60 protein-coding genes and 2 pseudogenes (2 of these 62 only partly in view) are annotated in these 56,530 nt (G+C 53.3%); 2 read left to right on the top strand and 60 right to left on the bottom strand.

The annotated features are described in order from the left end of the window. From V4U84_RS10020 to V4U84_RS09895, 26 genes are all read right to left on the bottom strand, one after another. On the bottom strand, nucleotides 1-1,095 hold the 5' portion of the coding sequence (locus V4U84_RS10020) for a TolC family protein (protein ID WP_334071535.1). 177 nt of this gene lie to the left of the window's left edge; the window shows 1,095 of its 1,272 coding nt (coding positions 1-1,095); its start codon is at nucleotides 1,093-1,095; its stop codon lies off the left edge, out of view. Between the two features lie 48 nt (nucleotides 1,096-1,143). Continuing rightward, nucleotides 1,144-2,391: an ABC transporter permease gene (locus V4U84_RS10015; RefSeq protein WP_334071536.1), complete on the bottom strand. Its 1,248-nt coding sequence runs from the start codon at nucleotides 2,389-2,391 to the stop codon at nucleotides 1,144-1,146. Next, entirely contained in the window at nucleotides 2,388-3,710 is a 1,323-nt protein-coding gene (locus V4U84_RS10010; protein WP_334071537.1) for an HlyD family secretion protein, read from the bottom strand. The genes V4U84_RS10015 and V4U84_RS10010 overlap by 4 nt, the downstream gene beginning before the upstream one ends. A 34-nt stretch (nucleotides 3,711-3,744) precedes the next feature. After that, nucleotides 3,745-4,335: a TetR/AcrR family transcriptional regulator gene (locus V4U84_RS10005; RefSeq protein ID WP_334071538.1), complete on the bottom strand. Its 591-nt coding sequence runs from the start codon at nucleotides 4,333-4,335 to the stop codon at nucleotides 3,745-3,747. Between the two features lie 209 nt (nucleotides 4,336-4,544). Beyond that, nucleotides 4,545-5,231 (bottom strand): DnaD domain-containing protein, encoded by a 687-nt coding sequence (locus V4U84_RS10000; protein ID WP_334071539.1) that lies wholly within the window; start codon nucleotides 5,229-5,231, stop codon nucleotides 4,545-4,547. 21 nt (nucleotides 5,232-5,252) lie between these two features. Next, nucleotides 5,253-6,548 (bottom strand): asparagine--tRNA ligase, encoded by a 1,296-nt coding sequence (gene asnS / locus V4U84_RS09995; RefSeq protein WP_334071540.1) that lies wholly within the window; start codon nucleotides 6,546-6,548, stop codon nucleotides 5,253-5,255. A 53-nt stretch (nucleotides 6,549-6,601) separates the two neighbouring features. Then, nucleotides 6,602-7,807 (bottom strand): acetate/propionate family kinase, encoded by a 1,206-nt coding sequence (locus tag V4U84_RS09990; RefSeq protein WP_334077131.1) that lies wholly within the window; start codon nucleotides 7,805-7,807, stop codon nucleotides 6,602-6,604. Continuing rightward, nucleotides 7,804-8,676: a 3-hydroxyacyl-CoA dehydrogenase family protein gene (locus V4U84_RS09985; RefSeq protein ID WP_148451947.1), complete on the bottom strand. Its 873-nt coding sequence runs from the start codon at nucleotides 8,674-8,676 to the stop codon at nucleotides 7,804-7,806. Before V4U84_RS09985 ends, V4U84_RS09990 begins: the two co-directional genes overlap by 4 nt. Nucleotides 8,677-8,813: 137 nt before the next feature. Then, nucleotides 8,814-10,316 carry an AAA family ATPase gene (locus V4U84_RS09980; RefSeq protein WP_334077130.1) on the bottom strand — a complete coding sequence of 501 codons (1,503 nt, stop codon included), beginning with the start codon at nucleotides 10,314-10,316 and terminating at the stop codon, nucleotides 8,814-8,816. Then, nucleotides 10,309-10,842 (bottom strand): hypothetical protein, encoded by a 534-nt coding sequence (locus tag V4U84_RS09975; RefSeq protein WP_334071543.1) that lies wholly within the window; start codon nucleotides 10,840-10,842, stop codon nucleotides 10,309-10,311. Before V4U84_RS09975 ends, V4U84_RS09980 begins: the two co-directional genes overlap by 8 nt. Before the next feature lie 191 nt (nucleotides 10,843-11,033). After that, nucleotides 11,034-11,519, bottom strand: a complete 486-nt coding sequence (locus tag V4U84_RS09970; RefSeq protein ID WP_334071544.1) for a cell wall elongation regulator TseB-like domain-containing protein — start codon at nucleotides 11,517-11,519, stop codon at nucleotides 11,034-11,036. A 51-nt stretch (nucleotides 11,520-11,570) separates the two neighbouring features. Beyond that, the gene (locus V4U84_RS09965) at nucleotides 11,571-12,869 is read right to left on the bottom strand and encodes an amidohydrolase (RefSeq protein WP_334071545.1); all 1,299 of its coding nucleotides are present in this window, start codon (nucleotides 12,867-12,869) and stop codon (nucleotides 11,571-11,573) included. Beyond that, a complete protein-coding gene (locus V4U84_RS09960; protein WP_334071546.1) occupies nucleotides 12,847-13,509 on the bottom strand; it encodes a redox-sensing transcriptional repressor Rex in 663 nt (220 codons plus the stop codon). Before V4U84_RS09960 ends, V4U84_RS09965 begins: the two co-directional genes overlap by 23 nt. Before the next feature lie 35 nt (nucleotides 13,510-13,544). Then, entirely contained in the window at nucleotides 13,545-16,403 is a 2,859-nt protein-coding gene (gene dinG / locus V4U84_RS09955) for an ATP-dependent DNA helicase DinG (RefSeq protein ID WP_334071547.1), read from the bottom strand. 180 nt (nucleotides 16,404-16,583) lie between these two features. Continuing rightward, nucleotides 16,584-17,216, bottom strand: a complete 633-nt coding sequence (locus V4U84_RS09950; protein WP_334071548.1) for a tetratricopeptide repeat protein — start codon at nucleotides 17,214-17,216, stop codon at nucleotides 16,584-16,586. Between the two features lie 109 nt (nucleotides 17,217-17,325). Further along, nucleotides 17,326-17,709: an aspartate 1-decarboxylase gene (gene panD / locus V4U84_RS09945; RefSeq protein WP_334071549.1), complete on the bottom strand. Its 384-nt coding sequence runs from the start codon at nucleotides 17,707-17,709 to the stop codon at nucleotides 17,326-17,328. Beyond that, nucleotides 17,702-18,616 carry a pantoate--beta-alanine ligase gene (gene panC / locus V4U84_RS09940; RefSeq protein ID WP_334071550.1) on the bottom strand — a complete coding sequence of 305 codons (915 nt, stop codon included), beginning with the start codon at nucleotides 18,614-18,616 and terminating at the stop codon, nucleotides 17,702-17,704. Before panC ends, panD begins: the two co-directional genes overlap by 8 nt. After that, nucleotides 18,613-19,482 carry a 3-methyl-2-oxobutanoate hydroxymethyltransferase gene (panB, locus tag V4U84_RS09935; RefSeq protein ID WP_334077129.1) on the bottom strand — a complete coding sequence of 290 codons (870 nt, stop codon included), beginning with the start codon at nucleotides 19,480-19,482 and terminating at the stop codon, nucleotides 18,613-18,615. The genes panC and panB overlap by 4 nt, the downstream gene beginning before the upstream one ends. Before the next feature lie 275 nt (nucleotides 19,483-19,757). Further along, a complete protein-coding gene (locus tag V4U84_RS09930) occupies nucleotides 19,758-20,729 on the bottom strand; it encodes a biotin--[acetyl-CoA-carboxylase] ligase (protein WP_334077128.1) in 972 nt (323 codons plus the stop codon). After that, entirely contained in the window at nucleotides 20,716-22,044 is a 1,329-nt protein-coding gene (locus V4U84_RS09925; protein WP_334077127.1) for a CCA tRNA nucleotidyltransferase, read from the bottom strand. The genes V4U84_RS09930 and V4U84_RS09925 overlap by 14 nt, the downstream gene beginning before the upstream one ends. 58 nt (nucleotides 22,045-22,102) lie before the next feature. Then, nucleotides 22,103-23,263, bottom strand: coding sequence for an N-acetyl-alpha-D-glucosaminyl L-malate synthase BshA (gene bshA / locus V4U84_RS09920; RefSeq protein WP_334071554.1), 1,161 nt, complete (start codon nucleotides 23,261-23,263; stop codon nucleotides 22,103-22,105). Between the two features lie 40 nt (nucleotides 23,264-23,303). Further along, entirely contained in the window at nucleotides 23,304-24,011 is a 708-nt protein-coding gene (bshB1, locus tag V4U84_RS09915) for a bacillithiol biosynthesis deacetylase BshB1 (RefSeq protein ID WP_334077126.1), read from the bottom strand. Next, on the bottom strand, nucleotides 24,008-24,430 hold the full coding sequence (gene mgsA / locus V4U84_RS09910) for a methylglyoxal synthase (protein ID WP_334071556.1): 423 nt from the start codon (nucleotides 24,428-24,430) through the stop codon (nucleotides 24,008-24,010). Before mgsA ends, bshB1 begins: the two co-directional genes overlap by 4 nt. Nucleotides 24,431-24,441: 11 nt before the next feature. After that, nucleotides 24,442-25,248: a 4-hydroxy-tetrahydrodipicolinate reductase gene (gene dapB, locus V4U84_RS09905; RefSeq protein ID WP_334077125.1), complete on the bottom strand. Its 807-nt coding sequence runs from the start codon at nucleotides 25,246-25,248 to the stop codon at nucleotides 24,442-24,444. 31 nt (nucleotides 25,249-25,279) lie between these two features. Then, complete coding sequence (locus V4U84_RS09900) at nucleotides 25,280-25,813, bottom strand: tetratricopeptide repeat protein (protein WP_334077124.1); 534 nt, start codon at nucleotides 25,811-25,813, stop codon at nucleotides 25,280-25,282. A 52-nt stretch (nucleotides 25,814-25,865) separates the two neighbouring features. After that, nucleotides 25,866-26,198, bottom strand: coding sequence for a nucleotide pyrophosphohydrolase (locus V4U84_RS09895; RefSeq protein ID WP_334071559.1), 333 nt, complete (start codon nucleotides 26,196-26,198; stop codon nucleotides 25,866-25,868). 151 nt (nucleotides 26,199-26,349) lie between these two features. Between V4U84_RS09895 and V4U84_RS09890 the strand changes: the two genes are divergently transcribed. Further along, entirely contained in the window at nucleotides 26,350-27,213 is an 864-nt protein-coding gene (locus V4U84_RS09890; protein ID WP_334077123.1) for a YitT family protein, read from the top strand. Nucleotides 27,214-27,916: 703 nt separating this feature from the next. Here the strand turns inward: V4U84_RS09890 and V4U84_RS09885 are convergent. The 24 genes and pseudogenes from V4U84_RS09885 to aroC form a co-directional block, all read right to left on the bottom strand. Then, a complete protein-coding gene (locus tag V4U84_RS09885; protein ID WP_334077122.1) occupies nucleotides 27,917-28,822 on the bottom strand; it encodes a sporulation protein YpjB in 906 nt (301 codons plus the stop codon). Between the two features lie 44 nt (nucleotides 28,823-28,866). Next, nucleotides 28,867-29,505 carry a DUF1405 domain-containing protein gene (locus tag V4U84_RS09880; protein ID WP_334071562.1) on the bottom strand — a complete coding sequence of 213 codons (639 nt, stop codon included), beginning with the start codon at nucleotides 29,503-29,505 and terminating at the stop codon, nucleotides 28,867-28,869. Nucleotides 29,506-29,598: 93 nt separating this feature from the next. Further along, nucleotides 29,599-30,477, bottom strand: a complete 879-nt coding sequence (locus tag V4U84_RS09875) for a c-type cytochrome (protein ID WP_334077121.1) — start codon at nucleotides 30,475-30,477, stop codon at nucleotides 29,599-29,601. A 62-nt stretch (nucleotides 30,478-30,539) separates the two neighbouring features. Beyond that, a complete protein-coding gene (gene qcrB / locus V4U84_RS09870) occupies nucleotides 30,540-31,211 on the bottom strand; it encodes a menaquinol-cytochrome c reductase cytochrome b subunit (protein ID WP_148451926.1) in 672 nt (223 codons plus the stop codon). Nucleotides 31,212-31,227: 16 nt separating this feature from the next. After that, nucleotides 31,228-31,770: a QcrA and Rieske domain-containing protein gene (locus V4U84_RS09865; RefSeq protein WP_334071564.1), complete on the bottom strand. Its 543-nt coding sequence runs from the start codon at nucleotides 31,768-31,770 to the stop codon at nucleotides 31,228-31,230. A 175-nt stretch (nucleotides 31,771-31,945) separates the two neighbouring features. Continuing rightward, on the bottom strand, nucleotides 31,946-32,374 hold the full coding sequence (locus V4U84_RS09860) for a DUF2487 family protein (RefSeq protein WP_334071565.1): 429 nt from the start codon (nucleotides 32,372-32,374) through the stop codon (nucleotides 31,946-31,948). A 78-nt stretch (nucleotides 32,375-32,452) separates the two neighbouring features. After that, on the bottom strand, nucleotides 32,453-32,635 hold the full coding sequence (locus V4U84_RS09855; RefSeq protein WP_334071566.1) for an IDEAL domain-containing protein: 183 nt from the start codon (nucleotides 32,633-32,635) through the stop codon (nucleotides 32,453-32,455). Between the two features lie 16 nt (nucleotides 32,636-32,651). Next, nucleotides 32,652-32,926 (bottom strand): annotated as a pseudogene (locus V4U84_RS09850) (gamma carbonic anhydrase family protein); the annotation flags it as partial. A 9-nt stretch (nucleotides 32,927-32,935) separates the two neighbouring features. Further along, a complete protein-coding gene (locus tag V4U84_RS09845; protein WP_334071567.1) occupies nucleotides 32,936-34,024 on the bottom strand; it encodes a DUF5302 domain-containing protein in 1,089 nt (362 codons plus the stop codon). Nucleotides 34,025-34,130: 106 nt separating this feature from the next. Continuing rightward, a complete protein-coding gene (locus V4U84_RS09840; RefSeq protein ID WP_334071568.1) occupies nucleotides 34,131-34,730 on the bottom strand; it encodes a histidine phosphatase family protein in 600 nt (199 codons plus the stop codon). Nucleotides 34,731-34,848: 118 nt separating this feature from the next. Then, on the bottom strand, nucleotides 34,849-35,448 hold the full coding sequence (locus V4U84_RS09835; RefSeq protein ID WP_334071569.1) for an anti-sigma factor: 600 nt from the start codon (nucleotides 35,446-35,448) through the stop codon (nucleotides 34,849-34,851). Continuing rightward, complete coding sequence (locus V4U84_RS09830) at nucleotides 35,445-36,038, bottom strand: RNA polymerase sigma factor (protein ID WP_334071570.1); 594 nt, start codon at nucleotides 36,036-36,038, stop codon at nucleotides 35,445-35,447. Before V4U84_RS09830 ends, V4U84_RS09835 begins: the two co-directional genes overlap by 4 nt. 249 nt (nucleotides 36,039-36,287) lie before the next feature. Beyond that, nucleotides 36,288-37,073, bottom strand: coding sequence for an SDR family NAD(P)-dependent oxidoreductase (locus V4U84_RS09825; RefSeq protein WP_334071571.1), 786 nt, complete (start codon nucleotides 37,071-37,073; stop codon nucleotides 36,288-36,290). Nucleotides 37,074-37,535: 462 nt separating this feature from the next. Then, the gene (locus V4U84_RS09820; protein ID WP_334071573.1) at nucleotides 37,536-38,630 is read right to left on the bottom strand and encodes a prephenate dehydrogenase; all 1,095 of its coding nucleotides are present in this window, start codon (nucleotides 38,628-38,630) and stop codon (nucleotides 37,536-37,538) included. A gap of 38 nt (nucleotides 38,631-38,668) precedes the next feature. Next, nucleotides 38,669-39,766 (bottom strand): histidinol-phosphate transaminase, encoded by a 1,098-nt coding sequence (hisC, locus tag V4U84_RS09815; protein ID WP_334071574.1) that lies wholly within the window; start codon nucleotides 39,764-39,766, stop codon nucleotides 38,669-38,671. A gap of 51 nt (nucleotides 39,767-39,817) precedes the next feature. Next, entirely contained in the window at nucleotides 39,818-40,648 is an 831-nt protein-coding gene (trpA, locus tag V4U84_RS09810; protein ID WP_334071575.1) for a tryptophan synthase subunit alpha, read from the bottom strand. After that, a complete protein-coding gene (trpB, locus tag V4U84_RS09805) occupies nucleotides 40,645-41,856 on the bottom strand; it encodes a tryptophan synthase subunit beta (protein WP_334077257.1) in 1,212 nt (403 codons plus the stop codon). Before trpB ends, trpA begins: the two co-directional genes overlap by 4 nt. Nucleotides 41,857-41,883: 27 nt before the next feature. Continuing rightward, nucleotides 41,884-42,522: pseudogene (locus V4U84_RS09800) on the bottom strand (phosphoribosylanthranilate isomerase); the annotation flags it as partial. Nucleotide 42,523: 1 nt separating this feature from the next. Continuing rightward, on the bottom strand, nucleotides 42,524-43,360 hold the full coding sequence (trpC, locus tag V4U84_RS09795) for an indole-3-glycerol phosphate synthase TrpC (RefSeq protein WP_334077120.1): 837 nt from the start codon (nucleotides 43,358-43,360) through the stop codon (nucleotides 42,524-42,526). After that, nucleotides 43,350-44,405, bottom strand: a complete 1,056-nt coding sequence (trpD, locus tag V4U84_RS09790; RefSeq protein WP_334077256.1) for an anthranilate phosphoribosyltransferase — start codon at nucleotides 44,403-44,405, stop codon at nucleotides 43,350-43,352. The genes trpC and trpD overlap by 11 nt, the downstream gene beginning before the upstream one ends. A gap of 22 nt (nucleotides 44,406-44,427) precedes the next feature. After that, on the bottom strand, nucleotides 44,428-45,990 hold the full coding sequence (gene trpE / locus V4U84_RS09785; RefSeq protein ID WP_334077119.1) for an anthranilate synthase component I: 1,563 nt from the start codon (nucleotides 45,988-45,990) through the stop codon (nucleotides 44,428-44,430). Between the two features lie 462 nt (nucleotides 45,991-46,452). After that, nucleotides 46,453-46,827, bottom strand: coding sequence for a chorismate mutase (aroH, locus tag V4U84_RS09780; protein WP_334077118.1), 375 nt, complete (start codon nucleotides 46,825-46,827; stop codon nucleotides 46,453-46,455). Further along, nucleotides 46,820-47,923, bottom strand: a complete 1,104-nt coding sequence (aroB, locus tag V4U84_RS09775) for a 3-dehydroquinate synthase (RefSeq protein WP_334077117.1) — start codon at nucleotides 47,921-47,923, stop codon at nucleotides 46,820-46,822. The genes aroH and aroB overlap by 8 nt, the downstream gene beginning before the upstream one ends. Continuing rightward, entirely contained in the window at nucleotides 47,923-49,092 is a 1,170-nt protein-coding gene (gene aroC / locus V4U84_RS09770) for a chorismate synthase (protein WP_334071580.1), read from the bottom strand. The genes aroB and aroC overlap by 1 nt, the downstream gene beginning before the upstream one ends. 245 nt (nucleotides 49,093-49,337) lie before the next feature. Between aroC and V4U84_RS09765 the strand changes: the two genes are divergently transcribed. Continuing rightward, a complete protein-coding gene (locus tag V4U84_RS09765; RefSeq protein WP_334077116.1) occupies nucleotides 49,338-49,631 on the top strand; it encodes a phosphatidylinositol kinase in 294 nt (97 codons plus the stop codon). A gap of 233 nt (nucleotides 49,632-49,864) precedes the next feature. On the opposite strand, the gene V4U84_RS09760 is transcribed toward V4U84_RS09765, so the two are convergent. The 10 genes from V4U84_RS09760 to V4U84_RS09715 all read right to left on the bottom strand — a co-directional run. Further along, nucleotides 49,865-50,041, bottom strand: a complete 177-nt coding sequence (locus tag V4U84_RS09760) for a hypothetical protein (protein WP_334071582.1) — start codon at nucleotides 50,039-50,041, stop codon at nucleotides 49,865-49,867. A 65-nt stretch (nucleotides 50,042-50,106) separates the two neighbouring features. After that, the gene (locus tag V4U84_RS09755; RefSeq protein ID WP_334072048.1) at nucleotides 50,107-50,907 is read right to left on the bottom strand and encodes a CheR family methyltransferase; all 801 of its coding nucleotides are present in this window, start codon (nucleotides 50,905-50,907) and stop codon (nucleotides 50,107-50,109) included. 17 nt (nucleotides 50,908-50,924) lie between these two features. Beyond that, nucleotides 50,925-51,368, bottom strand: a complete 444-nt coding sequence (gene ndk / locus V4U84_RS09750) for a nucleoside-diphosphate kinase (RefSeq protein ID WP_334071583.1) — start codon at nucleotides 51,366-51,368, stop codon at nucleotides 50,925-50,927. Nucleotides 51,369-51,475: 107 nt separating this feature from the next. Next, nucleotides 51,476-52,450 (bottom strand): polyprenyl synthetase family protein, encoded by a 975-nt coding sequence (locus V4U84_RS09745; RefSeq protein WP_334077115.1) that lies wholly within the window; start codon nucleotides 52,448-52,450, stop codon nucleotides 51,476-51,478. Continuing rightward, on the bottom strand, nucleotides 52,447-53,343 hold the full coding sequence (locus tag V4U84_RS09740; protein WP_416367229.1) for a menaquinone biosynthesis protein: 897 nt from the start codon (nucleotides 53,341-53,343) through the stop codon (nucleotides 52,447-52,449). Before V4U84_RS09740 ends, V4U84_RS09745 begins: the two co-directional genes overlap by 4 nt. Next, entirely contained in the window at nucleotides 53,294-53,923 is a 630-nt protein-coding gene (locus tag V4U84_RS09735) for a UbiX family flavin prenyltransferase (protein WP_334077113.1), read from the bottom strand. The genes V4U84_RS09740 and V4U84_RS09735 overlap by 50 nt, the downstream gene beginning before the upstream one ends. Beyond that, nucleotides 53,923-54,795 (bottom strand): UbiA-like polyprenyltransferase, encoded by an 873-nt coding sequence (locus V4U84_RS09730; protein ID WP_334077112.1) that lies wholly within the window; start codon nucleotides 54,793-54,795, stop codon nucleotides 53,923-53,925. Before V4U84_RS09730 ends, V4U84_RS09735 begins: the two co-directional genes overlap by 1 nt. After that, nucleotides 54,788-55,513 (bottom strand): demethylmenaquinone methyltransferase, encoded by a 726-nt coding sequence (locus tag V4U84_RS09725; RefSeq protein WP_334071588.1) that lies wholly within the window; start codon nucleotides 55,511-55,513, stop codon nucleotides 54,788-54,790. The genes V4U84_RS09730 and V4U84_RS09725 overlap by 8 nt, the downstream gene beginning before the upstream one ends. Nucleotides 55,514-55,527: 14 nt before the next feature. Continuing rightward, complete coding sequence (locus V4U84_RS09720; RefSeq protein WP_334077111.1) at nucleotides 55,528-56,397, bottom strand: heptaprenyl diphosphate synthase component 1; 870 nt, start codon at nucleotides 56,395-56,397, stop codon at nucleotides 55,528-55,530. Nucleotides 56,398-56,506: 109 nt separating this feature from the next. Further along, nucleotides 56,507-56,530: the end of a hypothetical protein gene (locus V4U84_RS09715; protein WP_334071591.1), read on the bottom strand. Its footprint extends 516 nt past the window's final position; only the last 24 of its 540 coding nucleotides appear in the window; its start codon lies off the right edge, out of view; the stop codon is at nucleotides 56,507-56,509.

Below are 56,530 nucleotides of genomic sequence, written 5' to 3'. Positions count from 1 at the left end.
AGCATCCTGGCTCTGTTCGGTCGCTGTCAACACCTGAAGATACGCGGTTTCCGCTTCGTTATAGACTTGATCGATTTTCTTGGCTTGCTCTACTAACAGCTGTTCTCCTTGCATCTCCTTAATCCGGGTACTTATATCCAAGTAATCCTTCCCGTCCTCACCCGAAGTATTCGTATGAACCTCTTCCCATCTCGCTTGCTCAATATCGTTGTATTTTATTTTAATATCATAAGATTTAGCCAGAATCTGGTTTCTATCCTTCCGTTCGACAGGCTGGGGTTCCGTTAGGCTGACCTCTTCGAGAACCAAGTCCGGTTTGTATTCGATTCCCAAATCAAAACTGAGTTGCACCAAATCGACTTGATAGGCTCTTTCCAAAATTTCCAACTGTTCCTTTTGCTCGCGAACAGCCCGTTTTGCCTTCACGATGTTTTCTTTGGATCCGCCCCCCAGGCTTTCCAGGCTTTGAGCCCTCACTACATCATTCTCAAGCAATTCGATATACTCCTTGGTTGTATCGATCTGTTCCTTCTTCGACAACAATGTCACATACTCCGAGGTCATTTGCAGTTTCGTAGCCTCTTTAGCTTTATCCGACTCCACCAATGTTGTCTTTTTGTTGGTATCCATTTGCTCGATCGCAATTTCCAATTGATTTCGCTGAGAGCGTATTAATTTGTTCATTCCCTCAACGATATCCCCCATCCCGTCCAACATTTTATTGATGACCGTGTTCGCCTCAATCGTAGGGCCTAACCAAACCAATTGCTCTGGTTTAGTCGTATTGGGAATACCGTATTTGGGATCGCCCACGATATCGCCTGGGCTCGTCGGCAGCCTGTAGGAAGGCACGGAGCCAGCATCCGGCAGATCTTCTTTTTGGGCCTTCAAATCATCCTGCTTATTATCCAAGGCATTGAATTTCAACTGCAGTAGAGACAAATTGTAAGAGTTGTCGACGGCCATTTTGATAGCGGACTCCAAATCCAAACGGTCTACCTTTTTCAAATCGGTTAACGGATTATTATCCGCTGAAACCGGTCCATTTCCGAGAAATAGCAGCAATGCTGCAATTGCAAAAATCCCTTTTTTCATAACAAGGCTTCCTCTCAACTAAATTCGGACTCTTCCTGAACTTCATCCCTAAACAGAGGTGGTTGTGGATTGCGCAGCACTGAATGACTGTGTTGTAACTGGAACTACATGGTCAACCATGTCCATTTGTTGTCCTTCATCCAGTTTACGAAAGGAGATAAACCGGGAATAAAGCAGTGCCGACAACAAGGTGATTAATCCGATTACAGCAGTGGCGACACAATTGTTCAAAATGTGATGAGTTGGCAATCCCTTTAACATAACCGTCCGCAATGAATCGAGAAAATAAGTTAACGGCAATCCATGCGCTATGAATGACAGGAATTTAGGCATGGCTTCCAATGGCCATGAATGACCCGATAAAGAAAACGACGGGAGGGCGACCAGCATCGAAATCTGCAGGGCCACAATTTTGTTTGGAGCGACCAGGCTGAGAAAATAGCCAATGGAACTCACCGTGAAAGAGAACACGACTCCCGCCAGCAGGATAGACCATACCGAGCCATGGAATGACAACTTAAATACCGATGTAAGGATGGACAATACTACAAAGACATTTAGCACACTTACTATAAAGTAAGGAAACATTTTTACAAAAGCTATTTTCCAAGGACTTCTTTTCCATGCGGCAAATCTGTCCCAAGTTTGATCTTCTTTTTCTCTAGCCACGGACATCCCTACGGCCATAAATATCACCTGCTGCAACGTCGTGGCCGCCATCCCGATCACCAGAAAATCCTCATAATCAAAAGTTGGATTGTATAGCGTCCGGGCGCTAAATGGAATGTTTGATAAAGTCGTGCTGATCTGCTCATCCTGAAGCCCCTGCTGCTGCAATTTTTTCGAGGATGCTCCAAAACTGTAAGTAGCGATGACTTCATTGGCCCCTTTAATCACGGAGTTTGTAATCATCAAGTTCGTCCCGTCGACAAAGGTAATGACCGGCGTCACCGTTCCATGCTTCAATTTGGCTTCCAAATCATAAGGGATAACGATGGCAGCTCTAGCCTCACCATTGTCGATGGCTTCTCTTACTTCCTTATTCGAATAAACTTCACCGACGATTTTAATCGATTGATGCGCATCCATCGCCTGGATGATTTCCTGGCTTAATTCACTGTGATCTTCATCATAAACGATGGTAGGAATTTCCGTTACGGCGCGCTGATTATATAGCGATGCAAAGAAAAACGTATAAAAAATCGGCCCTATAAGCAGGATTACAAAAATGACCCGGTCTCGCAGGATTTTTTTCCATTCATCCTGCAGGGCGCTTCCTACTGTAATGTTGTTCACTTGACCTCACCTGCTTTTTCTCCTTGGGACGTTCCGTTTTCCTTGCCGTACCATTCTAATGTCATACCGACCGGGACGCTTGAAGGCAAATCCATCAACTGCACCTTGACACCAAAAGAACGAATATCGAAGTCACCCGTATTCTGGGTTGCCTTCTGCGAAGCGAATGTGGCCGCTTGAGCAACGGAAACCACTTTCCCTTTAATCATTTTACCGCTTGACACCAACTTGATATTTACGATGTTTCCTTTTTCGAGGCCCGCCATGTCCGTTTCCGGCAAATAAAATTTAGCGGTTTTGATGCTCTTGGTTTCCTGCAGCGTAAATACCGGAAAACCCGAGCCCACAATTTCGCCCAATTGTGCGGATTGAGATACGATATACCCGTCCGCCGGGGCAAACAATTTAGTGTAGCTCAGATAAGTTTTCGCTTCGGACAAAGCGGCGGATGCTTGCTGTTTGCCCGACTGTGCCGTATGTAGCGCCGCTTCAGCTTGTTGAACCATCGCATCCGCCGCATCGACATCCTGCTCTTTGATGGCCACCTGAGCCTTGTTCGCCTTCGCCAAACCTAAAGCGGCCTGCGCTTGATGAAGTGCTGCCTCGGCGGCCTTGATTTCTTCCGTACGCGCGCCTTCCTTGGCCAATGCAAGCTGTTCGGCGGCAGCGTTATAAGAAGCTTCCGCCTGTACATTTGCTACTTTGGCTTTATCCAAATCAGCCTGACTAACCAATCCTTGGGCAAAAAGCTCTTCTGTACGGCTCAAAGTATCTTTCGCCACTTCCAAAGCTTTGTTTGTGGCGTCCGCCTGGATTTGAGCCTGATTGATTTCTTGCGGCCGAGCTCCCGCTTTTAGCGCATCCACCTTGGCTTGAGCCGCCGCAACGACGGCCTCGGCTTGCTCGATTTGCTTATTAATTGTTTCTGAGGTGAGCGAAACCGCACCTTTCCCTTGTTGTTTTTTGGTCTTGGCTGCATTGATGGAAGCTTGCGCCTGACCAATTTGCCCCTCGGTTACGGCCACGGCCGCTGTGGCTTGGGCAACCTTGGCATTAACCTCCTGACTTTCGATGTAAGCAAGAACATCTCCCTTCTTAACCTCGTCCCCTTCTTCCACCAAAATCTGCTTGATCCGTCCTCCGACTTTGAAACTAACACTGGATTGATCGGCTGCAACAAAAGCGGTCGGACGATTAACCTGTTCACTGCCCAATGTAATTTGATTCGAACTGACAATCCAAATGCCGGTCGCGATCAGCGCACAGATAACTACATAAATTGAAATCTTGGCAATCCATGAAAAATTAAATTTTCCCATTTCCGTTCTCCCCATATCCCTATGAAATTTCTCTTTATTCCTGATTTCTTACCGAAAGCCCGCCCGCCAAGAAAACTCTGATAAACTCTTTAATTTGCTCTTTAGTCAAGGGCTCATTATTTTGATTCCAATCTACGGTTAATGCAATATAAAGCTTTAGCATCACAAAAGAGATGATCTTTGGATCAAAAGATTGGATTTCACCATTTTGGCCGGCAATCAAGATTTGCTTCTCCAAGTAGCTTAATATCGCACTCTCCACTTTATCCAATCCTTCTTTAGCTTGCTGCGTCCCGAAACTGCGAACCTCCTGAAACAATTTGGCCAGAAGTTCATGCTTGCTTCTGTATTCCAATAGAGCATCCATAATTTGGTACAAATTCTCGAAAAAAGGTCTATCCTCCCTTATTGTTCGGTCAACAATGAGCTTCATTTCCGCAATAATCGAACCGAGAATTTCATCAAAGAGTTCTTCTTTATTTGAGAAAAAAGTGTAGATGGTTCCTTTGGCCACATTCGCAATTTTGGCTACCTGGTCCATGGTCGTTGCTTTATACCCGAATAGTGAAAAGGACCGTTCTGCCGCCTCCACTACCCAGTCGCGACGATTCACTGCTTCCGCCAAGAAATACTCCCCCCCACGAAAAATTGTACCGATTGACCAACTTGTAATTATGGTCATTTAGTCAATGACTATAATACCACTTCCTCAATTGGATGACAATTCCTCAGCGCAATTTTTTTTATTTCATTTTTTACTTCTTAAATCTGGCATAAAAAAACCTTATTCCGGTCTTCCCAGAATAAGGTTATATATCATGAAAATTCTATTTATTACCGTCCGCCCGTCCGGAAGCGCTGCGCATACGCCTTTGCATCCGCCGCCGTTTTTACGCGGTTTCGGCTCCACTCCAACAGGATGCGGTCGATATACCGGAAATGGACTTTTCCGGCAAACACCGCTTCCTTCAAAGCCAGCAGAATCAATTCCTCCGCGTAGCCATCCTGATCCATCCAACCGGAAATGGTCTCGCATTCCATCGGAGACAAGGGACGGGCGAATTCTTTCTCAAAAATGACAAAGAGATTTCGCTCCTGCTCCTCTCTAGCGGCCTCCGGTAGATTTCGTTCTTCGGCTTGCCGTTTCGCGGCGGCAGCTCGCAGCTGAGCCAGATGCATACCCAGCTTCTCGTACATACCGGCGAGATTGTAATATTCCGAGCGGATGCCGGTCGAGGTCTCTTCCTCATCATCGATGCTGAGCCATCCGTCCTTCAACAACCTGCGGATCATCTGGGACAACTCATCCGGAGCGGTTCCCATCCGCCGTTCCAATTGATCCAGGGTCGGAAAATCGTTGCGTTCCTGTTTAAAGGCGAGCAGCTGAAGAAGCAGCATGACCTCTCTGTCGGTCAAGCGGAGATCCCGGTAATGCGCGAGCAGCGCGAGCGGAATATTCACCGTCCCCGATTCCAGGCCGAACGAAATTCCTTTGGCCCATATTTTCCAGCTATCGGTCATCCCTGCAAGTTCTCACCTTTCCTATGGATACAGGCGGTACAGCATACGAGGGAACGGAATCGTCTCCCGAACATGATCCAGTCCGCAAATCCAGGCTACCGTCCGCTCCAGCCCCAATCCGAAGCCGGAATGAGGAACAGAACCGTATTTTCTTAAATCGAGATACCATTGATAGGTTTCCTGCGAAAGATTGTGCTCCTTGAAGCGTGCTTCCATCAGCTCTGGATCATCGATCCGCTGCGAGCCGCCGATGATTTCGCCATAACCTTCCGGAGCGATCATATCGGCGCACAGCACCACTTCCGGGCGATTCGGGTCCGGTTTCATATAGAACGCTTTAATTCCTGCAGGATAGTGCGTAATGAAGACCGGTTTGTCGTAACGCTCGGCGATCGCCGTTTCGTGCGGCGCCCCGAAGTCTTCGCCCCAAGGAATATCAAAGCCCTGGGTGTGCAAATATTCAATCGCTTCATCATACGTAATGCGCGGGAAAGGAGCCTGGATCTTCTCCAGCTTCGAAATATCCCGTCCTACCGCTTCGAGCTCGGCCCGGCAGTTCGCCAGAACCGATTGCACGACATGGGAGATGAATTGCTCTTGAACTTTCAAGCTCTCCTCATGATCCGTAAACGCCATCTCCGGCTCAATCATCCAGAACTCGATGAGATGTCGGCGCGTTTTCGATTTCTCCGCCCGGAAGGTCGGGCCGAAGGAATAAACCTTCCCCAGCGCCATCGCGGCTGCTTCCATATACAGCTGGCCGCTCTGCGTCAAATAGGCGTCTTCGTCGAAATATTTCGTATGGAATAAGTTTGTCGTTCCTTCCGCACTGGTCGGGGTCAAAATTGGCGGATCCACCAGCGTAAACCCGTTCTTGTCAAAAAACTCCTGCACCGCGCGGATAATTTCCGCACGGATCACCATAATGGCGCGCTGTTTCGTCGAACGCAGCCAGAGATGACGATGATCCATCAGGAAGTCTACGCCATGCTCCTTCGGGGTAATCGGGTAGTCTTCGGTCAAATGGATGATTTCCAGATCCGTAACCGTCATTTCATACCCGGATTGACTGCGCGGCTCCTCGCGGATCACGCCGGTCACATACATCGAGGACTCCTGGGTCAAGCTCTTCGCGTTGTTCCAGGTTTCCTCCGACACCTCACTCTTTACGACAACCGCTTGAATATAGCCGGTGCCGTCCCGGAGCTGCAGAAACTGGATTTTCCCGCTCGAACGTTTGTTGTTCAGCCAGCTCCCGATTACGACGGTTTCACCGACATGCTCTTTCACCTGACGGATCACTGTTTTGATCGCCATGTTTAACCTCTCCTCTAACGTCACCTGATATAAAAAATACGCTCTATCCCAGATTACTTCATTTCATTCACGATACGCAACGTATCGCGGGCGATTACGAGCTCTTCGTTTGTCGGAACGACAAGGACTTCGACTTTGGAGTTTGGCGTCGAAATCCGGCGCGGATCGCCCGAACGAACCTGGTTCAATTCCTTGTCGATTTCCACACCGAGATAGGTCAGGTTCTCACAAACCTTCTCCCGGACAATCGCGGAGTTCTCGCCGACGCCGGCCGTGAAGATGATGACATCGACACCGTTCATAGCCGCCGCGTACGAACCGATGTATTTGCGCAGACGGTATTCGTACATTTCAAAAGCCAGCGTCGCGTTCGGTTCGCCCTCCGCCATACCGTCGGTGATATCGCGCATATCGCTGCTTGCGCCGGAAATCGCCAGCAAGCCGCTATGTTTATTGAGCATGGAATTCACTTCATTGATCGTCAGTTCTTCTTTATTCATGACAAAAGGAACAACCGCCGGATCCAGGTCACCGCTGCGCGTACCCATAATCAGACCTTCCAGCGGAGTCATCCCCATAGACGTATCCACGGAAATACCGCCCATGACGGCTGTCAAGCTCGCGCCGTTACCGATGTGGCAGGTAATGATCTTCAAGTCTTCAATCGGACGATTCAAAAACTCGGCAGCAGCTTTGCTTACATAAGCATGCGACGTCCCGTGAAAACCGTACCGACGCACTTTATGTTTCTTGTAAAGCACTTTCGGAATCGCATAAAGATAGGCTTTCTCGGGCATCGTTTGGTGGAAAGCCGTATCGAACACGACCGTGTGCGGTACATTCGGCAGGTTGGCTTCAGCGGCCGAAATCCCCATCATACTGGCCGGATTATGCAGCGGAGCCAGGTCGAACAACCGGCGGATCTCCGATTTCACTTCACCGGTGATCAGCGCGGAGCTCTTGAACGCTTCGCCGCCATGCACGACGCGATGGCCGACGGCATCGATTTCATCGATCGACTCCAATACGCCATGCACCTTATCGGTCAATTTATCCAACACCTTGCGGATTGCTGTCGTATGCTCGAGAATATCGCTGACCTCGGTTACTTCTTCCTTCCCCGTCGGTTTATGCGTCAGAATGGAGGAATCCATTCCGATCCGTTCCACAAGCCCCTTGGCCATGACGGATTCGTCCGTCATATCGTACAGTTGGTATTTCAACGAGGAGCTTCCCGCGTTAATAACTAGAATTTTCATATCCGGTCACCATCCTTGTCGTATTTGAAAAAGCCTTCGCCCGTCTTCACACCGAGTGAGCCCGCGCGAACCATTTTTTTCAGTACAAAGGAAGGGCGGTATTTCAGCTCTCCGAATTCGCGGAACATCCGCTCCAAAGCGGCAAGCACGGAATCGAGCCCGAAGCGGTCGGCCATTTCAAGCGGACCGTATTGGAACTGGTATCCGATACGCATCGAGTCATCGATATCCTCGGCGGTGGCCACGCCTTCGCCAAGCACATGGAGCGCCTCGTTGATCATCAGACAGATGATCCGGGAAGTGACGAAGCCCGGGGATTCGTATACCATAATTCCGCGCTTATCGACAACTTCCTCCACAAACCGCTTCGTTTCTTCAAACGTGGAGTCCGAAGTTTTCAAGCCGCGGATAATTTCCACGAGATTGATTTTGGCTACTGGATAAATAAAGTGCATGCCGATCACGCGCTCCGGATACATCGTCGACCCCGCGATCTCCGTCAAGCTGAGCGTCGATGTGTTGCTGGCCAGAATAATATTGCTCGGACATACTTGGTCGAGCTGTTTGAAGACCTCGCGCTTGGCATTCAAATCCTCCGAAATGGTCTCGATCACCATATCGCAGGTACCGAGTTCGGCAAAATGCGTCACTTTATGAATTTTGGATAAGATCAGCTTCTTCTCCGCCTTGGTAATCGCCCATTTCTCGAGCTGTTTGTCCAAGCTTGTTTCGATCATGCTGTACGCATGGTTTAATTTCTCCGTCGTCTCTTCCACGAGTAGCACGTCGAGTCCTTTGGCCGCCAGCATTTCGCTGATGCCTTGGCCCATCGTGCCGCCACCAATGACACCTATTCTTTTGAAGTTCATGGTCCTCTCGCTCCATCCTTTCATGGTCTCTCCATAATATTGTACCCCTGATGTCGAATAATACATCATTTTATACCCAACATATAATAATATCTTAGCACGAGCAAAAAGTAAAAAAAAATAACCGGCATGATAAATCATGCCGGTAAAGTCAAGCTGTCACGAAATTGACAACGGAATTGATCGCCGGAAAGGCGCTCTTCTTTAAGCAAAATTTCCAGAGAACGGTCGAATACGGCCGAATGGTCGATCAAAATCTGTTTGGACCGGGCCGCAAGCTCGTCCAGAATCTTGGAGTTTTCTTGCATCAACACCTCTTTGGTTACCATGTCCATATTCACGATGCCCAGCGAGGTCAAGCCCGAAGTCATCATCGTCTGCACCAGGTTCAACGCCTGTTCGAAGTCGTTGCTGGAACCGGTGCTGCGCCCTCCGTAGTAAATTTCCTCCGCGGCAGCTCCCGCCAAGGCGATGATAATCTGCCCTTCAATATAATGCTTGGTGTACAGGTATTTTTCCTCCTGCGGATTGTGGCGCACATATCCCAGCGCTCTGCCGCGCGGGCTAAGCGCAACCTGGTTGACGCTCCCCGGAGCGACGACCTCGGCGGCAACCGCATGGCCAAGCTCATGCACGGCCACGCGCCGCTTCTCTTCTTCGGTCGATTGACGGTCTGTTTTTTCGCCCATCATGACCTTGTCGATCGCCATCGATAGATGACTTTGTTTAATTTCCTCCAATTGATCGCGCATCGCGTAAATCGCCGCTTCGTTCATCACGCTCTCCAGTTGGGCGCCGGAGAAGCCGTAGGATTCCTCGGCCACCTTGTCCAAATTCACTTCCGCATCCAGCGGCTTATTCTTCGCATGAATCTCCAAAATATGACGGCGGCCCTTCTTGTCCGGCAGATCAACCTGGATATGCCGGTCAAAACGGCCCGGGCGCAGCAGCGCGCTGTCCAGCATCTCTTTGCGGTTCGTGGCCGCGATCAGCAAGACCCTCGGCGTATCGGACGTATAGATGCCGTCCATTTCAGTCAGCAGCTGGTTCAGCGTCTGGTCATACTCGCGCTGTTGGCCGCCTTCCCGTTTGCCGCCGATCACATCGATCTCATCGATAAAAATGACAGCATTCTCTTTGTTCTCCTTCGCCGCGCGTGTGCGGGCGTCCTTGAACAAATCGCGAATCCGGCTGGCCCCGACGCCTACGTACATCTCCACAAATTCGCTGCCCGATGCCGCGACAAACACGGCGTTCGTGTACTGGGCGGCCGCTTTCGCCATCAGCGTTTTGCCTGTTCCCGGAGGCCCGGTCAGCAAAATCCCTTTCAGCGGGCGAATCCCGAACTTTTTGATCTCTTCATGACGCACCATAAAGTCGAGGGCTTCCCGGAGTTCCTGTTTGGCGCTGTCTTGACCGCCGATCTCTTCAAACGTAAGCCCGGGCGACGCCACTTTCTTCCGCTTGCGCTCCTGGGAAGCCGTCGCGACGATCCCGCCGCGCATTTTAACGGCCGTAAGCAGTGCGCCCACCATGACGAGACCGACGAGCAGCGGAATCACATTATAGCCGATAAAAGCGAGAAAGATGAGGAAAACCGGGACAAATCCGGCCGCAACTTCAATCATCCACTTACGCATTAGGCCACACCCCCATACTTTGCGGTACGCGAGGCAAAATAACAAACTTGCTCGCCTTCTCATCGGTTAACGTAATATACACGTTCTTATCGTCCATTTCCGCTTTGGCCGAAACGCCTTCGGTCTGCTTTTGCAGTTCATCCAACGTAGTCGTGATATCGGTGTACTCTTTCTTTTCCATAGCTTGAGCGATCGGGAACAAGGCCTTGTCCCACAATTCGTTCAGCTTCTCTGAGGCTTTGTCTTCCACGACCACTTTTACTTCGCGGCTGCCGATCCATTTGCCGCCTTCCCGCTCAATTTGCTCAACGAGGCTGCCCAAATTCGTTCCGGGCTCCAAATCAAGTTTCAACTCCACCTGTTTTGGGGTAATATCTGTTTGTACACTTTTTACGCCTTCCATAGAATTGATTTTATGCTCAAACGGGCTCTCAACCGCCCATTGTCTATACGCAAACCATCCTCCGAACAACAACAGTGCGGATACGGCCACACTTGCCACAATCGGTCCAACACGCAATTTCACGTTGAGGTCCTCCTTGCTGTAGAAAAATATAATGATAAGTATATCAGAAAATGGTAGACAAATACGCAAATTAAACTTACAAAGATGAGTATATCACATCGTATATACGATTTCGAATCAAGTTGTGAAATTATTTTAAATTTTTACGAAAAAAGCAGCCCAATGGGCTGCTTTTTGTTCTGAAGTTGATCTTACCGGTTGGGTAAAGTAAATACTTCCTCCAACGGCTCTCCATCGCTGAATCGGAAAAACCGGTAAAAATGATGGGCTTTCTCTTTGTAAAAGAGCTGCCAGACATACTGGTTGTTGTATATCCCCGGCATCAACCGGACAGGGGTTATCCCCGGAAATTTGTCTTTAATGATCTTGCGAATTTGACTCTCCGATACGCCTTCGGAAAGGGGCTTTACTTCCGGATTCCCCTTTTCCGGCAGCCAGACCATGACTTCCCGGCCGCTTTCATCCTTCCCCTGAACGACCCAGCACACTTGGTCCCAGACGGATTTCCAGACCTCATCGGCCTCGGTCAGTCCGGTTTCTCGCATCGCCCGCTGAATCGCTTGCTTCTCCCCCTGCCGTAGATCCTGCTGTACAAAAAGATAGAAGCGGTGAAGCCCGATGAGGACGAGCCCCAACATCAGAAGGGAGAGCAGGATCCACTTGGTTCTGTTCCTCAACCTTCTCTTCCTTTCCCCGATCGGCGTAGTTTCAACATACAGTAGATCGTCTTATCGGCCGAGAAGGCGCTCGAACGCAGCTTGGGCTTCAAAACGTACTTTTTCCTCATCAAGCGTCAGGCAAGCGCCATGCTTAACCACTTGCTTGCCGTTTACCCAAACATGCTCCACATCTTTCGGTCCCGCCGAATATACGATATGGGAAATATAGTCCGTGCGGGGCAGAAAATGCGCCTGTTCCGTATTCAGGGCGATAAAATCCGCCTTCATACCGGCGGCGAGCCGGCCCGTATCCTCAAGGAACAGCGCCTTCGCCCCGTATTCCGTACCCATGCGAAGCGCCTCTCCCGCCGGGACCGCCGTCGGGTCTCCCGACACGCCTTTATGAATCAGCGCCGCCAGGCGAATCTCCTCAAACATGTCGAGGTTATTGTTGCTGGCGGGTCCATCCGTTCCCAGCGATACGGTAACGCCCGCCCTGAGCAACTCGGGCACGCGGGCTACGCCGCTGGCCAGCTTCAGGTTGCTCCCCGGGTTGTGGGATACCGTTACCCGGTGCTCCGCCAAAACGCCGATCTCCTCGTCCGTCAGATGGACGGCGTGGGCCAGCAGCGTCGGCCGATTGAACATCCCGAGATTCAGCAGGTGCTGAACCGGGCGGACGCCGTAATCGGCTACATTTTGCTCCACCTCGGCTCTCGTCTCCGACATGTGCGTGTGCATCGGCAAATCCAGCTCATGTGCCGCCTGTACAATTTTCTCAATGTAATCCGGAGGGCAAGTATATGGAGAGTGCGGCGAAATCATGGTGGTGATTCGTCCGTCCGCCTTGCCGTGCCAATCGCGCGCAAAGCTCACCGCTTCGTTCAGCTTGCTTTGCTGCACCTCAGGAGGACAGAGCCCGATTACGCCGCGAGTCAATACGGCGCGGATTCCCGATTGATCCACGACGGAAGCTACCTGTTCCATATGGTCGTACATATCCAAAAAGGTGGTCGTTCCGCCCTTTAGCATCTCCAGCACGGACAAGGCCGTTCCCCAATATACATCCTCGCCGGTAAACTTCGCTTCCATCGGCCACATTTTCTCCTGCAGCCACTCCTGAAGCACCATGTCGTCTCCATAGCCGCGCAAGAGCGACATCGCCGCATGACCATGCGTATTGATCAACCCGGGGAGAAACAACAGCCCCTTGCCGTCAAACGTTTCGGCCCCTTCCACGCCTTGCGGGCGCTCCGTTCCGACGTATGTGATCCGGTCTCCTTCGACCAGCATATAGCCCCGGATGATCGGGGTTTTCTGATCCGGCACCGCGAAGGTACCGTCTTTAATCAGCCATTTTCGCGTCATGTTCCGTATGTTCCTTTCCGCCATCCAGATAATAAGCCAAACTCATCAAATCGGTTGTGAAATCCGCCGCATGCACGCGCACTTCCGAAGGCACCTTAAGGATGGTTGGCGCAAAATTCAAAATCGCTCCGATTCCCGCAGCCACCAATTGATCGGCAACCCGCTGCGCTTCCACATCGGGTACGGTGATGATCCCGATGCGGATGTTGCTGCTCCGCACCGTATCCACCAGCTCCTCGATCGGCTGAATCGTAATATGGTTGATCTGCGTCCCGATTTTGTGGGGGGATGCGTCAAAGACCGCTACAATTTTCATATTATCTTTCACATACGCGTTATAATTGGACAACGCGTGGCCAAGATTACCGGCCCCGATCAAAGCTACATTAATTTGCTGATCCAGGTTCAGAATTTGGCGAATTTTCTCGATCAGATACGTTACGTCGTAGCCGATTCCCTTGCGCCCGAAATCTCCGAAGTAAGCCAGGTCTTTACGGATTTGCGCCGGATTCAAATCCAGCTTCTGCCCAAGTTCCTGCGAAGAGACCGTAGGCACCTCCCGGCGGCTGAGTTCATTGAGAAAGCGCAGGTACACCGGCAGGCGGCGAACCACTGCATCCGAAATTTTTTCCGATTTCATCAAATTTCCCCCTACTTACACGATTTGAGGAACACTTACGATTCCCCGGCGTTTAACCATTCCGAAATTCGAGGCACCATCTGCTCCAACGGCATATGCTCCATTTTCGGTCCGGGCAAAGAATACAAGAAGTATTTACCGTAATAGGATTCCAAGATCCGAGTATCATAAACCACCACGATCCCGCGGTCCTGCGAGGACCGGACCAGTCTGCCGAAACCCTGTTTAAAGCGGATAACGGCTTGGGGAACGGACAGTTTCATGAACGGGTTCTTCTTCTCTTGCTGCAGCCTCTCGCTTTTCGCCTCCACCAGCGGATGGTTCGGAGGCTGGAACGGCAGGCGAACGATTGCCAGGCTCGTCAAGGCCTCGCCGGGAATGTCAACGCCTTCCCAGAAACTGCTCGTGCCAAGCAGAACTGAGGCTTGCTGTCCTTGAAACCGGCGGGTCAGCTTCGTTCGGCTTCCGCTGTCCATCCCCTGCCCGATTACGGTGATCCCCTGTCCGGCAAGCAGCTCCTTCAGCGGATCATACACCTGCCGCAGCATCCGGTATGACGTGAACAGGACCAGCATTCTCCCGTGGGTGGCGATCGCCGTATCGGCCAAGGACCGAACGAGCGTAGAGACAAAATGGTCGTCTCCGACACTGCCTTTCACGCTCGGGAAATCCCGCGGAATGACAAGTAAGGCCTGTTCCCGGTAATTAAACGGGGACGGAAGCATAGAGGTGTTGAGCCGCTCCTGCTCCGCCGCTTCGGTCAGCCCCAATTGATCGATCATGTACTGGAAGGACTTGTCGACCGAGAGGGTCGCCGAAGTCATCACTACACTTTTCTTCTTGTTGAAGAAAAATTCCTTCAATTGGGTGCTCACATCGATCGGCACCGCAAAGATTTGCAGCGATTTGCTGCGGTAATTGCCATTGCTCTCGATCCAGTAGACCGTGCTTAAGTCTTCAAGCTTGATAAAAAAGCGAAGCGCTTCCCGCTCGGTGGCGAGATCTTTCAGCAGCCCGCCGATATCGGTGATCAGGCTGTCATAGCCGTAGTCGTGCTCATCGTCTTTTAACTCGCCGATCAGCCTTTCCCCTTTGCGGATCACGTCGCCCAGAGCGGTATAGATCTGGTTCTCCAGCGCAGACAGGGCCTCCCACTGCTTCGGTTTCTTCTGGGGCAGCAGGCGCAGCACAAATTGCCCCGGATCCCCGGGCGCCGCGTCGCTGCGTTCCGGCATTAAGCCGAACATCTGGTCCGCCAGCCGATCCCAGATTTCCTTCACATCGACCAGTGTCGGATACAGCCCGTCGATGACGGAGCACCACTCGGCCGATTTTTCGCTCCCCGACTGATCCAGCATCACGCGCAGATTCGGAAATTGGCCTGTCTTGCTGTCCTTGAACAGCCGGGTGAGCGTATGGACAACGGTGAAATATTTCATTTGGAGCCCTAGGTGTTTCCCGGCGACTTCCTCCAAATGATGGGCCTCATCGATCACCAGGCGCTCGTACCCGGGCAGCAGCTGGTGTCCGGCCTGAATATCGGTAAACAGCTTGGAATGATTGGTGATGACCACGTCCGCTACGCCGGCTTCATGCTTCGCTCTGTGGTAGTAGCACTTGCGGAACCAAGGACAAGAGCGGCCGAGGCAGGAATCGGACTCGCTCGCCACCGTCTCCCAGAAGTCCCCGCCGCGGTTTCCGAGGTTCAATTCCTCGTCGTCGCCCGTTTCCGTGTGCGCCAGCCACACAATCATCTGGGCGGCGGTGATTACCTCTTCCTTAGGTGAGGCAAAGTCTCTTCTATTAATTTTATGTTCAAATTTGCGCAAACACAAATAGTGCTGCCGCCCTTTGAATACGGCGGCCCGAAACGGAAACGGAACCGCATCAGTAAGCAAGGGGACATCCCTTTCCCTAAGCTGCTCCTGCAAATTGATCGTATGCGTGCTGACCATCACCTTATCGTCCTGTTTGACACTATGATAGATGGCCGGCAAAAGATATCCGAGCGATTTTCCCGTTCCGGTCCCCGCTTCGATCAACAAGTGCTTGTCCTCGGCAAACGCTTTGCCGACTTCGGACAGCATCATATTCTGCGCTTCGCGCTCCTCGTATTCCGGCAATATCGTCTTGAGACGCTCCCGCACCTGATCCATAAACTGCTCGAACGAGACGTCCTTGAGCGGATTGTCGGAAAGGCCATTCCTGGCCGGCTCGATATCCATCCAGTCCTCAACCTGGAGCGCAAACTGGCGGTAATACACAAAACCGTCCGGGCTCGGCTCTCCTTCCCGCTCTCTCTCCTGAAGCATGGCGTCGAAGAACCAGCCGAGGTCGCTATCCTCGCCGGCGAACAGGTCGGCCAAACGCTGAACCACCAGAAGCGGCAGCCCTTCCAGCTCCTCCAGACACTTCAGGAAGATCAGTGCTGTGGCCAAAGCGTCGCTGTCGGCCTGATGGGGGCGTTCATGCTCTACGCCGAACTCGACAGCGACCATCCCCAGTTGATAGGTTGTCAGCGAAGGAAAGAAGATTTTCAAGAAATCCATCGTATCGAGAATCCGCCCGGTAAAGGGCAAATACCCTGTCTTATCGAGCGCGCTCTGCAAATAATTGAAATCAAAGGCTACGTTATGGCCGACGAGTACGGCATCGTTCAAGAGCGGAACCAGGTCCACCATCACTTCATCCAGTTCCGGCGCATCCTTGACATCCTCTTCCGTAATTCCCGTCAGGTTCGTAATAAACGGCGGAATCGGGATTCCCGGTTTGACAAAGGAACGATACACTTGGGAAATATTCTGTTCTTCATCTATAATGGCAAGCCCTACTTGAATAATTTCATCAGAGGACTGGTTTCCTGTCGTTTCAAAATCGAGTACGGCATATTTCATTGATTCCTAAGTCCCTTTCGTTCCAGTCTCTTTTACAGCATAACAGAAGTGATCCGATTTGAAAATTGCGTGAAGCGGACGGGAGGCCTCCTTCCAGAAAAAAACGATGTCTCCCGCGATCCCGGGACACACCGTTTCTTCCGAGTACATCAAATTACGCTAAATCAAGATAAGTTCATTTTAAAGGAGGGAGGTCAGTTCATTCCCGTACTTCAGCTTTCCGGTGCTTCGCATGCAGGCTTCCAAGTTCGAAAGCGGCTCGGCCAACGAAGGATCATGATAGTGCGCCAGGGTAAAATACTCCTTGGCCTTGGCGCGGCCGCCTCTTTGCGCCTCGATGCAGCCCAGGGCGTTGTAAATAATCGACCTTAGCCGTTTATTCTCCGTCCCTTCCAGCACCCGCCAAAAGTGCGGAATCGCCTCATCGGTTTCCTCCATATGCAGATGGCACATTGCCAAATACGTTCGCGCCGAGGGGCTTTCCGGAAACTGTTCCAATGCCTGTTTAAAGTGGGTAAGCGCCTGCGGAAACATCATCAGTTTGTAATACCCCTGTCCTTTGACAAACGCATCGCAATCCATTTCGGGCAGCTTAGCGGCAAAATCGCCTTGGGGGCCTGCAGAACTCTGGCGCAACAAGCCCATCTTCTCTTCAAAGCTCAGCCACTCTTCGATAATTCCATCGCTCATCTGCTGAAGCAAATGCCATTTCTTTGCCAAATCCTGTTTCTGGGTGCCATGGGCTATTGGATAGAACTGAATAACCTCATCCAACATCTCATTCATTTCCGCAAACATGTGCTGAAACATCATCACCATTCACCCCTAACAAAATGAAGTCAGTGCGAGCCTTACGTTCATTTTTTGTTGAAGGCGGACATTTCATTCCCGAAGGGATTAATTGCTTGCGGCTTGAAGAGCCTTATCGCACCGTGGCATGCAGTTCCTGAGTCGCTTTCTCGACGGGCCGGTTGCCCGAGTCGACAAACACGACGGTTGGCTTATGGCTCCGCACTTCCTCGGCGGACAGCATCGCATAAGAAATGATGATCACCTGATCACCGGGTTGAACCAGCCGGGCCGCAGCGCCGTTCAGGCAGATGACCCCGCTGCCGCGCGGCCCCGGGATAACATAGGTTTCCAGACGGGCGCCGTTATTGTTGTTGACGATCTGCACCTTTTCGTTCTCCAGCAGATCCGCCGATTCCATCAGATCCTCATCAATCGTTATGCTGCCCACATAATTCAGGTTGGCCTCCGTCACCGTGGCCCGGTGAATCTTCGACTTCATCATCGTTCTAAACATGGAACTGCTCCCCCTTATTCATCAAAATCACGTTGTCGATCAAGCGGGTTTTGCCAAATTTGACCGCCAGGGCGACAAGGACACCCTCTTGCTCCGCGGTCTCGCCAAGCACGGTCCCGCCGTCAAGCGGCTCCAATGACGGAAAACGGACAACCTCCACATAGTCGATAACAGCCAGCGGCTCGGCCTCAATCGCTTGGATGACCGCCTTCCTGGCCTGCCCGGCGGTTATTTCCACCCCCGCTTCCACTTCCGTCTGAAGCTTTAGCAGGCTTCCGGAAAGGACCAGTGCCGCCTGGCGCTCTTCCGGGCTCAAGTATACGTTCCGGGAGCTCAGCGCCAAACCGTCGCTCTCCCGGATAATCGGGCACGGCACGATGCGGACGGGGAAATTCAAGTCCTCAACCATCTGCGCTACAACGGCCGCCTGTTGGGCGTCTTTCTGGCCGAAATAAGCTTGGTCCGGCCGGACGATATGCAGCAATTTCCCCACCACCGTGGTTACTCCGTCGAAATGGCCGGGCCGGGAGGCGCCGCACAGCGAGTCGGTCAACCCCTCCACCTTGATTTTCGTGCGGGTAGGCTTAGGGTACATTTCCTCCACCGTGGGCAAAAATACCGCGTCCACTCCCTCGCGTTCAGCCAAAGCCAAATCCTGTTCCTCCTTGCGGGGATAACGTTCAAAATCTTCGTTCGGTCCAAACTGGATCGGATTGACGAAGATGCTCAGCACGACCAGATCATTTTCCCCGCGTGCCCGCCGAAGCAGGCTGGCATGCCCTTCATGCAGGTAGCCCATCGTCGGCACGAAGCCGGTTTTAATTTTTTTTCCTTGCCGGACCGCCGCGTTAAAACGCTCTTCGCCCAGAAAATGGGCAAGCTCGCCGATTTTTCGAAATACCTTCATCCCCGGATCCCCGCCTTTCCTGGACCGTACAAATTGTCAAGCACGCCTTCTTCCGCGGCAAACACATGTTGCTCCGCCGGAAAAGCGCGGTGCTTCACTTCACTTACATAAGCGGCGATCCCTTCTCGAATCCTTGCGCCGATATCCGCGTACGTTTTGACAAAGCGTTTCTCGCGGTAATCGGGGTCATACTTCAGCAGATCGTGGAAGACGAGCACCTGGCCGTCCACGTCTCGTCCGGCTCCGATTCCGATGGTGGGAACGCCGATTTCCGACGTGATCGCCCCGGCGACTTCTTCCGTCACGAGCTCCAACACAATGCCGAATACGCCGGCTTCCTCCAGCGCCTTGGCATCGGCCAGCAAGCGTTTGGCATCCCGCTCGTCCTTCCCCTGGACGCGGTACCCGCCGATCTGATTGACGGACTGCGGCGTCAGTCCAATATGCCCCAGTACGGGCACTCCGGCTTGCACGATGGTGCGGACCGTATCCGCGATCTCGGCCCCGCCCTCCATTTTGACGGCGTGCGCATGTCCCTCCTGCATGATGCGCCGCACCGTTCGCAGCGTCTCATCGATGCTGCCGTGATATGTCATAAAAGGCAGGTCCGCCACGATAAACGTGTGCTGTGCCCCGCGGGCGACCGCCCGGGTGTGGTAGACGATATCCTCTGTCGTCACGGGAATGGTGGAATTGTGGCCGAGCACGACGTTTCCGAGCGAATCCCCGACCAGCAGCACATCGATCCCCGCCTCCTCAGCCAGTTTGGCCGAAGGGTAATCGTAAGCGGTGATCATCGTAATCGGCTGACCTTCCTGCTTCATTTTTTTCATCTTCACAATGTTTAGAGCTTGCTTTACTGCCATGGTTTTCCCCATCTCCTCCGGTTTCCCTTCGCATCATCACTAAGGATGGCACGACAAAAAAACCTTTTAGTTTACGCACTAAAAAGGTCCGAAATCCAAAGAAGAGTTACTAGCGCTCGTTCTTTCTGTCTCGGTCCTCTTCGGCTCAGAGCAGAATCCAACGTCATTTGTGAAACCCTAATTCTTAAACAGCTGTATTGTGCCCTCATGAGTGCAATTCGAAACTTCGATATCGCCTCATGAGGACAGTATAACAAAATGCGTTAGATTTTTCATCAGGCAAGTTGGACTTCCCCGGAAAAAAGCGTGTATGGCTCCCCATTCTCATCCAAGAGAACCAGTGCCCCGGACTCGTCCAAAGCATCGGCCACGCCCGACATTTCCCCTTGGGGCGTCTGTACCGTCACCCGTTTTCCGAGTGTAACGGACAACGCCTCCCACAGATGCCGAATCGGCGTAAATCCTTCCTGCTCATAAAGGAAGTAAAGCTCCTCCAGTTCATTCATCACGGCCGCGATCAAGGCGGCGCGATCCTGGGTTTGTCCGCTTTCGATTTTCAGCGATGTCGCCACCGGCTGCAAGTCGGCTGGCAATTCTCGGGCTTCCACATTCACGTCGATACCGATTCCCGCGATACAATATCGGATCCGTTCATCCTCGCTGACGGATTCCACAAGAATTCCGCACACTTTTTTGCCTTGTACCAGCAGGTCGTTTGGCCATTTAATGCCCGCATCGACGCCGCTTGTTTTCCGGATCGCCCGGCAGACCGCCACCGCGATAAGCAGCGTCAGTTGGGGAGCAAAGGAAAGCGGGCGCTCCGGCCGCAGAAGCAGGCTCATCCATACGCCTTTGCGCGGCGGAGAGAACCATTTACGGCCCTGCCGGCCACGCCCTCCCGTCTGCTCCTCGGCAACAACGAGAGCGCCCGAAGGCGCCCCCTGTTCCGCCAAAAGCCGCACCTCCTCCTGGGTAGAAGTGGTGACCTCCACCAGCTTCAGATGGCGGCCGAAAGAACGGGTCCGCAGCTCCTGCAGCACCCTTTGCGGGTCGAGCTTATCCGGTGAGTGGACCAAACGGTAACCCTTACGGGAGACGGCTTCAAACTCAAAGCCTTCCTCGCGCAGCTTATTTATTTGTTTCCACACTGCCGTCCGGCTGATCGACAGCCGTTTGCTGATCTCTTCCCCGGACAAGTATTTTCCTTCGTTTTGCCGGAACATGTCCAACAATTTATGATGCTCCATCTTCATTCACCACAACTTTCGCTTGCTCCAGCAAAATTTCCCGCGCATTGGGAAGTTCCCCCGAGGCGACCATAAACAAAAGCCGGTCCATCAACCTCCCAAGCCACGGTCCGCCCTTCCTTCCGGTAGCCCGGATCACATCCTCGCCGCGGATCGCCAGTTCCTTGAGTGTGTGTATCGGGATCTCCTCATGCCACCGGGCTTCTCGTTCATTCATAAGGTCCAGCTCCGCCTGCAGCTTCTCCGGTGCTTCGGCAAACCGCACGGCCAAGAGTCTGCGCTCCCGCTTCAGCCATAACGCCGCCATGTGCTTGCCGAAGCGAAGCTGGAGAGCAACCCAATGCTCCCTGAGCTGGCGGCTCCCGCCTGCTTCCTCCCTGCGGCTCTTCCAAAGCTCATCGAACAAGATGAGATCCGCGGTCCGCCGGGCAATGGCGTTCGGAAACGTCCACCGCTTCATCAGCTCGGCCGCCTCTTCACCTCCGACGCCAATCCCTTGCAACAGCAAGGTGTACCTAAGTTCGGGGGACTCTTCCGGCGGCACCGCGGCGAGCGCCTTCATCGCCGCCAGAGCATTATCCCCGGCAAGCGGCCGGAGCGCGGCGGGAGGCACCGGTGCTTTTATGTAGGGGAGAAGATCGCTTAGCTGCAGCAGTACCAGCCCGCGCAGCGGGTCGGGCCCAAGCAGCATCTTTTCGAATTCCGCCCGAATCCGTTCGATGGCGATAAACGAAATTTTGGAACGGCTCGACTTCAAGGCGGACCACAGGCTTTTGACCGGGCGAAACCCGAAGACGGAAGCGAACCGGATCGCCCGCATCATGCGCAGCGCATCCTCATCGAACCTTTCGCCGGCGTCTCCGACGCAGCGGAGGACTCCGGCCTCAATGTCCCGCCTTCCGCCGAACGGGTCGGTCAGATTTCCGCCCGCATCCGCGGCGATCGCATTCATCGTGAAGTCCCGCCGGCGCAAATCCTCCAACAGCCCGTCCACGAACTCCACCCGGGTCGGGTGGCGATGATCCTCGTAGTCGGCTTCCTTGCGGAAGGTTGTCACTTCAAAGGCTTCCTGCTCGGCCAAAACGGTGACCGTACCGTGCTGAAGCCCTGTCGGCACGGTGCGCTCGAACAACGCGAGCACCTCTTCCGGTCTGGCCGAGGTGGCTATATCCATGTCGTGCACCGGTCGGCCCATGATTTCGTCGCGAACGCATCCGCCGACAAAGTAGGCTTGATGCCCATGTTCCTGCAGCCGTTTAAGCACGTATTCCCCCTGATGACGCATCAGGGGGGGGACCATTCTCCAAAAACTCATGTTTTGCACATCCTCCATACGGCGGAGATCACGATTTCCGTCTCGGGGTTTTCCTCGCTTATCCGCAGGCCGGTTTTAAGCGGGGCAGCTCTCGGTTCAACACCCGATAATAAATCGCTTCATACGCCGCCGTAATGATTTCGCTGCTGAACTCCGTTTTAGCCCGCTGCAAGCAGGCTTCACGCACCCTGCCCGAGAGCTCGGGGTCCGTTAATAGGGAAACGCAGTATTCCGCCATCAGGCGGGTGTCGCCGATCGGCGCCAAAAACCCGGTCTCCCCATGGGCCACGAGTTCCGGAATGCCGCCGGCGATCGAACCGACGGTCGGAACGCCGCAGGCCATCGCTTCCAGCGCTACAAGGCCGAAGCTCTCTTTTTCCGAGGGCAGCAGCAACACGTCCGCCATGGAGATAACCTGGGCGATATCATCCTGTTTCCCAAGGAAATGAACGCGGTCTTCCAGTCCCATTTCCTTAATCTTCCATTGAATCTTCGGCAGATCCGGCCCTTCGCCGACAAAGAGCAGCCGGGAAGGCACCTTCCGATTGACCATTTCGAATACATCAACGACATCGCTTACCCGTTTGACCGGTCTGAAATTGGAAATATGCATCAGCACCTTTTCCCCCGGATCGGCGAAGTCCTTCCGGCAATCACAGCACACCCGCGGATGATACACCCGTTCATCCACAAAATTGTAGGTCAGGTCGATATCGCGGGTAATATCCAGGACTTCCCGGGTTTCGCGCATCAAATCGCGGGATACGCTCGTCACGGCATCGCTCTCGTTAATGGCGAGACGGATTAAATCCTTCAGCGATTCGTCCTGGGCCAAAACCGTTATATCGGTACCGTGCAGCGTGGTGACGACTTTCAATTTGTCGCCGACCATCTGTTTGGCCAAAAAAGCGCACACCGCATGCGGAACCGCATAATGGACATGCAGCACGTCGAGATTTTGCGACTTGGCCACTTGTGCCATTTTTGTCGCCAGCGACAGGTCATAAGGAGGATAACGAAACACATAATAATCGCTAACGTCTACCTCGTGGTATTTGATGTTCTTATGGAAACTGCCAAGCCGGAAAGGTACACTGTGGGAGATGAAATGGACCTCATGGCCTTTTTCCGCAAGCAGCTTCCCCAGCTCGGTTGCAACAACCCCCGAACCTCCCAACGAAGGGTAGCAGGTAATTCCGATTTTCAAAAATGAATCCATCTGGCGGGGGCCTCCTTTTCAAACCTTTTCTGTTTCCAGTCTATGTTCGGTCAGATCCGAATAGATGAATCAGATAGGGTGTTTTTACCATAAATCCTTCCGCATAAGGGATTAGTCTGCGCTGTCCGAGCAGCGCGTCTCTGGCCTTCACCCGTTCGACATAACCCTGGTTGAGTGGGGTCGGAGCGACATCCTTGTCCCCTTCAGCTTGTCCAAATTGGGATTTGTAGCAGCCCAGCGCCTCTTCCTTGACGGAGTAGAAATCCGTAACATCCATGAGCAGATCCGGTGTCTTCCAGTCATTGATAAAATAATAATACAATTCCGGCGCCGGAACAGCCGGTTTGCCGGGCATATACCGGCGGAGTTTGGCGTTGAACGCCGCCTCTTCCACCAATTTGCTGCAAGCGACATGATCGGGATGACGGTCCTCCCAGTAGGGGGCAAAAATCACTTGAGGCGCATATTCCCGGATCACTTCCGTAACCGCCGCAATTTGTTCCGGCGATCCGCTTAAACCGCGGTCGGGCAAGCCCAGATTGATGCGCCGGGACACGCCGAGCACGCGGGACGCCGCTTCCGCTTCCTGCAAACGCAATTCGACGTTTCCGTTGGACGACAGGTCGGCCCGGGTCAAATCGCACAGCCCTACCGTATAACCGGCGGCAATCTGCTTGGCGATCGTTCCCGCCATTCCGATCTCCGCATCGTCGGCATGTGCCCCGAAAATCAGGATATCCAAAGTCATTGGCCTAGCCCCGGCTTGTTCAATTCCACCAGTTCTCTCCAGGCAAAATCGCCGCGATCCAGCGCGCGGACCAGAATCTCCGCTGTCGCCAGATTGGTCGCGACAGGGATGCCGTGCACATCGCAAAGTCGCAGCAGTGCGGTAATATCGGGTTCATGGGGCTGAGCCATCAACGGATCGCGGAAGAACAAAACCAGATCCATCTCATTCTGGGCAATCAGAGAACCGATCTGCTGATCTCCTCCCAACGGCCCCGAGAGGAACCGGTGAATCTTCAGGTCCGTCGCCTCCATGATTCGCGTTCCCGTCGTTCCGGTGGAGTACAATTTCTTGTCCTTGAATACATGCTCGTACGCTATGACAAAGTTAACAATATCTTCTTTCTTCCGGTCGTGAGCAATAAAAGCAATGTTCAACATATTTACACCCCTTATCCATCCACAAAATGATCGAAACCGTAGATCATGCCTTTTTGTTCCAACACTTTTTTGATCGCCAGATTGACGCCGGGCATATACCCGGCTCGTTCGTAGGAATCATGGCGGATCTTAAGCGTCTGCCCGTAACCGCCGAATACGACCTCTTGCTGGGCAAAAACCCCGGGAAGGCGTACGCTGTGAATTCGGAATCCGTTATAATAACCGCCTCTGGCGCCTTCGATAGTCTCTTCTTCCTGCGGGTTCCCCTGTCTCATCTCTTCGCGGTTCATCGCGATGAGCTCGGCCGTTTTGATCGCTGTGCCCGATGGGGCGTCCAGCTTCTGATCGCCGTGATACTCGATGATCTCCAAATGCGGGAAATATTTGGCCGCTTGGGCGGCAAACTTCATCATCAGAATCGCGCCGATCGAAAAATTGGGGGCGATCAATCCGCCGATGCCTTTTTCCCGGCACTGCTTGTCCAGAAGCTCGATTTGCTCCGGGGTAAACCCGGTCGTACCGACGACGGGAGCCACGCCGTGCCGGATCGCCGTCTCGGTGTTAACATAGGCCGAAGCCGGAGTCGTAAAATCGACCATGACGTGCGGGCGGCTCTCCGTGAGCGTCCGCTCCAGATTGGAGGTGAGCGGTACCCCGCACTCGGGCATACCGACCAGGGTGGCCGCGTCGACGCCTTCATTGTTGAGGCCGAGGGCGGCCACCAATTGAAGAGATGGATCCTCCAAAACCATCTTGACTACTTCTTTACCCATTCTTCCGGCCGCACCTGCAACAGCGACTCTAATTTGTTCCTCCATGTCAGATCCCCCACATTCCCTGGAATAGTTGCTATTTCAAATGTTTCCTGATGCGTTGTTCCAACTCTTGCAGCTGTTTCGCAATTCCCACGTCCTGCGGTAAAACGGATGCCTCCTGCACGGCGCTCAAAGCGCGGTCATACTGTTTCAATTCGGTATAAGCGATCGCCAACCATACCTGCGCGTCAACGGACAACGGATCGAGCCGGACCGCCCGCTCCAGCAGCCGGACCGCGGGTTCGCAGGATAATCCCGCATCGACCGCGCTGCCCGCGGATTCCCCCTCCAACAGCCGTTTGGCCATGAGAGTCAGTTCCATCGACTGCAAACGGTCAAAGTGAAGCTCATATTCCTCCTGCACCGGAACCAGCGCGGAAGCCAGCCTGGCGTGGGCCAGCGCTTTCTCCAGCCGGCCGCTTCGAGCGCAGGTAATCGAGCACCTGTAATGAATATCCGCGTTATCGGGCTCCAGGACAAGGGCATGCTCAAACCATTGGATCGCCTGCTCAAAATCGTTTTCATAAATGCTGCGGTAAGCTTTTTTTAAACAGTCCTCAGCCTTCATCTGCCTTCCCCCCGTTGATGGGTGATATTGCTACAGCATATGAAGCAAGGACCTATTCGGTGTCCTTTTTGGTCCACCGGTTCGCATCCCGGGTATTGAATTTGTGCATCACTTTATCGTGCGCTTCCGTCAAATCGATACCGAGTGAATTTGCAAAGCAAATCGTAATGAATAAAATATCGCCAAGCTCCAGTTCAATCGAATTTTCGGCTTCGCTCGCTTTCTTGGGTTTCTCGCCGAAACGGTGATTGACTTCACGGGCCAGTTCGCCAACCTCTTCGCTCATCCGCGCCAGCATGGACAGAGGACTGAAATAACCTTCTTTAAACTGCGATATGTATTGGTCCACTTCCCGCTGCAGCTCGGCTAGAGACTTCTCTTCCAAGGGCCATCCCTCCGTCTGTGGTCAGGTGTCATTCCTATGTTATCGTAAAGACAATTTGAAGACAAATCATTTTTTAATCGCTCCAGAAAAAGGTATACTAACAAAGAATGCGCAAAAATCTATATTAAATTTATGGGTGAGGGATTATTGCATGAAGACGAGCAAACTTGGAGGTTATATGAAAACGGTGCTTCCCATTCTGCTGGGGACAGCCATTTATGCCTTCGCACTTCTTTATTTCATTATACCCAATCAACTTATGGAAGGCGGCGTTACCGGGATAACGATTTTGCTGAAATACGCGTTCGGCATATCCCCCTCGATTTCCAATCTGCTGCTGAACATTCCGCTGTTTCTTCTCGGGTGGAAGATACTTGGGGGAAGACAGATCATTTATACGGGCATCGGGATCGGGTCACTCTCGTTTTTTCTCTGGATCTTTGAAAAAATGATTGAATCAGGTTGGATCAGAACATTCCAAACCGACTACATCCTGGCTTCTTTATATGCCGGGGTTACACTCGGGGCCGGGCTCGGCATTGTGTTCCGGTTCGGCGGGACCACGGGCGGGTCCGATATCGTCGCGCAGATACTCGGCAAGAAATACGGCTTCAGCATGGGACAGATCATTCTGACAATCGATGTCATCATCATCGGGCTTTCGCTGTTTTACGTGGCGGTCGAGAACATCCTGTATACCTTGGTCGCGGTGTTTATCGCCTCCCGGGTAATCGACTTTATTCAGGAGGGCGCGTATGCGGCCAAAGCCTTCACGATCATCAGCGACCGCGCGCCGGAAATCGCTGATATTATCACCAAAGAGATGGACCGGGGCGTCACACTGATCCCCGCGGTCGGGGCTTACTCCAAGCAGGCGAAGCATATGGCCTATTGCGTCGTCTCCCGCACGGAAATCCGCCGGCTGAACGGTATCGCCAAATCCGTCGATCCCCGGGCGTTCATCATTATCAGCGACGTGCATGACGTCCATGGCGAAGGGTTCCGGGAAGACTAGGCCCCATCAGCCATCGTTGTACGAGAAAATGAGTATTCTTTGCGTCGGGAGTGAGATGCTCCATAAGCACACAGAACATCCCAATCCGTGATAAGTCCGCAGCTTTCCATGCGCCGAATGCAATTTCAACTCCAAATGATGCAAATCCGCAGTTATTTCTAGTGATTATCGAGAATCAAGCACTGACATTTCATTCAAAACATGGCATAGTGCTGCCTATTCAAGACTTTTCGCCTTAAAGAATTGCCGTTGGGCAAGGATGAGATAGGGTTTCGGATACACGTTGCCAACATCCACAATTGTAGATATAAGATCCCACCGTCGGAGTCTAGACCATTAACGGGAAAATTTCCTGTTAATGTACCGCTCTTGGTTCTTCGATCGGATTTAGCAGGAAAAGCTCCATCTATTTTGCGGCCCTATTGCCGATATACACAATTTCAGGCGAATTAGCGGGAGCTTTTCCAGCTAATTCGCCTCTACAGCCGCATACGCACCAAATTAACGGGAATAATTCCCTTTAATTCGTACCAAACCATTAGTTGCAGGTCAAGAGTGTGGAACCCTTTACACCGCTGTCTAATATGCAAATCAATAGTTCAACCTATATAGATCTTAAAAAAAAGAAAAGTGGGTGCTGTACCGGGAGGTTCCCGTTACAGCACGCACTTTTCTTTTCCCGAACTCACTCCGGTATCCCTCGTTAAAACCTGTAGCTGTCATCCCGGTCTTTGGGCGAATGCGCGGCCATCACCGTCTGATCCGCCATATACTTCCGCAGCCCGGTATAACCGAGTGCCAATACGATCCACCCCCCGATCAAAAGGCTCCAGTACACCGGTTTCCCGTACCCTGTCACAGGAAGAAATACGGGATCCTCCGTTTTGCCGAATAGCTCCTTTAGAAATTTCTCCCCCTGTTTAAGGGCCTGACCCAAGGCCTCGCCATTCAAAGTCTGCTCTTCACTGAGCCCGTCTACATGCGACATCCAGGAGTCGAACCGGCTGATCTCCCATGCTTCCTTCCGGATCACAACAGCCGGCCGGATTACGTCATAATGCCGCTTGAGCCCCAGAAAGGCTTCGCGGACGGACGTCCGGCTTCCCGAAATCCGGCCGTTTTCGATATTGTCCATTTGCTCGTGCATGACCTTATAGTATTGAAGCCAGAGCGCATCGTCCCGATGAACGAGACTGTTCGCCGCCAGCCGGAGCTTCGCCGACACAAACATCCAGTCGTCGGGAGAAACCTCCGCGCGGATGAGTGTCTGCTGCACATCCATAACGCTTTCGGCCAACGCATGAATGCCTTCTACCGAAGTCAAACCTTTAAACGAGAGACCTGTCAATGCATCCGTTAACCGTTCCATATCCTCCAAAGCCTGCTGCGTATACCCTTCCTGCATGCTGCGGTACAACTCCTCCGTAGCCTGTTCGAACCGGGCAAGCTTGGCCTCGCGGCTTTCCCGAGCCGTTCCGCCCTTCCCCGATTCTCCGGCGGCCTTAGCGGGATCCGCTCCCGCATAGCCAGTCCCCGAAAACGGCAGACCGGCGAGGACGACAAGCCCCCCCAGCAATAGGATCAAAGCGATGGTGTTTCTCCTTTTCACGGACAATCCCCCCTTACCTCCATGGTATGGCGGGCTGTCCGTCCTTAGAACCCGGCTTTCGTCCGGCCTGCGCCCTTGAGGGCGAACCAGCCGGCGGCCACGCTTGCCAAGGTGAGGCAAAACGTGAATATCATGACGGAAGGAACATCATCCCATAACGTTCTGGGAAGCCATGGATAAACTTCATAAGTATAATCAACCGCGTCGTTCAGCAATGTCCAGCAACCGGCGGCGATCAGCATACCCGTGCCGAAGCGGAACAGACGGACGTATAACAAGGCTTCCACCGCCATCGCCAAGTGGGAGCCTACCAGCATCCAATCCTGCCACCCGAGGACGTCACCCTGATAAGCGCCGGCAAAGATCATACTGACCGCCCAAACGCCGTATTTTACGCTGGTCACGACAGCCAACCCTTCAAGAAGCTTGCGGGTTCCGGCAAACCTGCCCAAACGTACGGGAAATAGCAAAAACAAGAGCGATAGTGTGAAGAACAGACTTGCCGTAGGGCTGTCAGGCACAAAAACAATCCGCCAAAGCGGATGGTTCAGCCAGGTCTCCCGCAACTGCGCATCGTACCATATGTATCCGTAGACCGTCCCCAACAAGTTGCAAATAAACAGCGGCCAGAGCAGCAATCGTGACGAGAGCAGTGTCCGGCTCCAGAAAAAAGACAATTTCAAAAAAAAACCTCATTTCCTCAAATTTAGCCCATGTCCGGCGATACTAAAAAACCTGACCGCCGAAACGATCAGGTTTTCTCTTATTGCTCTATTTTACTGTTCCGTTTTTTGTTTCGCAAGCCATTCGGCCAAATGGTCGATGTCCTGATCCGTCAGACCTGCGCTGATCGCGGTATCGTACATCGCCGGCATCTTCCCGTTATAACCTTCCTTTATAATGGAAAGGATGGCGTCCTTATCGTGCTTGTCGCCAACGCCTCTCAGCGCGGGACCGCTGGCCCCTTTCAAATCGGCGCCATGACAGGACACGCAGGTCGCTTTCTTGTAGGTCTCCATGGCCGGATCGTCCTTATCCACAATCGCGACTTCTTCCTGTTTGACTCCACTTGAAGTCGGCAAGCCTTTCTCGCGGTTTTCCCTTGCCTTCTCCTCGCGCTGGATATGCTCCGGTTGCACCCCCGAAGCTTCCAATTCATGCTTATAGTGCGTCCAAGCGAAGTTCGTAAGGTATACCAGCGAAGCCAGGGAAAGAAACATCAGCGCCGAAGCGATCGGCCGTTTATAAAAACGGCGCTCCTTGCCGCGATCCAGGAAAGGCGCCAACAGCAGCCCTCCGAACGCCACGGTCGGAATTCCCAACGTGCCGAGAACCACGAAATCTCCGGACGCATAAGGATATTTCAAGTATTGGTACAGAAACAGGAAGTACCAGTCCGGCATCGGGATAACCGATGCGCTCGGATTCGCCGGGAAACCGAGCGGAGCCGGCTCCGAAATCGTCAGTACCAGAAAACCGACGAGGACGACGACGCCCACCATCCATTCCTTGAGCAGGAAGTTGGGGATAAACGCCTCGGATTTCCCCGGGTACGCCGTATAGTCGGGAGGAGTGATGAAACCGTTCCCTTTGCGTACCCGTGAATCGCCGACAAATACGACTTTTTCCTGTTTTGATTTGTCACCATGAGCCATGTAATTTCCTCCCTTCTCAAAATGTTTGGTGTCTGCCAGCAGGGGCACGCCCCTGTTCGATGTTAAAGCGGGCCCGAGATGCCTTGTCTGCGGATCATAATGAAGTGTCCCACCAGAAGGATCAGCAGCACCGCCGGAAGGAAGAACACGTGAATGGCGAAGAAGCGGGTAAGCGTTTCGGCACCGACAATCGTACCGCCTTGCAGCAGTTCCTTAATAACGGGTCCGAGTACGGGAACCGAGTTTGCGATTTCCAATGTTACTTTGGTAGCGAAGTAGGCCTTGTTGTCCCAAGGAAGCAAATAGCCCGTCAGCCCGAGACCGATCATTACGAAGAAGATCAGCATGCCGACCACCCAGTTCATCTCACGCGGCGCTTTGTAAGAACCTGTGAAGAACACGCGGAGCGTATGCAAAAACATCATGACGATAACAAGGCTCGCGCCCCAGTGGTGCATCCCCCGGACGATTTGCCCGAACGCAACCTGGGTTTGCAAAAATTCAACGCTGTTGTATGCGTTAATGATATCGGGAACATAATACATCGTCAGAAACATCCCCGATAAAATCTGGATCACGGTAATAAAAAACGTCAAGCCGCCGAAACAGTAAACAAATGCCGAGAAATGGTGCGCCGGGTTGACATGCTCCGGAACTTCATGATCGGCAACATCTCTCCAGATCGGCGTGATATCTAGACGTTCGTCAATCCAGTTGTAAACATTTTTAAACATCTGAATCTACGCCTCCTTATTTCACGATCGTATTCGGGATGATCTCGCCCAAATAAACCCACTCGTCCTTGATCATTACCTTGTATTCATCAAGCGGCTTCGACGCGACGGCAAGCTGTTTGCCCTCCTTTGTGTAGTGCGCCCCATGACAAGGACAATGATATTGGTCGGGAAAATTCGTGTTGGTGTTCCAGCCGATCGTACAACCCAAGTGCTTACAAATCGGTGAAAGCGCATAAATTTTTCCGCTCTCGTCTTTACGGATCCAGGCCGTCAGGTTCGAGGTGCTCAAGTACCAACCGTCCTGCTGCTTGAGTTCAAAAGTAAATTCCTGCGGCTCGTTTGTGATTTTACTGACCTCTACTACTTTAACAAACGCACCTTCATCTTTCTTTTGCAGAATCGGATCCACGGCAAATCGAACCATCGGAAGCGTCACACCTGCTGCCATAAAGGCGGTCGCGCCTCCCAGTGTATATGTAAGAAACTGCCGACGGGACATTTCCTTACGAATGGGCGGTTTATGCAATTCTTCATGCTCTTCGTGCTGATTGCTCATACAGTCTTCAACCCCCTTTGCCTACCAATTCTCTCTCCGTTTCAATGACAATTATCACATTGTTGTGTAAGACATATTAATAATATATTAGGCTTTCAAGAGCGTCAAGAATTAGACACATTTTTTCCCTTGGCCAGATTGCTAACGCTTTCTATTTGTCAATAATTTGTCACATTCAGTACTTGCTTCCTTGCCAAAGTGCTTGAACCTGCTCCATTACCCTCTGCTTCGGCAATTTTTCTTCCGTTGGGGGAAACAACCCCGGGCTGATCAACAAATCCGCATCGGGCAGTTGTTCCCGGCGCAGCTCCAGTCTGCCCGAAATCACGATCGCATACATAAATCCGGACCGTTTCACACGGCGGCAGACCTCATTGATATGTGGCATCATTTCTTCCTCTCCATATTGGAATGAAGGGTACGTCACCACTCTCCCGTGAAAAGGAGACTCCACCCAATCCAGCACATCCCGTAATTTCTCCAACGCTTCCACGACCTCGTTCGGCCGCTCCTTCCCCGTTAGGCCCGTGACCGGAATCAGGCAGGTGTCCAAATAGGGCCGCAATTCCTCCCATGTCCCCGGTTCGATGTCACTAAATTTCATAATATTCGCCCCTTTCTCTCCTGCTCCCATTATAATGAAAAATTTAATGAAAAAAAGAAATGCCCGGGGGCATTTCTTTTATTTTTCCAGCGTCTTCAGTTCATCCGTCAGAAGCCGGAAGGCCACCTCATCGCCTTGTTCCAGAGCGTTGTCAATCTCGGTGTAAATCTGCTCCGACCGGTGTTTGCGTAACGCTTCGTCCCAAACCATCTCCGCCGCTAAACTGAGCATCGCTTCATAAGTAACCTTCATCTGATCCATAGGATGCACCTCCAACCTACTGTTTAGTGATCCTATATTCCTTCTCCCTGATCAGGTAGCGTTCCGCCGTCCCTCGGGAAAGAGTATAGGGTGGAATTTTTTTGTTTTCCGTAACGAAAGAACCTGCTCCTACTAAAGCATATTCACCGATTTCGGCTCCGTTTAAGACGATAGCCCCCATGCCGATTAATGTGCCTTGGCCTAAAGTACAGACGTGGATAATGGCACCGTGGCCAACCGCTAGCCGGTTCCCGGCGATTAAGGCTGCCCCGTATTGAACTGCCCGATCACGCTGGACGATCAGCTTTTTAGAAGCCGATGTACTGCAGATTTACCAAACGGTGTCGTCTGCACGTACCTTTCTCCCCGACCGTCTTCCCCGATTCTCACCATCCCCAGGTGAAGCATCATATGTAGAATGCGCTCCTCAAAAATGGATGCGGACGAATCGTAGAAGAAGGGCTTGATCAGGGACGACATCCTGCCATATAGCGAGGATACAGTCACCCACTCTCTGCTGCAACTTTCGATCCAGTAGACCAAAGAGAGTAAGTTAGGGATCGGCCCTTTATAAAGTCTTAACCAAAAGGTGACGAACTGTATCATCGGTTCGCGTCTTTCTTCGTTCAAAAACGCCCCGCCCGCGGGAGTCAGCAGGAGACGGTCCCCCTCTTCACGGATCCAGCCGGCATGGCTGGCGTAATCGTAAAGCAACGCAAACCGGTTCGGGTAATCTTTGAAACGCCGGCCATACCCGAATCGCCACCCTTTGCCGACCAGCGGCTCCGAAATGTGAAAGCTCTCCAGAATTTGCTGCTGGTTTCGGCGATACATCACACCCTCGTTGTTCAGGGGGATTTCCTGCTTCTCCACATAGCGCAGAAACAGAATTAAATCCTCGGAGAGCAAGTCGGGTTCCTCCCGGTACATGGGCGGTTCATCGGTACAGGTCACGACCCCCGCTTTAAAGCGGCGCTCCAGCGCTTCCCGGAAACGGCGTTTTAAATCTTCCGGAACCTCGTACAAATATTTCGTGTTATGGGTCATCCCCTGGAACAGCCACCCCCGTTGTCTGAACCGGGTGATGACATCCCGCGGACTCTCCCTCTCTCTGGCGTCCTCCGTATAGCGCGACTGCTGGGCGCGGGCAATCAACTCTTCCAAACTGAACTGACGGCGTCCGTCAAAGATCAGGCCATTCAGAAAGCGCAAATCTTCCAAACTCATCCCTTCCACGTGGGAATCGATAAACTCCCTTCGCCCGATCGTTTGAAGGATCGATTGAATTAATTCGTGCTTGGAATTCCCGTTGCATTCGCATTGGTAATGGTTTGCTATTCTGCTAAGCTGTCCGATGTCGGCATATGTAAGCATATCCGCCAGATTCATATCATACCGCCTCGCCGTTTTACTACCATTATGGGATTTTTTTCAACTTTTATTCCGGGGACCTAAAAAAAACAACCCGGAATCCCCCGGATTGTCTGACATATCCTTATTTTATCTCCTCTATGATCTCTTCCAGATGGCGGAGGCAGTTATAGAGACGCAGGTCCCACTTCAACTCGTTTTTTTCCAAAATAGTCAAGGATAAGTTGCCTATTCTTTCCGTGCATTGTTCCTGATACAACGCCGCGAACAATTGGGCGAGCAGACCGCCGTGACTGACTACAAGCACATTTTTATCTCCGTAACGTTCTCCCAGGTCGCTCAAAAACGAAAGACCCCGCAGCCGGATCGCTTCAATCTTCTCCTGCCCCAACTCTTGAAGATCCCAATCCTTTCCCCACTTGGCCTCCCTTTCCAACGCCGTCAAACCCTCCGCCTGACCGAATGACCTTTCCATAATCCGTGAGTCCGGTTCATAAAGGGGTATACCCAATCGATTGGCGATAATTTGGCCCGTCTCTTCCGCTCGCTTAAGCCCGCTAGTAATCACGAAATCCCACTGTGTATCCTCTTCTTCCTTTAAACGTTCAGCCAACCGTACCGCTTGTCTCCGGCCTTCCTCATTCAGCGGAATATCGCTCTGCCCCTGAATTCTTCCGGCCGCGTTCCAGTCGGTGAGCCCGTGACGGATCAATCCAACTAGCATGGTTCCCCCTCCTTGGTCGAATAGTGATCTATTGTATACCATATTATATCATTCAAAAAACAAAACGCCTCATTCCGAGTAAAAAATCGGAAGAAGCGTTATTCAAAGGGACAGCCGATCATCTTCGGTATCGTCGAATTCCTTTCCAAGACACCAGTGCCAGCGCCATTCCGGCCATGGACAGCAGCATCCAATATTGCGGATAAGCCGGTCCCAGTTGGACGACAAACGGCTCGACAACCCCACGGGAAACGGTAGGAAGTTTAAATGTAAAATCCCCCGAAATCTCCGTATCCGCAGAGACTACGGCCGCAGGAACGATGCCGGTTGCCGGTTTATTGGCTTCCTTCTGCTCCAGTGTACCGCCAATAAAGAACAGTAAGGTGCTGAAAAGAAAGACGGCCAGAAAGCAAGCCGACCAGAGGGTTACACGACGGCGAATGCGCCGGGCATACCCTTTATCCCGGATGTCGGGAGCAAGCCAAGGCGATTCCGCATAGATGCGATCCATTACCCTACGGTTGACGGACTCCGCTTGTTCCTCACTGACTTCGATGGGCAGTGCTTGAACGGCGTCAAGACTCTCCGTCCAAATCTGATATTCAGCCGCGCAGGACTCGCAGCCCAAAATATGCCATTCCAGCATTTTGCGCTGTGGATGATGCTCCGGCAAATCGGGCATCACACCGAACAATTCTTGGGCCTCTTTACAATTCATCTGCTTTTCATCCCCTCGTAATGCTCGTAAATCGGTTCGTAAAAGTAGGGTTCAAGCTGACTCTTTACGCTGCTCCTCGCCCGGAACAAAAGGGATTTCACCGCGCTTACGCTCTGTCCGAGAATACTGGCGATTTCCTGATAGTCCAACTGGTCGTATTCGCGCAAAATTAAAGCGGACCGCTGTTTCTCCGGGAGATTATTAATCGCTTCCCGGACCTTGCCGACCTTCTCGCTCCGGAGAACGGCTTGCTCCGGCGCAACGTCAACCGGCGCCACCGGCACGATCCCGCTCTCTTCCAAAGGTATATTGGCGCCGCGCTGCTTGCGCAGCTCACTGAGCACCGTATTTCTGGCAATAGTGTAAAGCCAGGTCGAAAAGGAAGCGTCCACTTCCCGGAAAGAATGCAAGCTGCGAAATGCTTTATAGAACGTTTCCGAGCAAATATCTTCTGCGAGCAACTCCAGTTGGGCGCTCTTCAACATGTGGTAGACAAAGGCCAATATCTTTCGCTGGTAGCGACGCATCAGCTCTGAGTACAGCTCCGTATTGCCTTCCTTAATTTCACGAATCATTTGGGAATCCGTCATCTGAGTGCGATCCTCCTCGCCCATCCATACGCTCTCCCCGTTCGATCCTACACACATTATTACCGAACAGGAACGAAAAAGTTGCGGTTCTTATGTAACAAATTCAATAAATTGAAGATTAAAGCAACAACGAATGTCGAAAAATAACGCTTTTTTACATCAACGATTAGTATATCATGAAATACAAAAATTAAAAAATATCATCAGGTACGATTAAACCAACAACCACCCGTCCAAAAAACGAAAGTTTTAAAGGACGGCCGAAAGTCCCCCGTCGATGTTAACTGCGGTTCCGGTAATATAGGAGGCTGCCTGCGAAACCAGAAAAGCGATAACATTGGCGGCCTCTTGGGCCTCGCCGATCCGTCCGAGCGGAATGCCGTGCCTCGGATCGCGCGCAAATTCCTCCCAGGACAGCTCTGGGGCGAGACTCTTCCATTTCCGTTCAATCTGCGCGCTATGGATCAGGCCGATACACACAGCGTTGACGCGAATCCCTTCCCCCGCCAGGTCTTTGCTCATCGCTTTGGTTAAGGCCAGGCCGGCGGCGCGGCTCACCGAGGTCGGCAAGGACGAGGCCCCAGGCGTCTTTCCTCCGATGGCAGTGACATTAACTATCGCGCCGCCTCCCTGGGCTTGACGAAGATAAGGCAGAGCCGTCTTGGAAAAATGGGCGGCCGCGAAAAGTTTAAGATCCAAATCCGCCGTCCAGTCCTCCGTTTCAACCTCGTCGAACGGACGAGCCGCCGAGGTGCCGGCATTGTTTACCAGGATATCCAACCCGCCGAGGCCGCTTACGGCCGTTTCGACCGCCTTCTCCGCTTCCCGCTTGACCGACACGTCCGCGGAAATCCAGAGTGGAGCGGTACCCGTACGCTCCTCGATCAACTGCGCGGCGGCCTTCAGATCATCGCGGTCCCTCGCCACGATCGCCACCTTGGCTCCTTCGGAAGCCAAAGTAAGCGCTGCGGCTAATCCGATCCCCTTGCTGCCGCCCGTAACGATCGCTTTTTTGCCCTTTAATCCGAGATCCATGGTTCGGAGCCCCCTTAACACTATGTACTGAACCGTTCGCATATCCGTAATCATAGCATATTCAAACTTTACGATATTGTTAAACCCTGACACTATTTGCCGCCAACAGCGTTCCGTACTTTTCTAAATGATAACAAAAAAGAGGGAATCTTACTATGTGTGTGTTGCGATAAATTGCCTTTTCTAATATCTAACTAACGAAAATTGCAGCCGTTTTGTTGCGTTCATCAACTCCAAATCGTCATTTCCAGTAGCGGCCGGTGCTTTTATTTACCAAAAAATACGCAAAAAAAAGGCCGCTGTTCGCGGCCCATTGCTCATTTTCAGAGCAATACAGTTATTGGATAGGAGTGGAGAGAAACCATACTGTACTTTTATTATATGTATCCGTTTTCATTCTGTCAACACTTTTTTTTAAGCGTTTACATCTGCCGGTTCCGAAGGGGGGCTCCCCCTCCAAATTCAGACGTACACCGAGTACCCGAGCGTCAGCAAATGGTCTTTGGCCCGCTCCATCTCCGCCTCTTGCCGGAAGGAAAGCCGCAGTACGCCGGGGACGTCCTCCCGGCTCTCGATGATTTGCATATTGCTCAAATTGATCTGATGGACGCCGAGCTGGGTAGCAATCTGCCCAATGATCCCCGGATGATCGGGAACGTCGATGTACAGATCGAACAAGGATGTTATCGCTCCCTTGCGCCGTTCCGGCAATTCGCCGCGGAACTGGTTGGCTTTTTCGAAAGCCTGCTTGATCCCGTCCCCGTCCTGCGCTTCAAGCAGCCGGATAAAACCGGCGATTTCCCCGTTCCAATCCCGCAGCAGCGAAAGCAGCACCTCCCGGTTGCTGAGGAGTATATCTCTCCAGATCAAAGGATCGCTCGAGGCGATGCGCGTAATATCGCGAAATCCCCCGGCGGCCAGCGTCCGGTAGAGCCCGTTGGCCGCGTTGTAATCGCACACCTGGTTGACCAGCGCCACCGCGATAATGTGGGGAAGATGGCTGATCGCCCCGACGATCCGGTCGTGCATAACGGCGTCGACGCGTACGATTTGGGCCCGCGTATAGGCAAGAAGCTGCTCCAGCCGCGAGTAAGCTTCCTCCGGCACATCGGGAGAAGGGGTCAGAACGTAAAAGGCGTTTTCAAACAGCAAAGTCGACGCCGCATCCACACCGGAGCGCTCCGATCCCGCCATAGGATGTCCACCGATAAAATATACGCCCGGAGCGGAAAGGCTCCGCGCACGCTCCGTGACGGAAGCCTTCGTACTGCCGACATCGGTGATGATGCAGCCCGGTTTTAAAGGCAGCGCGTAAAGCTTCTCCAGATATTCTTCCAAATTTCCGACCGGGACGCATAAAAATATAAAATCGGCGTCGGCGGCCGCTTCCTCCATGGAAAGGGTAGCGGCATCCACGACCCCGCGTTCGATCATCCGGTTCAATGAACCGGGGCGCTGGCTGTGTCCAACGACGGTGATGCCGGGCTTGCCTCTCAGGCAGAGCCCCAGCGATCCGCCGATTAAACCGACGCCGAAGATTGCTACTTTAGTCGTCATATGCATTCACTCGATTTCTGATTTATAGTCGGCAAGCTCTAGACTCCGGCTTTCTGCGCGGAGAGAACTTGCTCCAGTGCTGCGATAAATTTGGCGTTCTGTTCGGAGGACCCGACCGTGACCCGAATATATTGCGGGTATTTCCCGAATCCCGCGCGCACGATGATACCCAGCTTCATCAGCGATTGGAACATCTCTGTCGCCGGCATTTCGACATCCACCATGATGAAATTGCCGTGCGCCGGGAAATGGGTCAAGTTCAACCGTTTAAACTGCTCGGTGAGATATTGGATCCCCACGCTGTTCTGGCTCCGGCATTCGGCAACAAAACTGTCGTCACCCAGCGAAGCGAGCGCGGCCGCCTGGCCGATCCGGGACGTATTAAACGGTTCGCGAACCTGATTGATGAATTTGATGATGTTCGGCTGCCCGATTCCGTATCCGATCCGCAGCGAGGCAAGTCCGTAGATTTTGGAAAATGTCCGCAGCACGATCAGATTAGGATACTTCGACAACAGCTTGACTCCATTCGTATACGAAGGATCGGTGACATACTCGGCATAGGCTTCATCCAAAACAACCAGCACATGTCCCGGTACCCGGTCCAAGAAAGCGATCAACTCGTCGTTTGAAACGATTGTCCCCGTCGGGTTGTTCGGATTGCAGATCCACACGGCTTTTGTTTTGTCTCCGATCTTCTCCAGCATGGCTTCCAAATCATGGGCGCCCTCCCGGAGCGGTACCTCAATACTGACCGCCCCTTCGATGTCCGCATTCGACTTATAGACGGAAAACGTTTGATCCGCCATCACGTTCTCGTCACCGTGAACGAAGAAGGCGCGGGCAATCAAGGCGATAATTTCGTCGGAACCGCACCCGAAGATCAGTTGATCCCGATCAACTCCGTGATAGGCCGCCAAAGCCTCTCTCAATTCGGCGGCGCTGCCGTCCGGATAAAGGCTTAAATGGGATAGCTCCGCTTCGATCGCCTGACGGACGCGCGGCGAGCAGCCGAAGGGGTTCTCGTTCGATGCCAGCTTGATCACTTCCGTCAAACCCAGCTCACGCTTTACTTCTTCTATCGGTTTTCCCGGCTGGTACACCGGAAGATCGACGATGTTCGGTTTTGGCTGCATATAAGTACCTTCCTCTCTCAGGCAAAATCGGGCAATACAGCTCCAACTTTGCTAGTCTTTTATATTTAATTGTGCCACAAAGTCGTGGATTTGCAACAAGCCTTGTTCTCGGGTAGCCTCTTGTTGCAGTAGAGGCAAGCTCTCTTCGATCTTGCGGACGATGGCGCTTCCGACCACGACTCCATCGCAAAACTCTGAAAAACGCTGGACCTGTTCGCGATTGGAAATCCCGAAGCCGACGGCGACCGGCAAATCGGTCTGAGCTTTGACCGAGGCGATAAATTCGTCCACCTGCTGGTGAAAAGAACTTCGCTCTCCGGTAACGCCAAGCGAGGATACGCAGTAAATGAAGCCTCTGGCCCGGGACAAAATCTTCGCGACTCGGCTTTCCGAAGTCGGAGCGACGAGCGGAACGAGCCGGATCCCCGCCGCATCGGCCAGCCTCAGGGCCTCCTCCGCTTCCTCAAAGGGAAGGTCGGGGATTATAACGCCGCTGATTCCGGCCTCCCGCAGAAGAAGGAAGAATCGCTCCAACCCCGTCTGCAGCACGGGATTATAATACGTGAACAGAACAAAAGGCATGCTCACGCCCCGCTCCCTGGCTTTGCGCGCCGTATCGATGCAGGTTTCCACCGCAATCCGGCGTACCAGCGCCCGCTCCGACGCCCGCTGGATGACGGGGCCATCGGCCAGCGGATCGGAATAAGGGACGCCGAGCTCCAGAATATCCGCCCCCGCCCGCTCCAGTTCGACGATAATGTCGAGCGTGGTGTCGGGATCGGGATCGCCCACCGTTATAAATGGGATAAGTGCGGTTTTGCCGGCGGCCTTCAGGTTTGCAAACGTCCGATCCATCAAATTGACAGCAGTAGCGCCGCTCATAGCTCTGCGCCTCCTTCCGTATATGCCATAATCGACTCGACATCCTTATCCCCGCGGCCGGAGAGGCAGATGACAACGATCTCGTCCCGGCTCATGTCCGGCGCCAGCTTAACCGCCTGCGCCACCGCGTGCGCGGATTCCAGCGCTGGAATAATCCCCTCCAGCCGGCTAAGCAGTTGCAGCGCGTCGAGCGCTTCCCGGTCGGTAATCGGATAATATGTCGCCCGCTCGATATCCTTGAGATAGGAATGCTCCGGGCCGATCCCCGGGTAGTCAAGTCCTGCCGAAATGGAATGCGCAGGCAGTACCTGACCGAAGGCGTCCTGCAGCAAATAGCTCATGCTTCCCTGGAATACGCCCTTCGTGCCCTTCGTCATCGTAGCGGCATGGAATTCCGTGTCGACGCCTCGGCCCGCGGCTTCCACTCCGACAAGCTTCACGCCTTCATCGCCAACGAAAGGATAAAACATTCCGATCGCATTGCTGCCGCCGCCGACGGCGGCGATCAGCATATCGGGCAGCCGCCCTTCCGCCTCGAGGATTTGCCGGCGCGTTTCATCGCCGATGATCCGCTGGAAATTGCGGACCATCATCGGGTAAGGGTGCGGTCCCGTCGCGGAGCCGAGGATGTAAAACGTGTCCTGCACATGGCTCACCCAGTACCGGAGCGCCTCATTGCAAGCGTCCTTCAACGTGCGCGTGCCCGACAGTACCGGAACAACCTCGGCGCCGAGCAGCTTCATCCGAAAGACGTTCAACTGCTGACGCTTCGTATCCTCCTCGCCCATGAACACCTTGCACTCCAGTCCCAGCAACGCGGCTACCGTGGCTGTGGCCACCCCGTGCTGTCCGGCGCCGGTTTCGGCGATCACCTTTCGTTTGCCCATCCGTTTGGCCAAAATCCCCTGCCCGATCGCATTGTTGATTTTGTGCGCTCCGGTATGGTTCAAATCCTCACGCTTCAGATAGATCTTGGCGCCGCCCAAATGCTCGGTCAGCCGCTCCGCGTAGTACAGCGGGGTTTCCCTTCCGGAGTACTGCTTAAGTAAATAGGCGATCTCCTCCTGGAATTCGGGATCATCCTGAAATTTGCGGTAAGATTCTTCGAGTTCGATCAAGGCATTCATCAACGTTTCCGGTACGTAACGGCCTCCAAAGGGACCGAAGCGGCCATGCTCATCCGGTACCTGCTTAGTCTCTTGCGTCATGTTCCCCTTCACCCTTTCCACAAATGCTGCGATTTTCGCAGGATCTTTCACTCCGTCGCTTTCTACGCCGCTGGAGACGTCAACGCCATCCGGTTCTATCGCCGCGATGGCATCCCGGACATTCTCCGGGTGCAGGCCTCCGGCCGCCAGGAACAAGATCCCGCGAGCTCTCGCCCAGTTCCGGTAATAAGCGGCATGCTCCCAAGCGAAGGACGCTCCCGAACCTCCCCCATAAAGGGGATCGTAAGTATCCAGCAAAATCCCGTCAAGCACACCCTCGTAGGCTTCCAAGGTGAGCGACCCGTGCAGGCTTCCGTCCTGTCTGACGGAAAAAGCCTTAAACACCTTTACGCCGAAACGCCGTCTGACCTCCAGGCAAAATTCGGGAGCTTCCGTTCCATGCAGTTGAACCACATCCAGACGGGCCTGGGACAACACCTCGGCGAGCTCCTCCAGCTCGGGATTGACAAATACGCCTACGGTCTCCGGAGCTTTCCCGGTCCCCCGGCTGCCCAGCGCGGCGGTCAACTCGGCGGCCTTCGCCGGACTGATCTTCCTGCGACTCTTCGCGAACACGAAACCGATATAATCCACCGGCAAGTTTATCATAGATTTTAGCACTTCAACGCTTTGAAGTCCACAAATTTTTACGACCGTTTCTCCCATTTCAAGACAAGCTCCCTTCGAAGCGGGGCAAACCGAACGCGTCCCCGCCCAGCGGGCCCAATAGCTCGCATACCGCTTCATCCACCCGTTCTTGGCGCATAAACGTTTCGCCGATCAGCACGCCCCGGGCTCCTCCGGACCTCATCAAAAAAGCGATATCCTCCCGGGTCCGGATTCCGCTTTCGCTGATCAGCGTGATGTTAGCGGGAACCTGAGCGGATAGAGCGCTCGTGGTCTCCAATGAAGTTTCGAAGGTCCGCAGATTCCGGTTGTTTATCCCGATCAGGGTTGTAGAGCCGAATTCCAAAGCACGCTCCAGCTCCGCCTGGTCATGGACCTCGAGCAGGACGTCAAGCCCGAGGGCTTGAGCCAAAGCGGAATAACTGCCGAGCTGGTCATCCGTCAGGATGGCGGCGATCAGCAGCACGGCGTCCGCGCCCATTAACCGCGCTTCGTAAACCTGCCGCTCGTCGATAATAAAATCCTTGCGGAGCAGCGGAACGTCGACCGCTTCGCGGATGGCGGATAAATAGGCGGCGCTTCCCTGAAAGTACTTTTCGTCCGTCAGCACCGAAATGCAGTCCGCCCCGGCGCTAACGTAAGCTTCGGCAAGGCTGACCGGGTGAAAATCCGGACGAATCAGCCCTTTGGACGGCGAGGCCTTCTTCACCTCCGCGATAAGTCCGATCTCCCGCTTGCGCCGAAGCGTCAAGGCCTCATGAAAGCCACGGGTCGGCGGCATCGCCGCAATCTCACGTTCCGCAGCGGAGAGCGAAAAACTTGCCGCCAATCGTTCGACCTCTTCTCTTTTCGTTTCCACAATGCGATCAAGATACATAGCTCAGTTCCCCCGTCGTCTGAATTAATTGGTCCAATTTAGCCATCGCCCGTCCGGAATCAATCGACTCCGCCGCAATTTTTACTCCTTCGGCCATACTGTCCGCCAGGCCCGAAACGTAGATACAAGCACCGGCGTTTGCCAATACGACATCGCGGTAGGCTCCCTTCTCGCCTCCGAGCACGCGGCGGATAATCTCCGCGTTCGTCATCGGATCGCCGCCGATCATTTCGTTCAACGGGTAAGTTCTTAAGCCCAGATCCTCAGGCTTCAGCTCATAGGTCGTAATCACACCATTCTTGAGTTCGGACACCTTGGTCGGAGAAGAAATACTGATTTCGTCCAGACCTTCGCTGCTTGTCACGACCAGCGCCCGCTTAGAGCCCAGTTCGTTCAGCACCTTGGCGATTGTCTCGGTTTTGCCCGCGTCATAGATGCCGAGCACCTGGCGGTCCGCCCCTGCAGGATTCGTCAGCGGACCCAGCATGTTGAAGACGGTTCTCACCCCAAGTTCTTTGCGCGGCGCGGCCGCATGGCGCATCGACGGGTGATAAACCTGCGCGAACAGGAAGCAGATTCCGATTTTATCCAGGCACCGCTTGGCCTGTTCGGCGTTCAAATGAATGTTGACGCCCAGCGATTCCAGCACGTCCGCACTGCCCGCCCGCCCCGAGGCCGAACGATTCCCGTGCTTCGCGACCCGGACGGATACCGAGGCTGCCACAATCGCCGAGGTCGTGGAGATGTTGAATTTGTGGATGCCCGATCCGCCGGTGCCGCAGGTGTCCAGCAGTTGGCGGCTTTCCGTTTGCAGACGGCTCGCATGGCTTCTCATCGCTTCCGCAAAACCCGTGATCTCCTCCACCGTCTCCCCCTTGATACGGAGAGCGGTCAACAGCCCTCCGATCTGGGCGGGCGTTGATTCGCCGTTCATGATCGCCTCCATAATGCTTCGGGCTTCCGTACGCCCCAGGTTCCGGCCTTCAATGAGACGGCCGATGCCGTACTGCACCGCTTCCTGTCCGTTCCGCGTTCCGTCCATCATTCCGTTCATGATTTATTCCTCCTTATCCCCGAGGGGTATATTCGTACAGATAGTCCTGGTTAATCACGCCCTCACTCCGGGCCGGCGGGGGAAACATTTGCTCCGCCGTGCGGATTGCGGTCAACAGAGCTTTGGCCTTGTTCACCGATTCCTGATATTCGTTCTCCGGCACGGAATCCCATACGATCCCCCCGCCCGCCTGAACATAGGCCTTCCCCTGCTTAAACACAATCGTCCGGATCGTTATGCAGGAGTCCATGTTTCCGGAGAAGCCCAAATATCCGATCGCTCCGGCATAGGTTCCCCGCGCTTCGTTCTCCAGCTCGGCGATGATTTCCATCGCCCGCAGTTTGGGTGCCCCGGAAACGGTCCCCGCCGGCAGGCAGGACAGAAACGCGTCAAAGAAGTCTTTTTCCTCCGCCAGCTTGCCGGAAACTTTGGAAACCATGTGCATCACGTGGGAGTACCGCTCAATTTCCATATACGAGTCGCATTTGACCGAGCCGAATTCCGAAACGCGCCCGAGATCATTGCGGCCCAAATCCACCAGCATCAGATGCTCCGCCCGCTCTTTCTCGTCTTTCAACAGCTCCGCCTCCAGGGCGGTATCCTCTTCGTCCGTCGCTCCCCTCGGCCGGGTACCGGCGATCGGCCGGGTTTCCACCCGGTCCCCCTCCACCTTGACCAAAGCTTCCGGAGATGTGCCGACGATAATTTCGTCGTCCATTTTGAGGTAATACATATAAGGCGAAGGATTCATCGTACGGAGCACCCGGTATACATGAAGCGGATCGACCTCGGTTTCGATATGAAACCGCTGGGACAGCACCACCTGAAAAATGTCGCCTGCGCGGATATACTCCTTCCCTTTTTCCACGTTGGCCAAAAATTGCTCCTTCGTCAGGTTGGACCGCACATCGCCAAGTTCCACCTGCCCCGGAATGGGGGTCCGGTTAAAGTTCTCGCCGGGGCCTTCCTGTTGCAGCAAATCGGCGGCTTCGTCCAGCTTCTTTTCCGCCGCCTGATACGCTCTGCGAATATCCTCGTCCCGGTCTCCCTCCCGGATATGCACATTGGCCACCAGTAAAATCCGCTGCTTGACATGATCGAAAACGATGACCTGATCACAAAACATAAACTGCATATCCTGCATGCCAAGGTCATCCACCCGATGGGCAGGAAGCTTCTCATAATACTGCAGAACATCATACCCGAAAAATCCGATCGCCCCGCCGGTAAAAGGCGGCATCTCCGGCAGCTTGGGACTGCGGTAGCTGCGGAGCACCGCCTTCAGCTCATCCACGGGTTTTTGGGAAGAAATCACCTGCTTCTCCCCTTGCCGCTCGATAACCATCTCACCCTTTTTGGCCGTCATCATCAGAAACGGATCCGTTCCGATAAAAGAGTACCGGGCCCATTGAATGCCGCCCTCCACGCTTTCGAGTAAAAATGCCCGATCGCTCCGGGCGAACCGCCGGAATATCCGGATCGGCGTCTCCAGATCGGCAAGCAGCGTCCGTACGATCGGAATCAGATTGTAGTCCTTGGCCATGGCGATGACCTGTTCAACGTGGGGAGTCGTCATAATAGCACCCTTCCTTTTCGGCTCAAAATAAAAATCGGATTCGGAAAAACAAAAAAACCTCTACCTAAGTAGAGGTTTGCTTCTATGCAGTAAGTTGTATGAACGGAATTATGGATGCTCCCATGATTCAAGTACGCGAGTGGCCGATGCGGAAATAAACCCGAACGCAACCCCGTCGCCCGCTACGGACTTTCAAGGTGTTTACGAACGCCTTATCCTTGTCGCCAGTATACTCTAATCACATCGAAGCAATTCCCCGCTCCAAACTCAACTCGACTCTGCTCATCTCAGCTCAGCTCTACTCAACTCTTAACATATTGCGGTCTTCGTCTCAAACTGCTCTTCTCAACTCTTCATCCGAAAGGATGATCTCTTCTCTTCACGACGCTTTCGTGAAAATCTTAAAATTAATATAACGCAACACCGGCCGGTTTGCAAGCACTCTATTTGCGAAAGCCCGTCTTAGGACTCCGATCCGCTGAGATCGGGGCGCAGGCTTTGCGCCTCGTTCAGATAAATGTGCTTCATCTCCCGCTGCCCTTTGGTCGTGTTTACATGAAGGAGCAGGCGGACGCATTTCGGCAGCCCGCCCTTCACCGGAATCTCCGTCGAACACATCAAGGGCACCATATCCCAGCCGTTTAAAGCCCGAATGGCCTTAGCCGGAAAAGTGGCGTCCAGATCGGGCGTAACGGTGATCCAAACGCTGCAAATATCCTCCGGTACGATTTCGTTCCGCCGAACGACTTCCTGAAGAAGTTCGGCCGTCGCATCCAGAATCTCCTTCTCTTCATTGCGGTTTACCGTTGTGGCTCCGCGAATTCCCCGGTTATACATGAGGCCCCTCCTTTTTCAATTCCCGAATGACCCGGCGGACCTCCTCCACCTTCACATCCGATACGATTTCCACTTGCCCGATCGCAACCGGAAGCACAAAAACGAGCCGCTGCTCCTTGAACTTCTTGTCATGCATCATCGCGCCGATGATACGTTCTTCATCCAAATGCTCCGGCATGACCGTCGGCAGCCCGAAGCCGCCAAGCAATCGGACAGTCTCCGTGTACAACGCCCGGTCGGCGCCGCGGTTGACGGCGATCAGCGCCGATGCGGCCATCCCGATGGAGATCGCTTCCCCGTGCAAAAATTCGCCATACCCGCCGATCGCTTCCAGCGCATGACCGATCGTATGACCCAAATTCAAAATCGCCCGCAATCCCAGCTCCCGCTCGTCCTGGGACACGACCTGCGCCTTGATCGAGCAGCCCATCGTGAGACCGTAGCTCAATGTTTCGGGATCGAGTGCGAGCAATCGGTCGGTATTCTCCCCGCACCATGCCGCGAACTCGGCGTCCCAGATCAGACCGTGCTTGACCATCTCGGACAGCCCGGCCCGGATTTCACGTTCGGGCAAAGTAAGCAGCGTGCCAACGTCATACAGGACGAGCTCGGGCTGGTGAAAAGCGCCGATCATGTTTTTGGCCAGCGGATGGTTGATCGCCACCTTGCCGCCCACGCTGCTATCATGCGCCAAAATCGTCGTCGGCATCTGCACGAACGGCACGCCGCGCATATAGGTCGCGGCCACAAACCCCGCCAGATCGCCGACCACGCCGCCGCCTAGCGCAACGACGGCGGAGCGCCGGTCCAGGCCGCCTTCGATGGCGGCTGTCATGACATCATGAAATACGTCCAACGATTTGGCCTTCTCTCCGGCCTTAACGACTTTGCTGACGGTCCGGTACCCCTCGGCTTGGAGGTTCTCCTCCACTTGCTTTAGATAAAGCGGGGCCACATTGTCGTCCGTAACGATCAGGACCGGGCTTTTCTTGCTCAATTGATGCTTGGCGAAGATCACACCCGCCTCATTCCGTAGGCCGCTGCCGATATAGATCGGATAGGACCGGTCCCCTAAATCCACTTGAAGCGTACGCATCAGTAGCTCTCCAACTGAGCCTTGTAGCTCCGTACGTTGCGTTCGATTTCCTCGATGGAATCGCCGCCGAATTTCTCCAGGAACGCCTTGGCCACTTCCCAAGCCACCACATGCTCCAGAACGACACTCGCCGCCGGAACCGCGCAGGCATCGGACCGTTCCACCTGGGCCGTGAAAGGTTCTTTCGTATCGATATCCACGCTTTGCAGCGGCTTGTACAAAGTCGGGATCGGTTTCATGACGCCGCGAACCACGATCGGCATGCCGTTAGTCATCCCACCTTCAAAGCCTCCCAAGCGATTCGTCGCCCGGTAATAGCCCCGTTCCTCGCTGTACATGATTTCGTCATGAACCTGGGAACCCGGCAATTTCCCGGCCTCAAAGCCGATTCCGATCTCAACGCCTTTAAAGGCATTGATCGACATGACCGCCTGTGCGATTCTGCCGTCCAGCTTACGGTCGTACTGCACATAGCTGCCCAATCCGACCGGTACTCCTTCGACGATACACTCCACGATGCCGCCGATGGAGTCGCCTTCTTCCTTGATTTTGTCGATGTAGGCCTCCATCTTCTTCTCCGTTTCCGGATCGACCACCCGGACGGAGGACTCCTCCGTAAGGCGCGCCATCTCCTCCAGGGACAGATTGTGCGGCGGCGCTTCGATTTCCCCGATCCGGATCACCTGCCCGGCGATGCGTATGCCGAATTTCTCCAGAAGCTGTTTCGCCACCGCGCCTACGGCAACGCGAATCGCCGTTTCCCGGGCGCTGGAGCGTTCCAGCACGTTGCGCAAGTCCTTAAGATTATATTTCAATCCGCCGTTCAGATCCGCATGACCCGGGCGCGGCCGATGAACGCGGCGCTTCTCCTCATCCGTTCCCTCAATCGGCTCGATATTCATGATGTTCCGCCAATGCGTCCAGTCATTGTTGGCGACCACCAGCGCCACCGGAGCGCCGGTCGTATTCCCGTGGCGTACGCCGCCGACAATTTGGGCCGTGTCCTTCTCAATTTGCATCCGGCGTCCTCGTCCGTAGCCCTTTTGACGGCGGGCCAACTCAAAATTAAGCTTCTCGAAATCCAGCTTCAAATTGCTGGGCAAACCTTCAATAATCGCCGTAAGCTGGGGACCGTGCGTTTCCCCGGCAGTCAAGTAACGTAATGTCATGATGCGTTCCCCCTTTAAACTGTTAAACTGTAAAGAGCTAAAATCCGATGATTTCTTTGCTCATTATAATATTAGTACTAATGTCTTGTCACGCCCGTATTTTTTCCGGATTCTTAATTATTCCCCCAAACGCATGATGACCACCTGAAACCTTTCTGTAATATTTTTGACCTTTAGGCATATGCCGCGATCAAAGTAGGTTATAGGCCATAGACTGTTGTCGAGTAAATTTTAGGAGGTTATCCATGGAAACCAATTATCAACAAGTCGCAATGAGCTGTATGAATAAATATGTTGGTATAACAACTACTGACGGCCAGTCTCACGATGGTTTTATTGCACATGTTGACCAGGACTACATTACTCTTGCAATTCCATCGAACGAAATGATCGGACAAATGAACGGAATGCCCACCAATGCATCCACTTACAGACAATTTGGATTCTTTCCGGGCTTTTTTCCACGCCGACGCTTTTTTCGCCGACGCATACCACTTCGCTTTATTACGGGTTTATTTTTGCTCCCGTTTTTCATTTAATCGCTGGCATGCCCCCCTTTATGGGGGCTCATGCCAGCTCAAATGCGTTTATTGATCCTGTAGCACCGCCCCGGCCGACAGGTGGTCCGCCGTGTAACCGTACCCTGGCAAGTATGCCGCGAAAAGGTTCCTGCAGGCAAAACAGAAAAAAACGCGCGCTCCTTCGCTGAACGCGAATTAAACGCACGTTGATTCCAACCTTCATTCCCAATCAAATCAGGCTTATTTCCGCACTAAAAGTTTCCCGAGGCCGGCTGGTTATCCGCCAATAGGTTCTCCGCGCCAGGCGCCTTAGCGCCCTGCTCCAGCAGACGCGTCAGTTGGCCCTTCTCCAAGCCAAGAACCTGGGCGCATTCCTGTGGTGTGAGGAAGCCTCGGCGATAGGCATCGATGACCTTTCTCTTATCCATTGAACGACCTCCCTAACCCTGTTGTCAGTCATTATGGGAAAAGTGGGGAAGGATTATACCGTCTTTTAGGCCTTTTTTCTGTAAAAGAACGTTTCCGCCGGCTCCAGCGCATATTGGGACGGGGAAAAGATCTGTTCCGTGCTGCCGACGAATAAAATACCGCCCGGCCGAAGCGCCTGGGCAAACTTATGGTACAGCCCGTGCTTCGCTTCCTCGGTGAAATAGATCATGACGTTTCGGCATACGATCAAATCAAAGCTATCTTCAAACGGATCAAGCAGTAAATTCTGCTTTTTGAAGGTGACTGCTTTTTTGAGTTTGGGGTCAAACCGGTACATCGCTCCTTCCGGAGTAAAGTACCGTTTCGCCACCTCCGGAGGAACGTCCTTCAGCGACCGCTCCAGATACAAGCCTTCCGCCGCCTTGGCCAGCGCGCCCTCATCGATATCCGTCGCCAGCAAGTATGTACTCGTCAGCAGCCCTTGATCCGCCAGAATCATGGAAAGGGTATACGGCTCTTCCCCGGTAGAGCATGCCGCGCTCCAAACCCGAAGCTTGGATTTACCGGCGGCAATCCCGGGAAGAACGACATCCCGCAACACTTCCCAGCGGTTCGGATTACGCCAAAATTCGGAAACGTTAATCGTCATCTTGTCAAGAAATTCGTAAAAAAGCGTCTTGTTTGCCATCATAGCTTGATAAAATGCATCGAAAGATGAAAATCCGTTCTTGTTGCGGAGCGTCGTCAAGCGGCGCTTCATCTGAGCTTCTTTGTACTGGGCCAGGTCGATCCCCGTACTTTTCTTGATATGGAGGATAAACGCCGTGTAATCGGGATCCGGTGCGCCCGCCTCCTCTTGACCCATGTCCGTTCTGGCCGAGATCAGATCCATGGCGTAATACTCTTCGAATAGGCTACGATTTCGTGGGGGGCAAAGAAGTTCGCAATCTCCCGCTCCGCGCTTTCGGGGCCATCCGAACCATGAATCAAATTGTAAGGAGTGTGGGCTGCAAAGTCGCCGCGAATGGTGCCCGGGACCGCCTCCGTCACTTTGGTCTTCCCGATGACCGCCCGGGACAACGCCACGATGTCATCCCCCTCCCAAACCATGGCAAACACCGGTCCGGAGGTAATGAAGCTCACAAGACTGTCAAAGAACGGCTTTCCTTCATGCTCCGCATAATGCCTTTTCGCTTGCTCCTGGGTCACCTGTACAAATTTTCCGGCAACCAGCTTAAAGCCTTTGTCCTCAAACCGGCTGACAATGCGGCCGATCAACCCTCTTTGAACGCCGTCCGGCTTAACCATCAAAAAAGTACGTTCCATGCTTCTCCTCCCGATATCGACAACTTGGTAATCCATGAAAAATCTGGCTCAACAGGTGAGTTTACCACCATTCTACCAAAAAAAACGGGTGCTGATAAGCTTGATTCTTAATAGGAGCGTTTATTTACAAACAAAGCTATCTCTTTCAGGTGGGTTTTGGGCTTGCTCTCCGGAAGCCCTTCCAAGGCTTCCAGCGCTTTTTCGATAAATCGGTCCGCAAGCTCCTCCGCCCGCCGGATGCCCGGACTTCCCAAGATCATCTCGATCGCCCGGCTGGCATCGGCTTCCATTCCATTCGCCCGGATCGCAGCGAGTTCCACCAAGAGCGGTTCACGGATCTCCGGCTCCTGCAGCGCATAAATGACCGGTAACGTGATATTCCCCTGCCGCATATCGCTGCCCGGCGGCTTACCCAAACTTTTCTCCGTGCCGCACAGGTCCAGCAGGTCGTCCCTGATTTGAAAAGCCATGCCGACATTGTACCCATACCGGTAGAGCTGGGAATGAACCCGGGAAGGAGCTTCCGAGGCCAAAGCGCCGAGCTGGCAGCTGATCGCGATTAGGAGCGCCGTCTTTCGGCGAATGCGCAGCAAATAATGACGAACCGACTGTTCCGTGTTGAAAAAATCGCGAATCTGCTCCATTTCCCCCACCGACATCTGCACCATCGCTTTGGCCAGAATCCGGTGCAGTTCGGGAATCGGCAGCCGGGTGGCCAGCGTCAACGCCTTCGCATAGATATAGTCCCCGGTATACATCGCGATTTTGTTGTCCCATTTGGCCTTCACCGTAGGCTTGCCTCTTCGGGTCCCCGCATCGTCGATGACATCGTCATGGACGAGCGTCGCCGAGTGAATCAGCTCGAGAGGTACCGCTACATGCTGCAGCTTCTCCAAATCGTAGGTCCCGAATTTCCCGCCGAGCAGAACGAAAACCGGGCGCAGCCGTTTCCCCCCCGCCTTCAGCAGGTGCAGAGATGTTTCGCTCAGCAGCTCCTCATCGCCTTCGATGCTCCGGTACAGCTGCCGCTCAATAAAATCCATATCCCTTTTCAGCGCGCCGAAAATATCCATTAATTTCATTCTTTCACCCGTGTCAGCGTATTCTCACTCCAAATATCCATCCGTACTTTCTTCGGCAGAAGTCCCATTTCATAGGAGTAAGAGAAGTATAAGGCCAAGCCTTTCCGCCGCCGTTCACTAAAATCATAACACAAGTTACGGAAATAATGTTCCCAGTACTCCGCACTGCCCCCGATCTCATCGCGGGCCTTGTCCACGAGCGGCGTCAAATCTTCCAAGCTTAGACGTTTGCTCGCCTCGAAAGCGCCCAGCACTTCGGACAAAAAGCCGGGTTGCGCTTCGGCAAACGCCCTTTGCACGGCCCATACGGCAAACGTCATGCCGTAACCGGTCCATTGTTTCCAGACTTCCCCCAAATCCGTAACGATATAACCGTGGTCTCTCCAGGATGCCTGGATGGCGTGGTCCCCGATCAGCAGGGCGGCATCGCTCCGCTCCATCATCGTATCCAGGACGGGTTCGCTTTCCCAATAGGTCGGCTTCCCTTCAAAAGCCTTCTCCATGATGATCTTTAGCAGATTATTCGAGGTCGCCGACGTATTCGTGAGCGCGATGACGCCGTTGCGAATTTCCTCGGGCGGTTTCCGGGAAAACAGCAGGATCGAATTTACCGGACCGTCCGAGCTGACGGAAAGATCCGGCAACAGAACCAGATCTTCCGCCCCGTACCCAAAGGCAAACGAAGATACGGGCGACAGATCAAGCGAGCCGCTCAGCATGCGGCGGTTCAGCGCCGAAGGCACGTCGGTCACCATCGTGACCTGGTGCGACAGGCTCTTCGCTTCAAAATAATGAAAAACAGGCCATACATTTGTATATTTGATTTTTCCGATGAGGATGTCGTCATTCTCCCGGTTGTTCACTGTGATCCCCCCATCTTTTAAATAACGCATGTTCGATATTCAAATTGTCCAGCACTTTGCCCACTAGGAAAGCGACCAGATCGTCAATGGTTTTGGGGCCAAAATAAAAAGCGGGCATTGCCGGAATCAAGCGTACACCGAGCCGGGCCAGCTTCAACATGTTTTCTAGATGAATCGCGTGCAGCGGGGTTTCGCGGGGAACCAGCACCAGCGGCCGTCCTTCCTTCATCATGACATCGGCCGCCCGGGTCATCAGGTTGTCCGACGTCCCGTTCGCAATCGAGGCGAGCGTCCCCATCGAGCAAGGCATGATGATCATCCCCATTGTCAAAAAGGAGCCGCTGGCGATCGAGGCGCCGATATCGGCGATGGGATGGTATATCCAACTGCCGGTTCCTCCACGCAAATGCTTGCGCAAAGCGGCTTCGCGATCCGTCGTTTCCCAACCGAGCTCCTCTTTCAAAACCCGCCAGCCGGCATTCGAAATGACCAGATGAACGGTAAAACCCAACTCCAGCAAGGTTTCCGCCAGCTTGACGCCATAAACGGATCCGCTGGCCCCGGTAATTCCGACAACGAGTTCCCTGTTCTTCTTCGCATTCTCAGGCATCAGGAATGGCGCACCACCAAATCGATCAGAGTAAAGGAAAAGACGACGATGCTCAAAACGCCGTTCATGGTGAAAAATGACGTTTGCAGCCGGCTTAAATCGCCGGGAGAAACGATGTGATGCTCATAGAAAAGAATCAGGTAAGCGATGATCATGCCCGCGATATACCACCAGCCCAAATCGCTCATGAGCAGCAGAGCGATAAATCCAATCGCGGTGACGATATGGAACGCCTGCGCAATTTTCAGGGATTTGGCGACCCCGAATCTGACGGGAATCGAATGGAGCCCTTCTTTTGTGTCAAACTCTACGTCCTGACAAGAATAAATAATATCGAAGCCGGCAACCCAAAAAATAATCGTGGCAAAAAAGACCATCGCGGTCGCGTCGACCTTCCCCGCTACGGCCACCCAACCGCCCAGCGGAGCCAGGGCGATCGTAATTCCGAGCACAACGTGGCAAAGCCAGGTGAAACGTTTCGTGTACGAATAAATCACGAGCATGAATACCGCGATCGGCAGCAGCTTCATCGCCAGCGGATTCAATTCCGCTGCCGCCCAGAACAGCAGGGCGAAAGAGCAAATAATAAAGACGACAACTTCGCCGATCTTCAGCAGACCGGCCGGGATCGCCCGGTTTGCCGTGCGCGGATTTTTGGCGTCGCTGACCCGGTCGATCAGCCGGTTAAGCCCCATCGCCGCGCTGCGCGCTCCGAACATCGCGAGCAGTACCCAGCCGATTTCGGCCCAGGACGGCAGCCGGTGGTGGATAGCCACGGAACCGAGCAGAGCGCCCATAAAGGCAAAAGGAAGTGCGAAAACCGTATGTTCAAATTTAATCATCTGCAGAAATATTCCAATTTTCCTAAACATCTTGCGTCTCCTTCGTTCCGATATGCAGTGCGGCAATTCCGCCGAAAAAAGGATACACTTCGACGCTGGAAAGCCCGACTTCCGTATAAATTCTTGCGAGCTCCTTGCGGCCCGGAAACTGAATCAGCGATTCCGGGAGCCATTTGTACTGCGCATACCGCTTGGCGATCAACTTGCCGAGCATCGGCATCAGATACCTGAAATAGAAGTAATACAGCCCTTTGAACGGCTGCCAGGTCGGTTTGGACAGTTCCAGACAAACCACTTTGCCGCCGGGCCTGACCACCCTCGTCATTTCGCTCAGCACCCGGCGCGGATCGGGCACATTGCGAAGCCCGAACCCGATCGTCGCAAACTGGAAGCTGTTGTCTTCAAACGGTAGGTCCATGGCGTTCCCCTGGAAGAGCTGAATCGAGCGGTCCAGTCCGCGCTCGGCGATTTTGCGGCGGCCGATCTTCAGCATATTTTCGCTGAAATCAAGGCCCGTAATCGGGCCTCCAGTCGTTTCCGCCATGCTGATCGTCCAGTCGCAAGTGCCGCAGCACAAGTCGAGCGCCGTATCCCCCGGCGACATATTCATTTTGTTCATCGTAAATTTACGCCAGGCCCTGTGGCGGCCAAAGCTGATAATATCGTTCATGAGATCGTACTTTGGAGCCACGCTCTCGAACACGGAATGTACGAACTCTTCCTTCGGTTTGGAGGACGGATTACTCATTTAAACCTTTCACCTTACCCTTCCTGAATTGCGGGAGACCGCGACGACAACACGGCCATCATCGGTTCCAGGATCGCGCCGATCTCAGTGCGGGTATGTTCCTCCCTGCACTCGTGCATCAGATTCTTCACGTTCTCCACGGATTGGTGCAGCATCGTGATTAATTGCTTTTCAATCCGGTATTTCTGCAGAAGCCGCCTCCACTCCCCGGTCTCCAGTCCGTTTCGGACGAGCTTCTCTTTGTCCTCAGCGGTGCAGGTCTCCCAGATCCGCAAATAAGCGTATCCCTTCCGCTCCTCTTGAGCTTCCGGACCGGGACTCATTTCATCCAGAGCCACTTCGCACCGGCTTAATTCCGTAAGCAGCAGCGCCCAAATGTTTTGCGCCGGCTTGTCCAACTGCTCGGTAAAAACATGGAATAACTCGCTTTTTAACCGCACGCGCTGCTTTATGTACTCCTCCGCGGAAATTCGCATGTTCCTCAGCCCCGTATACAGCCGAACCTTGATCCGGTTCACTTCGCAGATGGCCGCGCTCAAGGTGGATATCACGCCGATCAGCCCCTCCTGCGCCAATTGCTGATAAAAAACGCTGCTGAAGTAATCCCCGGCCAGAACCTTCAATTGACGCGAGCGCATTTCCTTCTCTTCCTTCCGGAAGTCCCCGACATCGATCGAGTCGTGCGTATCGAGTCCCAATTGAACAAGGAAGGCCGCGAGCGCGCAGGTTTCCCCCGAGCGTTCCGGCAGACGGGCCGAGTCCTTTAAAAACGTATAAAGCAAACGAACACGGGGAACCGGGAAATTCGGTAGCTCCGTGTGAGTCGTAATCATGTCGTATTCGACATACTTTTGGGCCAGTTCTGTTATGCGATCAGGTCTCATCATCTGCCTCCGAGCCGCTAATACTGACATCTTTGTTTACACTTCGGAAACAAAGATGTCACAATCTTGTCTATTATAGCATATGTTATTTGGGAGCGCACGGAGGGGCTTAATGGATTTTATCCCTCCAAAG

Origin of the sequence: Paenibacillus sanfengchensis (assembly GCF_036864765.1) — a bacterium.
Classification (GTDB): Bacteria; Bacillota; Bacilli; order Paenibacillales; family Paenibacillaceae; genus Fontibacillus; species Fontibacillus sanfengchensis.
The sequence above is the reverse complement of the archived record's forward strand: the minus strand, read 5'-3'. Positions and strand labels throughout refer to the sequence as shown.

Coding starts and splice junctions, on each gene's coding strand:
- V4U84_RS10010 (WP_334071537.1), bottom strand. CDS start 3,710: ATGGGAAAATTTAATTTTTCATGGATTGCCAAGATTTCAATTTATGTA.
- V4U84_RS10000 (WP_334071539.1), bottom strand. CDS start 5,231: ATGACCGATAGCTGGAAAATATGGGCCAAAGGAATTTCGTTCGGCCTG.
- asnS (WP_334071540.1), bottom strand. CDS start 6,548: ATGGCGATCAAAACAGTGATCCGTCAGGTGAAAGAGCATGTCGGTGAA.
- V4U84_RS09990 (WP_334077131.1), bottom strand. CDS start 7,807: ATGAAAATTCTAGTTATTAACGCGGGAAGCTCCTCGTTGAAATACCAA.
- V4U84_RS09985 (WP_148451947.1), bottom strand. CDS start 8,676: ATGAACTTCAAAAGAATAGGTGTCATTGGTGGCGGCACGATGGGCCAA.
- V4U84_RS09980 (WP_334077130.1), bottom strand. CDS start 10,316: ATGCGTAAGTGGATGATTGAAGTTGCGGCCGGATTTGTCCCGGTTTTC.
- V4U84_RS09965 (WP_334071545.1), bottom strand. CDS start 12,869: ATGACGCGAAAATGGCTGATTAAAGACGGTACCTTCGCGGTGCCGGAT.
- V4U84_RS09960 (WP_334071546.1), bottom strand. CDS start 13,509: ATGAAATCGGAAAAAATTTCGGATGCAGTGGTTCGCCGCCTGCCGGTG.
- dinG (WP_334071547.1), bottom strand. CDS start 16,403: ATGAAATATGCCGTACTCGATTTTGAAACGACAGGAAACCAGTCCTCT.
- V4U84_RS09950 (WP_334071548.1), bottom strand. CDS start 17,216: ATGATGTTTCAGCACATGTTTGCGGAAATGAATGAGATGTTGGATGAG.
- panD (WP_334071549.1), bottom strand. CDS start 17,709: ATGTTTAGAACGATGATGAAGTCGAAGATTCACCGGGCCACGGTGACG.
- panC (WP_334071550.1), bottom strand. CDS start 18,616: ATGAAGGTATTTCGAAAAATCGGCGAGCTTGCCCATTTTCTGGGCGAA.
- panB (WP_334077129.1), bottom strand. CDS start 19,482: ATGGCAGTAAAGCAAGCTCTAAACATTGTGAAGATGAAAAAAATGAAG.
- V4U84_RS09930 (WP_334077128.1), bottom strand. CDS start 20,729: ATGGAGCATCATAAATTGTTGGACATGTTCCGGCAAAACGAAGGAAAA.
- V4U84_RS09925 (WP_334077127.1), bottom strand. CDS start 22,044: ATGAGTTTTTGGAGAATGGTCCCCCCCCTGATGCGTCATCAGGGGGAA.
- bshA (WP_334071554.1), bottom strand. CDS start 23,263: ATGGATTCATTTTTGAAAATCGGAATTACCTGCTACCCTTCGTTGGGA.
- bshB1 (WP_334077126.1), bottom strand. CDS start 24,011: ATGACTTTGGATATCCTGATTTTCGGGGCACATGCCGACGATGCGGAG.
- mgsA (WP_334071556.1), bottom strand. CDS start 24,430: ATGTTGAACATTGCTTTTATTGCTCACGACCGGAAGAAAGAAGATATT.
- dapB (WP_334077125.1), bottom strand. CDS start 25,248: ATGGAGGAACAAATTAGAGTCGCTGTTGCAGGTGCGGCCGGAAGAATG.
- V4U84_RS09900 (WP_334077124.1), bottom strand. CDS start 25,813: ATGAAGGCTGAGGACTGTTTAAAAAAAGCTTACCGCAGCATTTATGAA.
- V4U84_RS09890 (WP_334077123.1), top strand. CDS start 26,350: ATGAAGACGAGCAAACTTGGAGGTTATATGAAAACGGTGCTTCCCATT.
- V4U84_RS09875 (WP_334077121.1), bottom strand. CDS start 30,477: ATGGCTCATGGTGACAAATCAAAACAGGAAAAAGTCGTATTTGTCGGC.
- qcrB (WP_148451926.1), bottom strand. CDS start 31,211: ATGTTTAAAAATGTTTACAACTGGATTGACGAACGTCTAGATATCACG.
- V4U84_RS09865 (WP_334071564.1), bottom strand. CDS start 31,770: ATGAGCAATCAGCACGAAGAGCATGAAGAATTGCATAAACCGCCCATT.
- V4U84_RS09860 (WP_334071565.1), bottom strand. CDS start 32,374: ATGAAATTTAGTGACATCGAACCGGGGACATGGGAGGAATTGCGGCCC.
- V4U84_RS09855 (WP_334071566.1), bottom strand. CDS start 32,635: ATGGATCAGATGAAGGTTACTTATGAAGCGATGCTCAGTTTAGCGGCG.
- V4U84_RS09845 (WP_334071567.1), bottom strand. CDS start 34,024: ATGAATCTGGCGGATATGCTTACATATGCCGACATCGGACAGCTTAGC.
- V4U84_RS09840 (WP_334071568.1), bottom strand. CDS start 34,730: ATGCTAGTTGGATTGATCCGTCACGGGCTCACCGACTGGAACGCGGCC.
- V4U84_RS09835 (WP_334071569.1), bottom strand. CDS start 35,448: ATGAATTGTAAAGAGGCCCAAGAATTGTTCGGTGTGATGCCCGATTTG.
- V4U84_RS09830 (WP_334071570.1), bottom strand. CDS start 36,038: ATGACGGATTCCCAAATGATTCGTGAAATTAAGGAAGGCAATACGGAG.
- V4U84_RS09825 (WP_334071571.1), bottom strand. CDS start 37,073: ATGGATCTCGGATTAAAGGGCAAAAAAGCGATCGTTACGGGCGGCAGC.
- V4U84_RS09820 (WP_334071573.1), bottom strand. CDS start 38,630: ATGACGACTAAAGTAGCAATCTTCGGCGTCGGTTTAATCGGCGGATCG.
- hisC (WP_334071574.1), bottom strand. CDS start 39,766: ATGCAGCCAAAACCGAACATCGTCGATCTTCCGGTGTACCAGCCGGGA.
- trpA (WP_334071575.1), bottom strand. CDS start 40,648: ATGAGCGGCGCTACTGCTGTCAATTTGATGGATCGGACGTTTGCAAAC.
- trpB (WP_334077257.1), bottom strand. CDS start 41,856: ATGACGCAAGAGACTAAGCAGGTACCGGATGAGCATGGCCGCTTCGGT.
- trpC (WP_334077120.1), bottom strand. CDS start 43,360: ATGTATCTTGATCGCATTGTGGAAACGAAAAGAGAAGAGGTCGAACGA.
- trpD (WP_334077256.1), bottom strand. CDS start 44,405: ATGATGGACGGAACGCGGAACGGACAGGAAGCGGTGCAGTACGGCATC.
- trpE (WP_334077119.1), bottom strand. CDS start 45,990: ATGACGACTCCCCACGTTGAACAGGTCATCGCCATGGCCAAGGACTAC.
- aroH (WP_334077118.1), bottom strand. CDS start 46,827: ATGTATAACCGGGGAATTCGCGGAGCCACAACGGTAAACCGCAATGAA.
- aroB (WP_334077117.1), bottom strand. CDS start 47,923: ATGCGTACGCTTCAAGTGGATTTAGGGGACCGGTCCTATCCGATCTAT.
- aroC (WP_334071580.1), bottom strand. CDS start 49,092: ATGACATTACGTTACTTGACTGCCGGGGAAACGCACGGTCCCCAGCTT.
- V4U84_RS09765 (WP_334077116.1), top strand. CDS start 49,338: ATGGAAACCAATTATCAACAAGTCGCAATGAGCTGTATGAATAAATAT.
- V4U84_RS09760 (WP_334071582.1), bottom strand. CDS start 50,041: ATGGATAAGAGAAAGGTCATCGATGCCTATCGCCGAGGCTTCCTCACA.
- V4U84_RS09755 (WP_334072048.1), bottom strand. CDS start 50,907: ATGGGTCAAGAGGAGGCGGGCGCACCGGATCCCGATTACACGGCGTTT.
- ndk (WP_334071583.1), bottom strand. CDS start 51,368: ATGGAACGTACTTTTTTGATGGTTAAGCCGGACGGCGTTCAAAGAGGG.
- V4U84_RS09745 (WP_334077115.1), bottom strand. CDS start 52,450: ATGAAATTAATGGATATTTTCGGCGCGCTGAAAAGGGATATGGATTTT.
- V4U84_RS09740 (WP_416367229.1), bottom strand. CDS start 53,343: ATGCGTTATTTAAAAGATGGGGGGATCACAGTGAACAACCGGGAGAAT.
- V4U84_RS09735 (WP_334077113.1), bottom strand. CDS start 53,923: ATGCCTGAGAATGCGAAGAAGAACAGGGAACTCGTTGTCGGAATTACC.
- V4U84_RS09730 (WP_334077112.1), bottom strand. CDS start 54,795: ATGTTTAGGAAAATTGGAATATTTCTGCAGATGATTAAATTTGAACAT.
- V4U84_RS09725 (WP_334071588.1), bottom strand. CDS start 55,513: ATGAGTAATCCGTCCTCCAAACCGAAGGAAGAGTTCGTACATTCCGTG.
- V4U84_RS09720 (WP_334077111.1), bottom strand. CDS start 56,397: ATGAGACCTGATCGCATAACAGAACTGGCCCAAAAGTATGTCGAATAC.